Here is a 55,140-nt window from a genome sequence, read left to right as displayed (position 1 = left end):
GGCCCCTGGGCGGCGACGACGGCCGTGACGCTGGCCTGCGCCGGGCTCTGGAGTGGGGCGATGCTGGTGCGCGAGATCGCGGGGGCCAGGGCCCGGCGCCGGCAGCGGCGGGCCGAACTCCTGGTCCGCGCACCGCTGTTGCCCGGTGAGGAGCGGTCCGCCGATCGGCTCGTGGTACTCGAGGGCGAGCGCCCGGACGCCTGGTGGCTACCCGGCGCCGCGCCCCAACTCGTGGTGACCACGGCCGCGTTGCGCCGACTGAAAGGACGTCAGCTGGACGCGGTCCTCGCCCATGAGCGGGGGCACGCCCAAGCCCGGCACGACTGGCTGCTGCACTGTGCGGCGGCGCTGGCGGGCGGGTTTCCGCAGATCCCGGTGTTCGCCGCGTTCCGCGACGAGATGCACCGGCTGGTCGAACTGGCCGCGGACGACATGGCGTCCCGGCGGCACGGTCGTCTGACCACCGCGCTCGCCCTGGTCGAACTCAACGAGGACCGGGGGGTGTTCGGCCCCGGCCCGGCCCGGCACGCCCATCTCCCGCAGCGTGTGAACCGGTTGCTCACCGCCCCGGACCGACTCCCGGCCCGGCACCGGCTGCGGCTGACCGCGACGGCCGCTCTGGTCCCCGTGATCCCGGTGCTGGTGGCACTCGTGCCGGGACTGCGCGCGCTCGGATAAAGCCGTACCCATCAGGGAATTGCCCTTCGGGCAATGATTCGGCAAAGATCACGTCATGTTCCCCCCGCCCAGCGACCGTCCTGCTCCGCTTCTCGCGACCGCCGTCCTCGCCCTCTCCTCGGCGCTGCTGCTCGCCCTCGTCGCCGGCGAGTGGCCTCCCCTGGTCGCGCTGGACGAGGACATCGCCGACGCCACCCATCGCTGGGCCGTCGCGGACCACGGCACCACCCATGTGCTGCGCATCCTGACGGACTGGGTCTGGGATCCGCTGACCATGCGCCTGGTGTGCGCGGGCGTCGCGGTGTGGCTGGTGTGGCGGCACTCGGCGTGGCGGACCGCCCTGTGGCTGACCCTGACCTGCGCGCTCGGCACGGTCGCCCAGCAGTCCCTGAAGGCCGCCGTCGGCCGCCCGCGCCCCCAGTGGTCCGACCCGGTCGACTCCGCCCACTACACGGCCTTCCCCTCCGGGCACACCATGACCGCCACCGTGGTGTGCGGCCTGCTGCTGTGGCTGCTGCACCGCTGCGGCACCGGCCGCGCACTGTGGCGTACGGCTCTGATCGCGGCCGGGATCTCGGTCGTCGGCGTCGGCCTGACCCGGGTGTGGCTCGGCGTGCACTGGCCCTCGGACGTCCTGGGCGGCTGGCTGCTCGGGGCCCTGGTGGTGGCGCTCGCGGTGGTGGCGTACGAGTGGGAGCGCGACGGCCGGGGACACCCTCACTAGCGGACGACCTCGTTCAGGGCCCGACCGCCGGCCCCACTGCCTACGATCGCCGGGCGGCCTCGGGAGACTCCCGCTCGGTCACCGAAGGAGGGTACTTTGTCCAGCGTTTCCAGACGGTCCCTGCTCGGATACTCGGGAACGGCCGCAGCGGGCGCGGTGGTCGGCACCACGGCGTCCGCGCAGCAGGCACAGGCGGCGGAGTCGGCGACAGAGACCGCGTCGACGCAGTTCCCGCAGGGGACGCTCTTCAGCGGCGGCAGCAACCTGGGCGGCGACGCCGATCTGTACCTCACGGTCAAGTTCAGCGTCGACACGAACGCCACGGACGGCTCGGGCAACCGCATCGATCCCGTGGAACTCGCCGGTCTGCTCAGTGACTTCGCCGTCAGCCGCGGCTGGCCGGCCCTCACGTTCTACGGCACCCCGAGTCCCGCCAAGCTGAACTGAACGCCCCCCGACGGCAGCCCGCGCTGGACACGGCCCGGGTAAAGTCCAGCGCATGGCTGCCGTGCTCTTCGACTTCTCCGGAACCCTCTTCCGTATCGAGTCCACCGAATCCTGGCTGCGGGCGGTGCTCGCCGAGTCCGAAACGGGGCTCACCGAGGCGGAGTTGACCGCCGCCGCGCGGGCGCTCGAGGTGGCCGGGGCACAGCCCGGCGGGGCGAACCCGGTGGAACTGCCCGAGGAACTGGCCGGGGTGTGGGCGGTACGCGACGAGAGCGCGGAGCAGCACCGGGCCGCCTACACCGGGCTGTCCCGCCGGGTGCCGCTGCCGGACCCGGCGCTGCACGACGCGCTGTACGAGCGGCACATGGCCCCGGACGCCTGGACGCCGTACCCGGACGCCGCCGAAGTTCTGCGGACGCTGCGCGCGCAGGGGATCGGGGTCGGCGTGGTCAGCAACATCGGCTGGGACCTGCGCCCGGTCTTCCGCGCCCACGGGCTCGACGCGCATGTGGACGCGTACGTCCTGTCGTACGAACACGGTGTCCAGAAGCCGGATCCCCGGCTCTTCACGGTCGCCCTGGAGGCGCTCGGGGCCGCCCCCGCCGAGACGCTGATGGTCGGGGACAGCAGGCCCGCCGACGGCGGCGCGGCGGCGCTGGGCTGCCGGGTGCACTTCGTGGACCATCTGCCGGTGACCCAACGACCGGACGCGCTGCTGCCGGTGCTCGACCTGGCGGGCGTGGGCCGCCGACCGGCCACCCCCACGCGGGCCTGACCCGTTCCAGCCGTCCGTCCGAGACGCTCCCCCGTGTCGCCCCGGACGGACGGCAGCCCTGAACAGGCCCCGCGCAGAGCGGTGCCCACTGCGTCGATTATAGTTGGCTGGCAGCCAGTCAACGCAGGAGTTCCAGGATGTCCCCTCGCAGCGCCTCGGTCAATGAAGAGTTGCGGAGGCGTTCCCGGGAGCGGCTTCTGCAGGCCGCGGTCGAACTGGTCGACGAGCACGGTTTCGAGGCCACCACCCTGGGTGCCATCGCCGATCGCGCCGGGTCGGCGCGCGGACTGGTGTCGTACTACTTCCCCGGCAAGCGCCAGCTGGTCCAGTCGGCCGTGCACCGGCTGATGCACCGCACGCTGGAGGAGGGGCTGGAGCGTGAGCCTCGGACGGACGACGGCCGGGAGCGGCTGGCCCGCGCCATCGACGCCATCCTGGGTCTCACGCGCGACCGGCCGGTGCTGATGCGCCAGCACATGGCCGGCCTGCTCCAGGCGGAGGGCTTCGTGCAGTGCCCGGAGCAGCGCCGGCTGTCGGAACTGCTGGGCGACACCGTCGCCCGCTCCGGTTCACAGGACGTCACGGCCGACTACCCGATGCTGCGCGCCCTGCTGATGGGTGCGGTGTACGCGGCGCTGGTGCCGGGGGTGCCGATGCCGATCCCGGTGCTGCGGGCGGAGCTGTTCGAGCGCTACGGGCTCGACTGGGAGCTGGGCGTGCCCCCGGAGTCCGCACCCGCGGCGGAGCCGCAGGACCTGTCCCGGTTCTTCGCCACGGAGGACCGGACCGGCTCCGAGTGACCGGCCCGGTCAGCGGCGCGCGTGCCGCGGTGTCAGAAAGCCCGCGTCGCGTGCCTGCGCGATGAGCCGGAGCGACCGCCGGCGGCTGTGCCCGGTCGCCCACATCACGGCGAGGACGGGGTCGACGCCCTTCTCCTGCGCGACCCGGTACTCCTGGGCGACCAGCCACCGTCCCTCGATGCCCCGCGGCCAGGCGGGCCGGGCGCGCCGCGGACCGACGGCGCCCGCCGCGCCTTCCGCGCCCGCCGCGCCTTCCGCGCCCACGGCACCTTCCGCACCGTCTTCGAGATCCTCTCCGGCGGGCTCCTCGTCCGCGTACGACTCCATCCCGCACCCCCTGAACAGCGGTTCCTCGATCCAGTCGGCGAGCACCGTCAGATCGGCCAGCGACAGCGGCGGCCGCGCGGTGACGTCCTCGATCGACACCCGCCCCCCGGCCACCACGGCGAGCGCGTCGACCTGGGCGCCGTCCCCGAAGGCCAGCCTGACCTGGAACCAGGACGTGGCCCCGGTGTGCTCCTGCACCTCCCAGGCGCGCGACACGGCCACCGTGCCGTCCTCCGCACGCCGATCAGACAGATTAAGAAAGGATGCTTCCAGCACACACGAAACGTAACCGCATGATCACACTCCATACGAGCGGACACGCGTCCGTTTCACCCCAGCGGCCCCTGTCGAGGCGGCCACGCCGGTGGGATGCTGGAGCCACCAGCCCCTCGGGCAAGGAGTCCCCGTGTTGCGTGTCGCCGTCGTCGGCTCCGGGCCGAGCGGGTGCTACACCGCCCAGAACCTCGTCCAGCTCGACCCCACGGTGGTCGTGGACGTCCTGGACCGGCTGCCGTGCCCGTACGGACTGGTGCGGTACGGAGTCGCCCCGGACCACGAGAAGATCAAGTCACTGCAGGGCAATCTGCGCACGGTCCTCGAACACGAGCGGGTGCGGTTCCTCGGCGGGGTCCGGATCGGGGGCAGGGGCGGGCTGCCGGTGGAGCGGCTGCGGGAGCTGTACCACGCGGTGGTGTACTGCGTGGGCGCCGCCACCGACCGGCGGCTCGGGATCCCCGGCGAGGAGCTGCCGGGCAGCTGGTCGGCGACCGAGTTCGTGTCCTGGTACAGCGCGCATCCGGACGCGATCGACACCGGCTTCGTGCGCGACGCCCGGTCAGCGGTGGTCATCGGGGTCGGCAACGTCGCGGTGGACGTGGCGCGGATGCTGGCCCGGGGAGTTGCGGAACTGAGCCCGACCGACATGCCGCAGGCGGCCCTGACCGAGCTCGCCGCGAGCCGGATAAGAGACGTCCACGTGGTGGGCCGGCGCGGCCCGTCCCAGGCCCGCTTCACCACCAAGGAGCTGCGCGAGCTCGGCGGCCTGCCGGGCACCGAAGTCCTGTTGGATCCGGACGAGTTGGCGCTCGACCCGGCCTACACCGATCCCTCCGCGCTGCCCGCCGCCCAGCGCCGCAACGTGGAGGTGCTGCGCGGCTGGGGCGGTGTCGGCGCCCGGGGTGCGGAGCGCAGCATCTGGCTGCGTTTCTTCCTGCGCCCGGTCGAACTCCTCGCCGACGGCGGGCGGGTGGGCTCGGTGCTCTTCGAGCGCACGGAGATCGACGCACGCGGCAGGGTGCGGGGCACCGGGCAGTACGAGACCATCGAGGCGCAGTTGGTGCTGCGTTCGGTGGGCTATCGCGGAGTACCGCTGGACGGGCTGCCGTTCGACGAGGAGACCGGGACCGTGCCCCACGAGGCCGGCCGTGTCCTGCACGGCTGTTTCAGCACGCCAGGTGACTATGTGGCCGGCTGGATCAAGCGCGGCCCGACCGGCGTCATCGGCACCAACCGGTCCGACGCCAAGGAGACGGTGACCTCCCTCCTGGCAGACGCACCCGCGCTGCTGCGCAAGGAGGTGCCGGAGGATCCGGTCGCCGCGTTGCGCTCGGCGGGCATCGAGCCGGTCCCGTGGACGGGATGGCAGGCGATCGAGCAGGCCGAGGCGGCGCTCGGCGCCCGGCTCGGCCGGAGCGTGGTCAAGCTGGCCGACTGGAACTCCCTGCTGACGGCGGCACGGTCGGGGGCGTAGCGGAGTCGACCGCGACCAGGTGGGCAGGACACGTATCGGCAACACCGCGGAAATCAACAAACTGTTCAATCCGCTTACGGTCTGGTCCTGACCGGATGTCGTCCCCGTCGCCGCTCTGGAGTTCCCGTGTCCACCACCGCCGCCGTCCCCTCCCCCGTCCATCCCGTCGACGAGGTCCCACCCGTACGGCAACTGGCCGCCTTCGGCCTGCAGCACGTGCTCGCGATGTACGCGGGCGCCGTCGCCGTCCCGCTGATCGTGGGCGGTGCGATGAAGCTGTCGCCCGCCGATCTGGCGTATCTGATCACCGCCGACCTGCTGGTGTGCGGGGTCGCGACGCTCATCCAGTGCGTGGGCTTCTGGCGCTTCGGCGTCCGGCTGCCGATCATGCAGGGCTGCACGTTCGCGGCGGTGTCGCCGATGGTCCTCATCGGCACGACGGGCGGCGGTCTGCCCGCGATCTACGGCTCGGTGATCGTCGCGGGTCTGGCGATCATGCTGCTGGCCCCGGTCTTCGGAAAGCTGCTGCGCTTCTTCCCGCCCCTGGTCACCGGCACGGTGATCCTGATCATCGGGGTCTCGCTGCTGCCGGTCGCGGGCAACTGGGCGGCGGGCGGCGCCGGTGCGAAGGACTTCGGGGAGCCGAAGAACCTGGCGCTGGCGGCCTTCGTGCTCGCGGTGGTGGTAGGCGTGCAGCGGTTCGCCCCCGCCTACCTCGCCCGGATCGCGGTCCTGATCGGCGTAGCGGTGGGCCTGGCCGTGGCGGTGCCGTTCGGGTTCACGGACTTCAGCGGGGTCGGCGACGCGGACTGGCTGGGCATCAGCACGCCGTTCCACTTCGGGACGCCCACCTTCAAGGCGTCCGCCATCGTCTCCATGCTGGTGGTGGCCCTGGTCACCATGACGGAGACGACCGGTGACCTGATCGCGGTGGGCGAGATGACCGGCCGCAAGGTCGAGCCGGGCCCCCTCTCCGACGGTCTGCGTGCCGACGGCCTCTCGACCGTCCTGGGCGGTGTCTTCAACACGTTCCCGTACACGGCGTACGCCCAGAACGTGGGCCTGGTGGGCATGACCCGGGTGCGCAGCCGCTGGGTGGTCGCGGCGGCCGGCGGCATCCTGGTCCTGCTCGGCCTGCTGCCCAAGCTGGGCGCGGTGGTCGCGGCCGTACCGGCACCGGTGCTCGGCGGCGCGGGCCTGGTGATGTTCGGGACGGTCGCGGCGAGCGGCCTGCGCACGCTCGCGACCGTCGACTTCAAGGGCAACAACAACCTGACCGTGGTGGCCGTCTCGGTGGCGGTCGGGGTGCTGCCGGTGGGGGTGCCGACCATCTACGAGAAGTTCCCCGACTGGTTCCAGACGGTGATGAACAGCGGAATCAGCGCGGGCTGTCTGACGGCGATCGTCCTGAACCTGCTCTTCAACCACCTTCCGGCGAAGGCGGGTCCGGGCTCGCCGGCGGTGAAGGCCGCGTAGGAGATCGCCTGGGTCCGGGCCGGCCGCTCACCGCCGCGCGGACGGCCTCCGCGTCCGCGGCGTCGGTCGGGCGCCGCGCGGCCCGCGCCCGTCGATCGCTCGCGGGCCGCCGTACCCGCCGGGCCCGGTCAGGCCGGGTCCTCGTCCAGTTTCTCCACCACGCGGTCGGAAAGCTGAGCCAGCATCCGCAGCTCCGCCGGCGTGACATGGTCGAGGAACAGCTCGCGCACCGCCTCCACATGCCGCGGCGCGGCCGCCTCGATCGCCGCGCACCCCTCCTCCGTGATCACCACGAAGGCGCCGCGGCCGTCCTCGGCACACTCGTCCCGAACCACCAGCCCGCGCTTCACCATGCGGGCGATGTGATGGGACATCCGGCTCTTCTCCCATTCCAGCGCCCGGGCGAGATCCAGGATCCTCCGTCGCCCGTCCGGTGCGTCCGTCAGCTCGACCAGCACCCCGAAATCCGCGGCCGACACATTCGACTCCGTCGACATCAGGCGCGACAGCCGGCCCCGCAGCCTGTCGTTCAGCCGGAGGAAGCTCCGCCACGCATGCTGCTCGTCCGCCGTCAACCAACGCACCCTGTCGCCCATGAGGGGAGTGTAAGCGTGGTTGACATTTCACCGAACCTTTCTGTCGCGACAAGGTCGTCCCGTGGGGGACACCACCGGCGTGGTTGATGTGTCAACTTGATCGCGCGGGCATCCCGCCGCACCGCCGCGGAGATCCCATGAACACGTCACCGGCGAGCGGCCCCGTCGCGCTGATCGACCACCAGCCGCTCCCGTACCTGCACGGCCACGGCAACGTCCTGGGACCCGATCGTGAGGTCAGCGGCGGGGCGGATTCCCGCGCGGAGTGATGACGGCGTTCGGCAGGGCGGGGGCGGGAAGACGACGCCCGGGGTAGCCGTCGACGGTTCCGAAGCGGTCGGACGACGCCTCCCAGTCCGCTCGGGCCCGGACGATGTCGTCATGGCTCCGGCCGATGAAGTTCCACCACATGACGATCTCCTCCTCGAAAGGTGGCCCTCCGAGCAGGATCGTCCGCGCCGGGCCGTCCGACTCGTTCACCAGCGTCAGGGTGCCCGCGCCACAGGGGACGTACCCCAGCTCGGCCGGCCGCAGCACGGTGTCGATCAAGCGGACGTCCCCGCTGTCCACGAGGAGGCCGTGCTCGAAGTCGGGCGCCACGGTGAGGGTGACCGTCGCACGCGGTTCGAGAACGACCTCTGCTCCAAGGAGTGGGGTGAAGCTTCGTACCGGGGAGGCGCCGCCGGCGAGCGAGCCCAGGAAGACCCTGATCTCCGCCCCGTCGACACGCACGGGTTCCGGCACGTGGTGCTGGAAGTCCCGGTCGGCGGCACGGTGCTGCCCCGGCAGTGCCACCCACAGTTGCACCCCATGGAGGACGGTGGTGCCCGGGGTGGAGACCTCCGAGTGGGCGATGCCGTGTCCGCCGGTCATGAGGTTCATCTCTCCGGGGCGGATCAGGGCATGGGTGCCGAGGCTGTCACGGTGCTCGATCTCGCCGCTGAACAGCCAGCTCACGGTCTGCAGTCCGGTGTGCGGATGCGGGGCGACGTCCATGCCGCCCGCGGTGGTCACATCGACGGGGCCGTAGTGGTCGGCGAAGCACCAGGCCCCGATCAGCGTGCGGGCCCGCTGGGGCAGCGTCCGACGCACGAGCAGCGCGCGCGGTCCGCCCAGAGGCACCTCTCGCGCCGACAGCACATCGACCCGGGGCGCTCCGGACTGGCGGTCCCCGTCGACCGGGGTACCACACCGCACTTCCGCCGGCCGGGTTTCCACGTTGCTCATGAGGAACACCTCCCGCACACTTTGGTTGCCGTATCAACTATCATGCCATGAAGGCGGCCAAGACGGCGCACGGGGCTGCGATCGAGGCCGGACTCGACCGCGGCCACCGGCCGGCGGGACATGGTGTGCTCCGCGCCGCGGGAGCGACACCCTCCCACTCTGGTAGACATGTCAACTACATTTCCCTGGGTGAAAGTCGCCCCGCGGGTGAACCGACCACTCACGAAGGAGTCCCTCCATGTCTGATCTCGTCTTCGGCCTGGACACGTTCGGCGATGTGCCGGAAGACGACTCCGGCAACCCGGTCTCCGACGCCCGCGCCATCCGGCAGGTCCTCGACGAGGCCGTCCTCGCGGAGGAGACCGGCGTCGACGTCATCGCCCTCGGTGAGCACCACCGCCCGGAGTTCGCGATCTCGACCCCGGAGACCGTCCTCGCCGGCATCGCGACCCGCACCAGCCGCATCCGCCTGTCCTCCGGCGTGACCGTGCTGAGTTCCGACGACCCGGTCCGGGTGTTCCAGCGGTTCGCGACCGTGGACGCCCTCTCGAACGGCCGGGCCGAGGTCATCCTGGGCCGTGGCTCCTTCACCGAGTCGTTCCCGCTCTTCGGCTACGACCTCGCCGACTACGACGTGCTGTTCGAGGAGAAGATCGAGCTCTTCGCCAAGCTGCTCGAGGAGAAGCCAGTCACCTGGAGCGGCACCAAGCGGGCACCGCTCGAGGACGCCGACGTCTTTCCCAAGACCGAGTCCGGGCACCTGAGCACCTGGGTCGGTGTCGGAGGTTCACCCCAGTCGGTGATCCGCACCGCACGCTACGGCTTCCCGCTGATGATCGCCATCATCGGCGGCTCCCCGGAACGCTTCACGCCGTACATCGACCTTTACCAGCGCGCCACCGATCAGTTCGGCACGACCGCTCATCCGGTCGGCATGCACTCGCCCGGCTTCATCGCCGACACGGACGAGGAGGCCAAGGAAGCGCACTGGCGGCACTACAAGGTCATCCGGGACCGCATCGGCTCACTGCGGGGCTGGCCGCCGATCCGCAAGGAGGAGTACGAGGCCGAGATCGAGCGCGGCTCCCTCTACATCGGGTCGCCGGAGACGGTCGCCCGCAAGATGGCCCGCGCGATCAAAGCACTCGGTGTCGGCCGTTTCGACCTCATCTACACCACGGGCGCGCAGTCGATCAGCGCTCGCCTGCGCGCGGTCGAGTTGTACGGCACCAAGGTCATCCCGATGGTCCGCGACCTCCTCGCGGGCTGACGCCAGGAACGGAGAAGAGATGCCCGCCACCACCGTCCGCACCGTCGGCATCCTGGGTGCCGGAAAGGTCGGCACCGTGCTGGCCCGCCTGGCCCTGGCCGCCGGCTACCGCGTGTTCATCGCGGGATCGGGCGACCCCGCCGAGATCGCCCTCACCGTCGAGGTCCTCACCCCCGGCGCGGTCCCGGTGACCGCCGCCGAGGCCGCGGCGGGGTCGGATGCCGTCATCCTGGCCCTTCCGCTCGGCAAGTACCGCAGCGTGCCCGCCGACGCCCTGCGCGGCAAACTCGTCGTCGACGCGATGAACTACTGGTGGGAGGTCGACGGCAGCCGCGAGGACCTCACCGACCCGCTCACCTCTTCGAGCGAGACCGTGCAGGCGTACCTGACCGGGGCACGCGTGGTCAAGGCGTTCAACCACATGGGCTACCACGACCTGGAGGACGGGGCTCGGCCCGGGGGAACCCCGGATCGCAAGGCGATCGCGATCGCCGGCGACGATCCCGACGACCTCGCCACCGTGGCCGGCCTCGTCGACGCGTTCGGATTCACTCCCGTCGTCGCCGGCCCGCTCGCCGAAGGAGTACGACTCGAACCGGGCACCGAGCCCTTCGGCGCCGACGTCGGCGCCGAAGAACTGCGTGCGATGCTCGACCGCTTCTCGGCATCGGAGCGAGGACGGGCGGTGATCAGCGCGCGGACCGCGGCTTCGGCACGGAGTGAAGACGCGGCCTGACCACCACGCGGCCTGACCACCGGCCGCCGTGGTCAGGACGGCACCGGCCGTCGGGCCTCGGCGGACCTGGTGGCGCGGCCCGGCAGGGGTGCCGGACGCTCGCGATGCGTCAGCCACGGAGGAACAGTTCCGTCGGCACCGCCCCCGCCAGCGCCCCGTACCCAGCCGGGTTGAGGTGCAGCCAGTCCCCCACCTGGAGGTCGGCCCGCAGCCGGCTCGGATCGACCGGGTCCCGTACCACCCGGTCGAAGTCGATCACGGCGTCGAAATGGCCGCGGATCCAGGCGTTGACCCGCTGCCGGGCCACCTCGCGCACGTCCGCTCCGTCGTCGTACGCGTTGCCGCCGAAGGGCAGCAGGGTGGCGCCGTAGACCCGGATGCCCTGGGCGTGGGCGCGGACCACGATCTGCCGGTAGGCGGCGATCAGGTCGTCGGTGACGGCGCGCTGGGCGTCCGGGGTGGCGGCGGCGGTGCCGATGTCGTTGACGCCCTCGAAGACGATCAGCCAGGAGACCCCGCTGCGGGACAGGACGTCCCGGTCGAGGCGGGCCAGGACATTGGGGCCGAGACCGTCGTTGAGGACTCGGTTGCCGCCGGCCGCCTGGTTGAGGACCGCGATGTCCGAGGTGGCGGATCGGGCCTGGAGGCGGTCGAAGAACTGGTCGGGCCAGCGGTCGTTGCCGTTGGTCGTGGACCCCCGGCCGTCGGTGAGCGAGTCACCGAGCACGGCCACGGCCCGGGTCGCGGCCGGCGCCGCCACCTCGACGTCGCTCAGCAGATACCAGTGGTCGGCCGAGGCGGCGCCGTTCAGGTCCGTGTCCCGGGTGTGGTCGCCGTTGACGAGGTACGACGTGGTGCGCGAACCCGGGTGGGAGGTGAGTGCCAGATCGGGCTGGCCCTGCGCGGTGTAGGCGGTGACGGAGAGGTTGGATCCGGGGGCCAGCTCGAAGCCGACGGGATCGGAGACGACCTGGGCGCCGACGGGGACGACGGTCGCGGTACGGCCCGAGAACGTCACCGGGTGGAGGCTGCCGGGCACGATCGCGCTGACCCCAGCCCGGCCGTCCCGCGGCAGCGCGACGGTCACCGAGGTGAGGGGGAGCGGGGTGTCGCCGTAGGCGTTGGAGAAGCGCAGCCGCAGCCGATGGCCGCCGGTGGTGACGCGGACGGTCTGGCGCAGGGTGGTGTCGGCAAGCACCGACCTCTCCCCCGTGAAGGGCGCGGGCGGCAGATTGCCGGCCTCGGTGAGCTGCGGCATGCCGGTCCAGGTGTTCACCCAGTGGCTGCCCCGGTCCGGCCGCGCGCCGGCCTGCCGGGGACCGCGGACCAGCGCGGTGACGGCCGTGACGGTCACGACCAGGGCGAGGGCGAGAACGCAGGCGCTGAGGAGCGTGGCGAGCGGTGTTCTGCCGGGCTGCGGCTTCACGGGGACCTTCCTGACGAGGGACGGCGGCGAGGCAGTCGTCAACTGACCGTGCAGGTGGTGCCGTTGAGGGTGTACGCGGTGGGGGCCGCGCTGTTGCCGGTGTGACCGGCCTGGTAGCCGATGCTCACGCTCGCGTTCGGCGCGATCGTGGCGTTGTACGACACGTTGCTCGCCGTCACCGTCCCGGACGCGGGGCTGTAGGTGGCGTTCCAGCCGTTGGTGATGGTCTGGCCGGCGGGGAGGGTGAAATCGAGCTGCCAGCCGTTGACCGTCGTGGTACCGGTGTTGGTGAGGGTCACGGCGGCGGTCAGGCCGGTGTTCCAGGCGTTGGTGGTGACCGTCACCCGGCAGGCGCCGGCGGGCGGTTGGGGTACGGTGCCGCCGCTGTCGAGGCCGAAGAAGGTGAGGGCGCGGGCGGCCATGCCGTAGGAGTAGAGGCTGTGGCCGACGCCCTGGAGGCTGATCGCCTCGACGGGGGCCTGGTCACCGGTGGCGCCGTAGCGGGTGCGGGTCCAGCCGCCGACGGGACTGTCCGTGGCCGCCGGCGTCTGGCTCACGCCCAGGACGTTCGTCCACTGCTTGATCTCCTCGCCGAAGTCGGCGTAGGAGAGGGTGGTGTCCTCGGTGCCGTGCCAGAGCTGCATCCGTGGCCGGGGGCCGGTGTAGCCGGGGTAGGCGGCGCGCACCAGGTCGCCCCATTCCTGCGGGGTGTGGCCGATGGTGCCGCCGGAGCAGGCGCTGTTCCACTCGGAGCCGTCGGTGGTCGCGAAGCACGCGAACGGGACGCCGGAGAAGGCGGCGCCCGCCGCGAACACGTCCGGGTAGTCGCCGAGCAGGACGTTGGTCATCATCGCGCCGGAGGAGATGCCGGTGGCGAAGACCCTGCCGGTGTCGGCGGCGTAGTGGGCGCTCACCCAGTCGACCATCGACCTGATGCCGACCGGATCACTGCCGCCGCCGTGCTTCAGGGCCTGGGGCGAGGAGACGTCGAAGCACTTGCTGGCGCGGGTCACCGACGGGTACACGACGACGAAGCCGTACTGCTCGGCGAGCGCGGCCCATTCGGTCCCGGAGTACATGGCGGAGGCGGAACCGCCGCACCAGTGCACGGCGACCACGACGGCCGGGTGCGCGGTCACGCTGTTCGGCACGTAGACGTACATCTGCAGGTTGCTGGGGTTCTCGCCGAAGCCGGTGACCTCGGTGAGGGTCGCCGTGGGGACGGCGGCGGTGCGGGCCGAGGCGGCGGGCGCGGAGGCGGCCGTCAGTGCGAGCAGCGGCAGCACCAGCAGCGCGCACAGCAGGGCGAGGAGGGCCGGACGCGGACGGGTGCGCGGTGCGTCGAGGGGGGCGCCGGGGGTGGGGGGCACGTCGTTGTCCCTTTCTGATCGCGGCTCGGTGCGGCGTCGTGCGGGGATCCCCTGGCATCGTGGCATGGACATGGCCGCCATGGAAGCGCTCCCACGCGACTTCCGGAGTCGAGGGCCTGACAGGAACGGATGTCGCGCGAAGCGTTGACTAGAAAGCGCTTGCATCCTACGTTCCGTTCAGCACCGTGACCGGCTGGCCCGCGAGCGGGTTCATCCGGGCAGGTGTCTCTATCTGCCGTTCTGCGTGATGGACATCATTCATGTACACGTCCATGCGTCGAACCCCCAGAAGGACCCCCCACTCGACAGAAGGCATACGGGACATGACTTCACGAGCACGAACCAGTGCGCGGGCACTGGCGGGCGGGCTGGCCGCTTTCGGACTCTCGCTTGGCATGATCATGACTAACGGAGCTCAGGCGGACGCGGCCACCTGGCCGACCGCGAGCGGCAGCCAGGCCGTCACCGCGACCATCAAGCTGTCGGGCACGAAGGACTACGGGATGCTGCGCCTGTACGGCAGCGGCGACCTGGGCAGCGGTGGCCAGAGCGAGGACCAGGACCCGATCCTCGACCTGGCGGCCGGCACGGTCCTGAAGAACGTCATCATCGGCGCGCCCGCCGCGGACGGTATCCACTGCGAGGGCGGTTGCACCCTGCAGAACGTGTGGTGGGAAGACGTCGGCGAGGACGCGGCGACCTTCCGCGGCTCCTCCTCGTCCAACGTCTACACCGTCTCCGGCGGCGGCGCGAAGGAAGCCAGCGACAAGGTCTTCCAGTTCAACGGTGCCGGGACGCTCAACGTGTCCAACTTCGCCGTGCAGAACTTCGGCAAGCTGGTCCGCTCGTGCGGCAACTGCTCCACGCAGTACAAGCGCACGATCAACCTCAACACCATCGAGGCGACCTACAAGGGCAGCGCGCTCGTCGGGATCAACACCAACTACGGCGACAGCGCGACGCTGAAGAACATCACGATCGTCGGGGACAGCAGCAAGAAGATCGTTCCGTGCCAGAAGTACATCGGCAACAACACGGGCGCGGAGCCGCCCACGAACGGAAGCGGGCCGGACGGGACGTACTGCAAGTACGCGAGCTCGGACATCACCTACAAGTGAGACCGGGCGGTGGGGCCGTCGCCCCGTCGCGGAGGCGGCGGCCCCGTCGAAAGGCCTCGGTCACGCGCAACCGCACGACGTCGAGGCGCCTTACCAGGCCGCCGCACAGGGTCGCCCCGTACGGCTCGCTCTCCACCGACGCGACGAGTGCCCGTCGAAGGCGTCGGGCAGGGCGCAAGCCGGGGGGCGCACAACATCCGGTGGGGTATCCGGTCCTGCAAGACGCCCAAGGGCCGGACGTCGCATTCCGGCGATGTCAGTCGGCCAGGTATCCCGCAGACTCGCCCAGTTCCGCCCGGTAGTGCGCGTACGCGGTGCGCAGTTCGTCGCCCGGCCAGTCGGCGGGCAGGAGTTCCGGGGGCAGCACCGGGTCGGCCAGCAGGTGGCGTACCGCCGCCGCGAAGAGCGTGAAGCGGTCGGCTGCGCGGAGGGATTCGGCCGCGTGGGCCAGCAGGGCGCGGGCGGTGGTGGCCCAGGCGGTCAACGGCCAGAGGTGGGCGGCCAGTTCGGGGGCGGGACGGGACGGGCGGGCCGTGCAGGACTCGGCGATCTCCAGCACGTCGTCGGGAAGCGGTCTGGCCAGGTTCGCCGGGCGGAGCCAGACGCCCTCGCGGAGTTCGGCCAGGCGGAGGGAGGTCAGGCGGGTACGCAGGTCCGCGCGCTGGGCGGGGCCGCGGCCCGTGGTCGTGATGATCAGCATCTCCCAGTCGCCGTCCCACGCGCGCGTGCGGGGCCGTACCGCCTCGTCCTGGCGGCGCTGGCGGTCCAGGAGCCGGTCGCTGAGTGCGTAGACGGCGTCGTCGGTACGGCGCAGGTCGCCGGCCGCCGTCATCCGGCTGAGCGCGGCCCGTAGCGCGGAGCCGCCGACCCCGAACGGCTCCACGAGGCGGATCAGGTCCTTCACCGGCAGCCGCGGCGGATGCGTGCCCAGCAGCAGGCTCAGCACGACCGACCGGGCGGACAGCGGCCGCAGGTCGACGCCGGCGGGCTCGGCGGACACGTTCATGCGCATGGTCACGTACTGTACGGGCGGCTTGATATTGCAACATTGCTACAGCCGTAGGAAGAGTGCAACATGGAGGTATGGACTCGACCGCCGCGCTTCCGCAGCCGCAGTACGCCACGCACGACGTCACCAACCAGCCACCGCCGCTCGCCCCCTACGACGCCTCCGACGACCCGGCCCTCCTCGAGGGGCTGCGCCGGGAGGGCGCCGAGTGGGCCGAGGAGGGGATCCGGCGGCTCGGGGCGCGGGCCGGGAGCGCGGAGGCACAGGAGTGGGGCGAGCTGGCCAACCGGCACGAGCCGGAGCTGCGCAGCCACGACCGGTACGGCAACCGGATCGACGAGGTCGACTTCCACCCCAGCTGGCATCACCTGATGCGGACGGCGGTGGCCGAGGGGCTGGCGGGGGCGGCCTGGGCGGACGGCCGACCCGGCGCCCACGTCGCGCGGACGGCCGGCGGGCTGGTGTGGGGGCACACCGAATCCGGCCACGGTTGCCCCATCTCGATGACCTATGCGGCCGTACCCGCGCTGCGCGCCACACCGGAGCTGGCCAAGGTGTACGAACCGCTGCTGACCAGCCGGGAGTACGACCCGGAGCTGCGGGTGCCGACCGAGAAGCCCGGGCTGCTCGCCGGGATGGGGATGACCGAGAAGCAGGGCGGTTCGGACGTACGGACCAACACCACGGCGGCCACGCCCACCGCCGAGCCGGGCGTCTACACCCTGCGCGGGCACAAGTGGTTCACGTCGGCGCCGATGTGCGACGTCTTCCTGGTGCTGGCGCAGGCACCGGGCGGCCTGTCGTGCTTCCTCGTGCCGCGGGTGCTGCCGGACGGCAGCCGTAACGCGTTCCGCATCCAGCGGCTCAAGGACAAGCTCGGCAACCGGTCGAACGCGTCCTCCGAGCCGGAGTTCGACGGCACGGTGGCCTGGCTCGTCGGGGCCGAGGGGCGGGGTGTGAAGACCATCATCGAGATGGTCAACTGCACCCGGCTGGACTGTGTGATGAACTCGGCGACCCTGATGCGCAAGACGCTCGTGGAGGCCGGTCACCATGTGCGCCACCGCAGCGCGTTCGGCGCGCGGCTCGTCGACCAGCCGCTGATGCGCAACGTTCTGGCCGACCTGGCGCTGGAGTCGGAGGCCGCGACCACGCTCACGCTGCGGCTGGCCGGCGCCGCCGACCGTGCGGTGCGCGGGGACGAACAGGAGCGGGCCTTCCGGCGGATCGCGACCGCCGTCGGCAAGTACTGGGTCACCAAGCGCGGGCCGGCCTTCACCGCCGAGGCCCTGGAGTGCCTGGGCGGCAACGGCTACGTCGAGGACTCCGGTATGCCCCGCCACTACCGCGAGGCGCCCCTGCTGTCGATCTGGGAGGGCTCCGGCAACGTCAACGCGCTCGACGTGCTGCGGGCGCTCGCCCGTGAACCCGGCGCCGCCGACGCCCTGTTCGGGGAACTCGCCCACGCGCGCGGGGCGGACACCCGGCTGGACGCCACCGTGACCCGGCTGAAGACCGAATGGGCGGAAACCGATCAGGTGGGTGCCCGCCGGCTGGTCGAGCGGATGGCGCTCGCCCTGCAGGCCTCCCTGCTGGTCCGGCACGCGCCGACCACCGTCGCGGACGCCTTCTGCGCGACCCGGCTCGGCGGCGACTGGGGGTACGCGTTCGGCACGCTGCCGGCCGGGACCGGCCTCGACGCGATCCTGGAGCGGGCGCTGCCTGGCGGGAGCTGATCCCTCCACGGGGCGCCGTTGGCCGGTGACCGTCGACGGATCGCACACAGTCGTCGTCCGATTCCGCATCGTTGTCAGTGCCGTGGTGCAGACTCCTGATCAGGTGGTACTCGCCTGGGGAGGACAACGTGTTCACGGGGATCGACGAGGTCGACTGGGCCTCGCTGCGGCACGCGTACGGCAGCGCGGAGGACGTGCCCGGTCTGCTGCGCGGACTGGCCTCGGCGGACGCGGCCGAACGGGAGGTCGCGCTCGACGGGATGTACGGCTCGGTGCACCACCAGGGGAACGTGTACGACTCGACGCTCGCCTGCGTCCCCTTCCTCTTCGCGCTCGCTTCCCGCGCGGAGGTGCCGGACCGGGGCGCCATAGTCGAACTGCTGGTCAGCATCGGGGCGGAGAGCGCCGGTCCGCCCGCTCAGGCCGCGGTGCGCGCGGGTGCCGAGGCCTTCGTGCCGCTGGCCGACGACCCGTGCCCCGGGGTGCGGCGGGCGGCCACGGGGGCACTGGTGCGATTCCTCGACGAACCCGCGCGGGTGCTGGAGCTGCTGCGCCGGCGGATCACGGTGGAGCGCGACGAGCAGGTGCTGCCGACCCTGGCCGCGGCCCTCGGCCTGTTCGTACGGCGCCATCCCGCCGACGCGGCCGGGGCGGTGGAACTGCTGGCCGCGCAGAGCGGACCGCCGTACTCCCCGGGGATGCGGCTCGCCGCGCTCGGTCAGCTGGCCCTCGGCGCGCCGGAGCGGCTGCCCGCCGATCTGGTGCCGACGGCGGTCCGGTTGCTCCGGGAGCGGTCCGAGCGGCGCGCCCTGGGTCCCGACCGGGTGGCCCCGGACACGCTCGTCGGCCGGATACGGCGGCTGCGGCCGTCGGACGAGGGCGGCGCGTATCTGCTACGCACCCTCCACCGGGCGCTGGACGACCGGGTTGCCGACCGGATCGCCCTGCTCGTGGGCCAGTTGAGCAGTCCGGACGCGATGGACCGGTGCAACGCGGTGCGGATGTCGGCCGGGCTGTTCCGGGAGTGGCGGGCGGACTTCAGCGCGCCCGTCTCGCTGATCGGCGCCCAACTGGGGAGGCTGGAGGACCAGTTGCGCGACGCGGCCGTCTCGGTGCTCGCGGAGCTGTTCGGACTGGCCGCACCCGCCGCCGACGAGTTGCACGCGCTGGTGACCGCGCGGCCCGACCTGTGGGTGCACACCTGGGAACGCGGCAGACCCTCGCTGGGCGGCCCGCTCAAGGGACTGGCCAGAAGCGGTGACCCGCGCGCGGTCCCGGCCCTGGGGCAGTTGCTGGCGGGCCCGGTGGTGCCCGCCGGCCTGGGCTTCGAGGTGGTCCATCTGGGCCCGGCGGCGGCTCCGCTCGCCCCCGCGCTGCGGCACCGGCTCGGTCAGATTCCGCTGGACTCCCCCGAGGCCGCCGAGCTGGCCGCTCCGCTGCTGGCGGCGCTCACCGCCCTCAAGGACCCGGCGGCGGTACCGGAGGTGCTGCGGCTGCTGCGCGGCGCACCGGACGGACTCGGGGCGCGGGAGGCCCTCGTCGGGCAGGCGGTGCGGGCACTCGACGCCCTGGGTACGGCGTCCCGGGCTGCGGCGCCGGTCCTGCGCGGGCTCCTCGACACCCGGCACGCGGCCCTGGCGGCGGGGGCCCTGTGGTCCGCGGAGGGCGACGTGGATGCCGTACTCCCCACACTACTGCGGGAGTTGACGCACGGCCGCAACCGCACTGCCCGGACGGCGGCCGAGCTGCTGGGGCGGCTCGGGGCCGCAGCCCGGGACGCACTGCCCGGGCTGCGCGCGCTGGCCGGATCCGGCCGGGTGCGGGAACGGACCGCGGCGGCGCAGGCGTGGTGGCAAATCGACGGGGATCCGGATCCCGTGCTGCCGGTGCTGCGGGCCGCCTGGTCGGAGAATCCGTACGCCCGCGGCACGGTCGCCGAGTGCCTGGCCCTGATGGGCCCGGTGGGCGCACCGCTGCGCGACCTGCTGACTGCCGAACTCGCCACCGCCCGACGGCACACGGCACGGCCGGGCGGGTACGGCAGTCACGACATCGCCCAGGACGAGCGACTGCTCGCCAACTGCCGGAGGGCGCTGGCGAGTCAGTGACCTCGGCAACCCCGAGGGGCGGGCGAGGCCTAGCCGGTCGTGCGGCCCCACTGAGGCCCGAGCCGCGACCACTCCGCGTCCCAGCGGTCCATCCGCCGCCGCTCCAGCCGGCCGCGCACCACGAGCCCGGCGACGAAGGGGACGGCGGCGGTGCTCAGTCCGACCAGACCGCCGATCAGCGCGGAGCGGAAGTGGGCCTCGGACGCGGTGACGGGACGGGTGACGAGATGCCCCTGGGAGTCCGTCCAGACGGTGACCGGAGCGCCGGCCTTGCTGCCGGCCGCCACCCGGGCCTGGCCGGTGTGCCCGGAACCGTCGGCGACGGTCCAGCCCACCCTCGCCCAGACCCGTTCGCGGCCGGAGGACTCGGACTTCGGTCCGGACCCTCCTGGGGCCCTGTCCATGACATGGGCCACGACCGGGTGCCATTCGGCGCGCTCGCGGGCCAGACCGTCCTCGACCGACCGGGCCGCCGCGAGCCCGCCGAGCACCCCGGCCAGCAAGGTGAACAGCCAGGCGCCGAGCAGCACCCAGGCCTCCAGTGTGTCGGCGCGACGCTTCAGCGGGTTGCGCCGCCAGCGCCAGAACCAGACCTTCGGACCACGGAACGCCTTCAAAGGCATCCTCCTCACGCGCGCACGGACAGCCCGGACCGCCCTCCCATACGGGAGAGGCCGCCCCGTTGCTCACGGCGAACCTCCACGTCGACGGTCGCACGACTGACCCCGCTCGCGCAGGCGTCTTCCGGAACGAGTCCCGTCACCCTGTTCGACCGGGCCGACACAACGGCACCGACCTGCGAACACGAACAGGTGGAGAGGCCGCTGGCGGGTGCGCACTGGCCGATATCCGAGGGCCGGTCGCGCCCAAGACGTCGTGCGGGACGGCGGCGGGACGACCGGGCCGGCCGGGCGATGGCCCTGGCCGGCCGGTCGCCGAGCTGGAAAACGTTGTCGGCCGGTCACGACGCGGCGTCGAGGAGGTCGAGGGCGCTCTGCTGACGGGCGGCGTCCACCTGGTCGAGCGGGCCGTACCAGCGCAGCCCGTACTGGTCGAGGGCGTTGCGGTCGCTCCCGCGGGCGCGTTCCGCCTGACGTTCGAGGTAGGCGGTGTACGGGTGGTCCGGGAGCACGGAGTTGAGCTTGGCGAGGCCGCGCACGTGGGCGCCCTTGAAGGACGGGCCGTCGCCTCCGCAGTCGCCGCTCTCGCACGGATCGCGCAGGATGCCGTCGGAGGTGTGGAGCAGGGAGGTCGTGGTGGCGGCGTCGGCGATCTGCCGTGCGCGGGTGAGCAGTCCGCCGTCGCCGGTGGCCCGGTACAGCTCGGCCAAGGCGCCGAGGAGGACGCCCTGGTTGTACGACCAGACGGCCTGGCCGTTGTTGCCGCAGGTGGACAGGTCGATGCCGTCGTTGACCAGGTGCGAGCCGTTGATCATGCCGCTGCCCTGGAACCAGGTCCAGCCGGCCCGGGCCCGGCCGAGGTACGTCGTGTCGCCCGGGACCCGGTTGTGCAGGGCGGCGTTGAGCTGGATGTAGAGGGAGTTGGCAATCGCGTTCTTGTAGGTCTTCGCCGTGCTCCACCACACTCCGCCGCCGCAGGTGCCGTCCCAGTAGGCGGCCATGTGGTCGGCGTCCGCGCGGGCCGTGTCCAGATAGCGGCTGTCGCCGGTCAGGTCGTACGCGGCCACCCAGGCCAGGCCCCACCAGCCGGTGTCGTCGAGGTAGTCGTTGCGGAACCGCCCGCCCTGCGCGTTGATGTTCAGGTCGTAGGTACGGGCGACGGCGTACCGGTAACTGCCCATGCCCGTCACGCGAATGTTGTCGATGACCGCGGTCAGGGCGTTCGCGGAGTTCCACCAGCCGGTGGTGTCGAACAGGCCGGTTCCATAGTCGTAGAAGGTCATCAGGCCGGTGGCCGCCGCGGTGCGCGGCTCGCCCGCGTTCCAGGTGATGCGGGCCCAGGGAGTGCAGGCGATCTCGGCACGGTCCCCGGCCTTGCCGCAGGCGCGCAGGGCGCCGACGCCGAGGTTGTTCCAGTCGTCGACGTTGTACATCAGGGTTCGCCAGCCGCGTCGGCCCGCGGGCACGCTGGTGTCGCCGAGTCTGCTGCCCGAACTCCAGGTGCGGCCGCCGTCGAAGGAGCGGTCGAGCCACACCTCGTCTCCCGGGTTGCCGTTGTCGATGGACGCCCAGCCCATGGCGTCGGCGTCGTCGAAGTGCAGCACGACGGACCGTGAGTAGATGCTCGCCGTGACCGGTGCGCGGTCGCCCGGGGAGAGGGCGGGGTCGCGGGTGTCGCAGTACGTGTTGCAGATGGTGCCGGCGGCGGACGCCGGGGGTGCGAGGGGGACGAGGACGGCGAGCAGCGCCGGGACGAGTGCGGCGGCGACTCGGGGAAGGCGGCGACTTCTTGGTCTCGGTAGGGGGGTCATGGGACCTGCCTGCTCTGGCGACGGATGTGAGAGCGCTCCCAGAAGGTAGGAAAGAGCCGCGGGTGCGTCAACGTCGCGTGCGGGTGCGGAGGTTGGATCGCGCCGGTCGCTAGCGCTGCGACCGGAAAGGTTCATCGGCTCGCGACGCCCGGCACGGCACCTCACCGCGTTGTCGCACCACCCGAGTACATCCCGTACGCGGGTGATGCTCCGCCTTGCGACGCACCGCACCGGACGCCGCGAGCTTCCCGCCAAACCTTCCCGGTCACAGCACTAGCGGACCCCCGCCAGGACTTCCGCGGCGGCCACTCCGGAGGCGGCGGTGGCACCGTGGGTGAAGATCTGGGCGGCCGCGGGGACAGGGGCGCCCGGCAGGCCCATCTCCACGACGATCGCATCGGGACGAGCGGCGACGATCTCGGCGAGGGCGCGCGCCATCCACCCGTGCCGGGAGGCGTCCCTGACGACCACGACCAGGGGGCGGCCCCCGGCCGGTGCCAGGGCGTGCGTCTCCAGGGTGGCGGTATGTGACCGCAGGTCCTCGTGGCACACCCGGACGGACGTCGTTCCGGGCAGTCGCTCGATCAGCGGGGCGGCGACGCCCCAGGGGGTCTCCTTGCCGATGGCCAGGTTGGTGGTAGGCACCAGCTCCACCACGTGCGGTGCGGCGGACAGGGGGACCGTGTCCTGCACGGCGCCGGTCAGCCGGATGGCCCGGCGGGCGGCCGCGAAGCCGATGCGGCTGCCGTTCGTGTCGGCGGGGCGAGCCGGGCTCAGGCCTGCCGACCAGGCCGCGAACTCCCGCACCCGACCGCTCGCCTCGGCGAGCCGCGCCTCGGTGAGGTCCCCGGAGGCGACGGCGTCGACCAGGGCGTCGGCGAGCACGCCGACAGTGGCCTCCTCGGCGTTCTCGCCGCCGACACAGACGGCGTCGGCACCGGCGGCGACGGCTCGCACCGTGGCCCCGCCGATGCCGTAACGGTCGGCGACGGCACCCATCTCGATGGCGTCGGTGACGACCATGCCGTCGAACCCGAGTTCCTGACGGAGCAGGCCGTCCAGGATGCGCCGGCTGAGCGTGGCGGGCAGATCGGTGTCGTAGGCGGGGACCAGCAGATGACCGGTCATCACCGCGCGCACGCCGGCCTCCAGGGCGGCGCGGAACGGCGGCAGGGCCTGGGCGGCGATCTGTTCGCGGTCGGCGCCGTAGGTGGGCAGGCCGTGGTGGGAGTCGACGGCTACGTCACCGTGGCCGGGGAAGTGCTTGGCGCAGGCGGCGACCCCGGCCGACTGGAGCCCCCGGATCCATGCGCCGGTGTGCCGGGACACCACCTTCGGGTCGACACCGAAGGACCGGACCCCGATGATCGGGTTGTCGGGGTTGGAGTTGACGTCGGCGCTGGGCGCGTAGTCGAGGCTGATGCCGGCGGCGCGCAGCTGACGGCCCAGGTCGGCGGCGACGGCCTGGGTGAGGTCGGTGTCGTCGACGGTGCCGAGGGCGAAGTTGCCGGGCCGGGTGGAGCCGGTCGCGGACTCGATCCGGGTGACGTCGCCCGCCTCCTCGTCGATCGCGATGACCAACTCGGGGTTCTCCGCACGTAGTCGAGCGGTCAGCCGGGCGACCTGGTCGACCGAGACGATGTTCCGGGCGAAGAGCACGACCGAGGCCAGCCCGTCACCGATGTCGCGCAGCACCCAGTCCGGCGCGTCGGTGCCCACGAACCCCGGCTGCAGGACGGAGAGCGCAAGCCGTCGCAAGTCCTTGCCGTGTGTGCTGGAGACCATCGAGTGCGCCCTTCTGTTGGTACAGACCAATGAGCCTCCGCTCAGGCTAACCGCCCGTGTCAAGTGGGTTCGATTTCCGCCTTCTTGACGAAAACACGCCCTCAACTGCCATGTTTGACATGACGAGTTGGTCTAGTCCAAGTTAGGGCTGCGCGAGTTCGCACCGGGGCTGGTGTGTCACGTGGTGCAGTGATCCTGCGGGAACGACCACCGCCCTCGCTCCGCGCATCTGGCGACCCGGTCGGGGTCGCCGCCATCTGAGATCGAGGTCTGGAGCACCGCATGCCCACGACTGACCGTTATCTCCATCGAGCCCCGTCCCACCTCCCCTACTTCAGTTCGGACGGCGAGACCTATCTCGCCCAGACACCCCTGCGGGACCTGCAGAAGACCCGCCCCCTCCGAGTCCTCTCCGAGGAGGACTTCGCCTTCTGGCAGACCTACGGATACGTCGTGGTGAAGGAAGCGATCCCCGCCTCGTCGGCCCGCCGGCTGCTGGACTTCGCCTGGGAGTTCCAGGGTCTCGACCCCGATCGTCCGGAGACCTGGTACGAGGAGCGCGCCTACCGCTCGGACCTGGACCGGGAGCTGCACATCTACGGCTTCGTCGAGGCCTACCACCATCAGCTCCTGTGGGACAGCCGCCAGACGCAGCGCGTCTACGACGCGTTCGTCGACGTGTGGGACTGCGAAGAGCTGTGGGTCACGCTCGACCGGCTCAACCTGAACCCGCCGAACATCAGGAACCGCGACCGGGCGCTGATCCCGAGCACACAGGAGGGGTTCGACATCGAGCTCCACTGGGATGTCGACACCACCCTCGGCGTGCTGCCGCAGCGGGTCCAGGGGATCATCGCCCTCACCGACACCCGTCCGGAACTCGGCGGCTTCCAGTGCTGTCCCGAGCTGTTCAAGCGTTTCGACCAGTGGAAGGCGTTCCAGCCCGAGGACCGCGACCCGATCCGGCCCAGGATCGACCGTACGGAGTTCCCCGTGGTCCGGCCGGAACTCGGGGCCGGTGATCTGCTGATCTTCAACGGTCTGCTGGCGCACGGCGTGGCGCCCAACACCTCCGACGGCGCGGTGCGCGCGGCCCAGTACCTCTCGATGATGCCGGCGCTGGAGTCCCACGAGACGCTCAGGCGCTCCCGGGTCGAGTCATGGCGAACGCTCGGTACGCCGGACTGGAACGCGACACTCCTCGGCGACGCCACCCGACACGAGTCCTTGCGGTACGGCAGGGCCGACCTCACCGATCTGGGGTCCAAGTTGCTGGGCCGGACGTCCTGGAGCGGGACGGACCCCTACGAGGCGGTCGAGGCGGTCGAGGCGGTCACTGAAGAGATACCGGCCGGAGAAGAGACATGCGCCGAATCTGTCTGACCCTGCCCACCAACCGGCCGTGCTCCGCGACGATCGCCGCCGTGGCCGAGGAAGCGGCCTACGCGGCCGAGCACTTCGACACCGAGGTGCATGTGCTGATCCTGGACTCCTGCACGGCACCGGTCCGCGCGGAACACGCCGCGGCGGTGCGCCGCATCCCGGACGATCCGCGGATCGTCGTACACCATCTCGACGAGGACCGGCAGCGGGACTTTCTCCGGCGGGTGATCGACCGGGCCGCGGTCATGAAGCCCGATCTGCTGCTGGACCTGATGCTCCCGGCCGCGGTCTCCTACGGAGCCTGCACCAACCGCGCGTTCCTCATCGCCGCCGCGCTCGGATGCGAGTCCGTCCACCGCAGGGACTCCGACAGCCGCTACCAGGCCGTGGCCGGAGACAACGTTTTCCCCGTCCATCACGAACTCCTGTCACTCGGCAGGCGCGCGGCCGACGCCGCGCCCGAAGTCTCCGAGAACGCACTGGCCGTCGACCACATGGACAAGCGGGTCGCGATGGTGGGCAGCTCGTTCGTGGGCGAACTGTCCGTGGACATCGGGGAGATGCTCCGGATCGACCCCGCCGTCTACCACGACGTGGTCGGTCTGTGGGCGCCCGCCCACTGGTCCGACGAGCAGCGGAGACAGCTCGTCGACGAGTCCTTCCGAGGCGCGGGCTCGGACGCGTTCACCACGGATCACTCCACACTGGCCCTGGTCGATCCCATGCGCGTGGACATGTGCAACATCAGCTTTCACGGAGTACACGAGCGCGTGCCGTTGCCGCCTGCGACCGACACGATCGGCAGCGACTACTTCCTGATCCACCTGGTCCACGACGCCGCGCTGCCGGGCGTCCTGCACAACCGGAACATCGTCAACTTCTACACCGGTGAGCGCAGGACCGACTCCGGCCTGATCGCGTACCAGCTGCGCTTCGTCAAGTTCCTGCTGTCCATGCTCTACTTCAACTTCATCTACGCCGAGATGGCCCGCGCGGGTGGGCGGCTGCTCGACGACCAGGGGCAGGTGCGCGCGTCCGCCGTGGCCCGGCTGGCACGGGAGAGCGCCCGGCTGGACCCGGGCGCGAACGTCCGCAGGCTGGACGTCCTCGACTCGGCCTACCGGAAACTGGGCGGCAGATACGCCGAGTTCGCCGACCTCCTGTGGCAGCGTCGCGAACGGCTCCTCGACGAGGCCCGCGGCGACATCGAGGACTTCGCCCTGCTGACGGAGGCGTGGGAGCCGCTGGTGCGTGCGGCGAGGCTCACCTCCGTACCCGAGACGCCCGGGCAGCAGCGGTGAGACCACCCGTGATCACCGTACTGGAAGGCTCCACCGAGGACCGGATCGTCTTCGACCTGACCGGAATCGAGGACGGCTACGACCGGCTGCGGCATGAACTGCCCGGCATCGACGTCCGTTTCGCCATGAAGGCCTGCCCGGTGGACGAGGTGATCGGGTGCCTCGCCGGGAAGGGCGCCGGAGTCGACGCGGCAAGCCCCCGCGAGCTGGAGCAGGCGCTGCGCGTGGGCGTGCCGGTCGACCGGATGCACTACGGCAACACCGTCAAGTCGGACCGGGACATCGCCGACGCCCACCGGCTCGGGGTCCGGGACTTCGCCACCGACAGCCTGGAGGACATGGCGGCCATCGCGGTCCACGCTCCGGGATCCCGGGTGTTCGTCAGGCTCGCGACCGGCGGTGAAGGGGCGCTGTGGGGGCTCAGCGACAAGTTCGGCTGCACGCCCGCGGACGCGGTGCGGATCCTCGCGGCGGCACGGGAGAAGGGGCTGACCCCCTCCGGGCTGTCCGTGCACGTCGGCTCCCAGCAGATGACGGCGGACGCCTGGCACAGTGCCGTCGAGCGTCTGGCCGACGTCCTGGCCGCCCTGGGCCGGCGCGGAATCCTGCTGGACCATGTCAACCTCGGCGGCGGCCTGCCGGCCCTCGGATACCTCGACCGGTACGGCACGCCGCTGGACCCCCCGCTGGACAAGATCTTCGCTGTGATCCGCGAGGGCATGCGCCACCTCAGGAACGTCCACGGCGAACACCTCGCGTTCGTCATGGAGCCGGGCCGCCACCTCGTCGCCGACCACGGGGTCATCCGGGCCCATGTGGCCAGGCTGTCGAAGCGGCGCCGACCCGACGGCGAGCCCCAGTACTGGCTCTACCTGAGCTGCGGCAAGTTCAACGGCCTGTACGAGATGGACGCGTTGCAGTACCGGCTCGCCTTCCCCACGCATCCTGACGCCGAGTCCGTCCCGGCCGTCGTCGCGGGTCCCACCTGCGACAGCGACGACGCCTACCCCCATGAGCACGGTCTCGTGCAGGTCCCCGCTGATCTGGCGTCGGGCGATCCGGTCTGGGTGCTGTCCAGCGGCGCCTACGCGATCAGCTACACGACCCAGGGGTTCAACGGCTTCGACCCGCTCCCCTACGTCTGCACGGGCGGGGGACGACCATGAGCGGCGACCACGTACACATACGCCACATCACCGACGCCGACTGGGACACCATCGTCGCTCTGGAGTCCCGCGCCTACACGGCACTCGGCCTGTCCGAGGGGCGCGCGGCGCTGCGGTCCCGGGCGGACGCCTCGCCGGACACCTGTTTCGTCCTGGACGTCGGCTCACGGCCGGCCGGATACCTCCTGGCACTGCCGTATCCGTCCTTCGGATATCCCGAGCTCGCAGGTACGGAGCCGGCTGCGCTCCCCGCGCGCTCCGCGCGCAATCTGCATCTGCACGACATCGTCGTCACGGAGCGGCTGCGCGGCAGGGGACTGGGCCGGCGTCTCCTGAACCACCTGCTCCTGACCGCCGGTTCGCGCGGGTTCGAGCGGATCTCGCTGATCGCCGTCGGCCACAGCGAGCCGTTCTGGTCGGCGCGCGGATTCACCCCGCACCCGGGGATCTCCCCGGACGGTTACGGCGCCGACGCCGTCTACATGTCCCGTCTCCACGCCCGAGGCGACGGCCGAGTCGACCAAGCGAGTTGATGTGCGTGTTCCGTGTCCATGATCCCTTCCACCGTGCCCAGTTGGCCATCGCCGCACTGTTCTGTTCGCTCGGCTTCCAGTACGCGACCTGGGCCTCGCGGATTCCCGCCCTCAAGGCGGACCTCGGTCTGACCGCGGCCGAGGTGGGGGTACTGCTGATGGCCGCGGGCATAGGTGCCGTGGCGTCGTTCCCGCTGGTGCCGGTGCTCACGAGAAGGCTGGGCTCGGCACGGCTGGCGCTGCTGTCGGCCCTCTGTCTGACCGTGCTGCTCGTCGCACTTGCCGCGGCGCCTGACTATCCCGTCGCCCTGCTGGTGATGGTGGCCGACGGGGTGTTCGTGGGCTGCCTGAACGTGGCCATGAACGCGCAGGGAGCGGCCCTGGAGACCAGGTACGAGCGCAACGCCATGGCCAGACTGCACGCGACGTTCAGCGCCGGCTCCCTGCTCGCGGCTCTCCTCGCCTCCGGCATGAACGCGGCGACCTCGTCGGTGGCGGTGCACTTCGGTGTGGCCGCCGTGCTGCTCGTGCTGCTGGCCGCCGTGGCGCGCCCCGGTCTGCTCGACGAAGACGCGTCCGCCGCGTCCGCTTCCGCCGACTCCGACTCCGACGCCTCCGCCTCCGCCGGCGAGAAGCCCGCCAAGGAGCGGAAGAGCGGCGGCTGGAGCCTGCCGTCCCGCATGACGCTCTGGATGTGCTGCGCCATGGCGTTCGGCACCGTGACCGAGGGCGCCATGAACGACTGGTCCGCTCTCTACCTGAGGGAAGTCGCCAACGCCTCGGCGGAGTTGGCGCCGGCGGGCATCGCCGTGGTGTCGGGCATGATGGTGGTGGCCCGCCTCTTCGCCGATGGCTGGCGCACCCGCTGGGGCGACGGGCGGGTCGTCCTGTCGGGCAGCGCGCTGGCCGCCGCCGGACTGGCCTTCGCCCTGGTGAGCGGCGGCGTGACGGCGGCCCTCATCGGGTTCGCCTGCGTCGGGCTGGGCTGTGCGGCCGTGACCCCGTGCGTCTACGTGGCCGCGGCGAAACAGGGCTCGGAGGCGCTGGCCCTGGTCGCCGCGACGGGCACGACGGGCCTGCTGGCCGGGCCACCGCTCATCGGGTTCGTGGCCAACTCGAGCAGCCTGGTGTGGGGACTGGCGGTCGTCGCGGCAGCGGCGCTCGTGGTCACGCTGGCCAGCACGCAGATCCGCTGGACGTCGGCCGCGGGCCTACCGGCAGCGGCTGACCAGCGGCTGACGAGCGGCAGCTGACTGACCGACGGCCGCGTCATCGGACACCGTCTTCCGGGCCGGCTCGGCCGCGGCCGTCGTCCGAGCCGTCGCACGCGCCGCGGCTCACGGCAGACGCCACTCCACGGGCTGGCCCCCTTGCCGCACGAGCAGGTCGTTGGCGCGGCTGAACGGGCGCGAGCCGAAGAACCCGCGGTCCGCCGACATCGGCGAGGGATGAGCGGACTCGATCGCCGGCAGGTCCCCCAGCAAGGGCCGCAGATTACGCGCGTCACGTCCCCAGAGGATGGACACCAGCGGCTTGCCACGCGCCGCCAGCGCCCGGATGGCCTGCTCGGTGACCTCCTCCCAGCCCTTGCCTCGGTGCGCCGCCGGACTGCGCGGAGCGGTGGTGAGTGCCCTGTTCAGCAAGAGCACCCCCTGCTGGGTCCAAGGGGTGAGGTCGCCGTTCGACGGCCTGGGCAGCCCCAGGTCGGTGTTCAGCTCCCGGAAGATGTTCTCCAGGCTGCCCGGCAACGAACGCACCTCGGGCGAGACCGCGAAACTCAGCCCGATGGCCATTCCCGGCGTGGGATACGGGTCCTGACCGACGATCAGGACACGAACGTCGTCGAAAGGCTGCTGGAAGGCCCGCAGGACATTCGCTCCGGACGGAAGATAGGTCCGGCCGGCCGCTACCTCGGCCCGCAGGAAGTTCCCCATCGCGGCGATACGTTCGGCCACAGGTTCAAGAGCCTTCGCCCAGCCTGCTTCAACAAGTTCATGCAAGGGTCGTGGTGCCACAGCGCGTCACCCTACTGGCACACACCGGGGTTCCGCACAGCCAGGGAAGCCCGCACGCACGGACGCCGCCCTCGGCGCTACTCTTCCTCCTCGTCAAGGTCATCGAGCCGGTCCAGCGGACCGCGCCGTCGGTCAGCGGGGAGGAGGGGAACCCGTTGCGTCCAGTGATCAAGCGACTCCGCCCTGGCCGTCAGGCCTCACCGGCCCCTCGGCGCCGATGCCCGGATCCCAAGACTCCCGCACCCGACATCCTCCGGGAGCCGGACACCGATGTGGGCCGGTCCCGGCCCGCAACCGGCGACCTCACCCCCGGGCCCCGGCAGAGCATCCTGCGGCCCCGACGCCCGCGCCCTCCGTCCACTCCTCGGCCGGTTGCCGACGGTGGCGTCCGCGCAGCCCTCGGCCATGCCGGCGGACCGGCGTCCGCCATGAGGTGTCCGCGATGAGCGGAGGGGGCGGCGAGGCGCACGGCCTGCAGGATCTCGCCGGCGGCCCCCGCGACCGCGGGGGCTCCGCGGGCCTCGGGCACGGGTTTCTCGCCGTCGACTCCGGGGGCTCCGGGCTGCGGGCCGTCGTAGGCGTGCCGGGGCGGGAGCCGTCGGTGCCGCGAGAGTCCCGGGAGCCGGTGCGCACCGGGACGCGGGGCATCGACCCCGGACATCTGCTGGAGCAACTCCTGCCCATGGCGCGGGCGTTGATCGGCGAATACAGGCTGGACGGGGTGCGGACGGTCGTCGTCGGCGCCACCGGGCTGGCCAGCCTCGGCGACGCCCTGCGGGCCGAACTGCCGGACGCGCTGGCCCGCGAACTCGGCGTGCGGACGGTCGCCCTGGCCGCCGACGCCGTGACGGCGTACGTCGGCGCCCTGGGCCCGCGCCCGGGCGCGGTGATCGCCGCCGGTACGGGGCTGATCGCGATCGGCACCGATCTGACCGGGTGGCGGCGGGCGGACGGCTGGGGGCATCTGCTGGGCGACTGCGGCGGTGGCGCCTGGATCGGCCGGGCGGGCCTGGAGGCGGCGCTGCGCGCCTTCGACGGACGCGACGGCGGCTCGGCCGCGCTGCTGGCGTGCGCCGAGGAACGGTTCGGGCCGCCGGCCGGGCTGCCCGGGCAGCTCTATCCGCGCGCCGACCGGCCCGCCGTACTGGCCTCCTTCGCCCCGCGGGTCGCGGACTGCGCCGCACACGACCCGGTCGCGGCCGGGATCCTGCGCGCGGCGGCCCGGCACATGGCCGAGTCGGCCGTCGCCGTCTGCCCGACGGCCGGCGAGCCCCGAGTCGCCCTCACCGGTGGCCTATTCAAGCTGGGCGACCCGCTCCTGGTACCGCTGGCCGAGGAGTTGTCCACTCTGCTGCCGCGGGCACGGCAGGTTCCGGCGGAGGGCGATCCCCTGCACGGGGCGGTACGCGTCGCGAGTGACCTGGTCATGGGTCGGCTCACTCTGCCGAGTGATGAAAAGCTGCTCTCCGTAGTACATACAAAAGGCGATTGATCCCCTTGGGGCAGGAAGTGTCCGACAGGTGACGGGATCACCTCCGAATCATGCGTAACTCATCAGACAAAACCGGACGGATACCGCTCACCTGCACCCTCCCCGAACAGGGGAGCCCAATAAGCCAGTAACATGCGTCGCCATGAGCTCCCCCACTGGGCCCGCGTCCGGCCTGCCAGTACGAATGCCGCGACCTCGCCAGCCCGGGCGGCACCGCCGACCCGAGCCGCTGGTGGCTCCCGAGGACGCGCCCGCGCTCGTCCTCGCCGTGCCGGGTACGCCCAGCGCGGCCACGCGCAGCCTCGCCGAGGAGGTCGTGAGCATCGCCCGCTCCGAGCTGCCCGGCCTGGACGCCCGGATCGGGTACCTCGACGGGGACGACGCGGAGTTCCCCACCCTCCAGTCGGTCCTCGCCCGTGCCGCCGAGGAGCGCGCCGCCCGCTACGAGCAGGCCGTCGCCGCGGGCACCGAGGGCGTCAAGATGCCCGACGGCCCGGTCGCGGTCGTCGTGCCGCTGCTGGCCGGCCCGGACAGCGCGTTGCTGCGCCAGGTCCGCCAGGCCGTCATGGAGAGCCGGGTCGCCGCCGACCTGACCGACGTCCTCGGCCCGCACCCGCTGCTCGCCGAGGCGCTGCACGTACGTCTCTCGGAGGCCGGTCTGGCCCGCGCCGACCGTGCCCGTCTGTTCACGGTGGCGACCGCCGCCGACGGCATCATCCTCGCCTCTGTGGGCGGCGAGGAGGCCGTGCAGGCCGCCGGGATCACCGGCATGCTGCTCGCCGCGCGCCTGGCCGTGCCGGTGATGGCCGCGGCGCTGGACCAGGAGGGTTCGATCTCCTCCGTCGCGGAGCAGCTGCGGGGCTCGGGGTCGCAGCAGCTGGCGCTGGCGCCGTATCTGATCGGTCCCGAGATCGACGGGGGCCTGCTGGCGGCGGCCGCCGAGGAGGCGGGGTGCGCCACGGCCGAGCCGCTGGGGCCGTATCCGGCGATCGGCAAGCTGGCGCTGGCCAAGTACACGACGGCGCTGGGGATCGCTCCCCAGCAGGCGCAGGGTGCGCCGGTGCGCTGAGCTTGGCGTGTGTGCCTTGACGGGTCCCTTCCTGGAAGGGACCCGTCGGTCCTTTTCCGGGGTGGTGCGGAGGTCTTTTGGCTGACCGTCGGTGGGGGCTCGGCGCGCAGTTCCCCGCGCCCCTTACGGGGCGGCTCAGTCGAAGACGATGCAGGACGCTGCCGGGATCTCCACCGAGCCGTCGTAGCGCGGCACGCCCGTCTCCTGGTCGATGGTGAACCAGGTGATGTCCCCGGAGCGTTCGTTGGCCGAATAGAGGAAACCCCCGGATTCGGTGAGGGCCCGGGGCCAGTGGCCTCCGCACGGGACCGTCGCCGTCAGGCGCAGTTGGTCCCCGTCGACCGTGAACGTCGTCAGGACGTCCTCGCCCCGGGTCGCCGTCCAGACGAAGCGGCCGTCGGGTGACACGACGATGCCGGACGGGTAGGCGTCGCCGGCCGGGGCGCCGGGCAGTACCGGGGTCTCTGCCAGTGGCTTCAGGGCGCCGGTGTCGGTGTCCCAGCGGCAGACCGTGACGGTCGGGGTGAGTTCGTTGACCACGTAGGCGTACCGCCCGCCGGGGTGAAAGGCCAGGTGGCGGGGGCCGGAGCCGGGGCGCAGGGCGAACTCGCGGCGGACGGCGAGAGTGCCGTCGTCCAGCGTGCAGACCCGTACCGAGTCGGTGCCGAGGTCGACGCTGACCGCCCAGCGGCCGGTGGGGTCCGGCTGCACCTGGTGGGCGTGCGGGCCGCGCTGACGGCGCTCGTGCGGGCCCGAGCCGCTGTGCCGCAGCACCCCGGAGGCCGTGCCGGCGAGGGTGCCGTCGGGGCGGACGGGGACGGCGCTGACGCTGCCGGAGCCGTAGTTGGCGGTCAGGACGTGACCGTCGAAGACGCTGAGGTGGGTGGGGCCGCTGGCGTCGACCGGGACCGGGGGTCCGGCGAGGCGCGGCTTGTCGTCGTGGACGTGGTAGGCGGCCACCGCCCCGTCGGCGGTCTCGCTGACCGCGTACAGGGTGTGCCCGCCGGGGGCGAGCGCGAGATACGACGGGTCGGGGACGCCGTCGACGCTCTCCAGAAGGGCCAGGGCGCCACTGTGCGGCTGGACCGCCGCCGTGACGACCCCGGGTCCGCCGGCCGCCGTGAACGACCCGATGAACGCCCTCCGTCGCCTGCCGCCGTCTGTCACCGGTGTCCCCTCTCGATACGAGCCGGTACGAGTCAGGCCGGTACAAGTCAGTACGAGCCTGTACGAGCCAGTCCGGGGCCGACGGTAGCAGTTTGCGGTCTAGACCAAGACGTCCGGGGCGGCGCGTCTCAGGCGCCCACCAGGGGTGAGCCCGCGGGGGTGCGCAGCGGCTCGGCGAGTTCGGCGAGGGCGCGCTCCAGCCCGTGCAGATGGGCGAGGGCGGGCTCGGTGGGCGGTTCGACAGGGCCGGTGATGTATGCCGAGCCCCGGGTGAGCGCCTCCACGGCCGCCTCGACGCGCCAGCAGGCGGCGGCCAGCCGGGCGTCGTGGGAGGCCTCGGGGTCGGCGGCGACGGCGACCAGGCCGCGGATCTCCCGGGCGCAGTCGTCCAGCAGGGCGAGGACCCGGCGGGCGCGGCGCTTACGGCCGGGCATGGGGGTGAGCGGGTGGACGAGGGGGGCGACCGAGAGCCGTACCCGGCCGAGCAGCTGCTCCAGTTCGGCCACCCGGGGTGCCGGGTCGGCGGTGGTGCATCCGTCGAGCCGGGCGGCGGCCTCGGCCGTGCAGGCGTGGACGCAGCGCAGGGCGCGCTGGATCCAGGCGTCGGTGGTGAGGTGGGTGGTGACCGGCAGCACGAACAGCACGGCGAGTCCGGCGCCGAGCGCGCCCACCGCGGTCTCCGTGAGCCGGAGCGCCAGCAGGCCGGGGGTGAGGACGCCGAGGAGGCCGTAGAGCAGTTCCGCGAGCAGGGTCACCCAGAGCATCATCCAGGTGTAGGAGACGGCTGCCGAGTAGAAGATGCCGAAGACGGCTGCCGCGACCAGGACGGCGGTGGGGACGGGGGCGCCGTGCACGGGGACGGCGACGAGCAGGCCGAGCGCGATACCGATGACCGTGCCGAGGACCCGGCGGAAGCCCCGGACCAGGGTCTCGCCGCGCGAGGCGGTGTTGACGAAGACCCACCAGGTGGCGCCGACCGCCCAGTACCAGCGCTGGCCCGACACCGCCTGACCGACGACGAGCGCGAAGCCCGCGCCCGCGGTCGCCTGGACCGCCTGCCGGGTGGTCACCCGGGCCAGGCCGGTACCGGCGGCGGGGTCGGGTACCGCCGCCGGAGGCAGACGGCGCTCGTAGCACCACAGGCCGAAGCGGACTGCGGCCGCGCCGAGCACGGAGAGCAGTACGGCGGCGTACAACTCGGGCAGCTGTCCGGGCGTGGCGTGCAGGAACTGGGCGACGAAGTAGGTCATGAAGGCGAACACGCCGAGGCTGTGACCGCGCGGCCCCCAGCGGCGCGCGTAGACGCCCGCGCCGACCACGGCCAGGAAGACCAGGTCGCGTGCGACGGGCAAATCGTGCAGCCCGGCCGCGGCGGCCAGGACGGGGAGGCCCACGGCCGGCAGCAGCGCGGTGGTGACGGCCTGCCCGCGTACGGTGGCGTCGGCGACCGTGAACAGGGCGAGCAACGCGGTGAGCCCGCCGGTGACGGCGCCCGTGAGGGAGTGCCCGGCCAGCCCGCAGAGCACGACGGCGACGCCGATGCCCAGCACGGCCCGCGCGGCGAAGCGCAGCCGCACCCGCCCCGGGTCCGGAGCCGTGAACACCCTCTTCAGCACTGCTTCCCCTCCCACGGACGACACAGAAAAGGCGCCGCGGGGATCCGCAGCGCCATCGACACCCCCATGAGAGCATCGTCGGGGCAGCCGGCTCAAGTGGTCCCGATTTCACTGAGCCATCGGCCCAGTCTCACCGCACTGGGCTGGCCACCCATCACACCAATGGCCCAGCTCAGCCGAGAGGGGCTGTGAGCCATTGGTACAGTCGCCCCTCATGACCGTGGACGAGCTCGACACCCGCATCCTGCGCCTGCTGCTGGAGCAGCCGCGCACCAGCGTGCGGGAGTACGCCCGGATCCTCGGTGTCGCCCGGGGCACCCTGCAGGCCCGCCTGGACCGGCTGGAGCGGGACGGCGTGATCACCGGCGGCGGCCCCTCCCTCTCCCCCGCCGCACTCGGTCACCCGGTACTGGCCTTCGTGCACATCGAGGTCACCCAGGGTCATCTCGACGACGTGGGGGACGCACTGGCCGCCGTGCCGGAGATCGTGGAGGCGTTCTCGATCACGGGCGGCGGGGATCTGCTGACCCGGGTGGTGGCCCGGGACAACGCGCACCTGGAGGACGTGATCCAGAAACTGATCAGCCTGCCGGGCGTGGTACGCACCCGCACGGAGGTGGCCCTGCGCGAACGCGTCCCGCACCGCCTGCTGCCACTGGTGGAGTCGATCGGCCGGGCCGCACGCGGATAGCCGAAGGTGTCCGAAACCGGCCACTTCACGAAGGGGCTCATCTAGATTCTTGAGAAGTGCCAGAAGGGAGCGGCAGGTTGACGGAGGGCAGCACCCACAACAACATCGTGAGCGGCAACGCGACGGCCATCAATGCCGAGTCGATCCCCGTCCCCGATCCCGCAGACACCATCAGAGCCGCCCTGGCCCGTGTCCCCCGTCCCGACCCTCACTGACCACGGGATCCCGTCCGTACCATTGGCGGCCCTTCACCCCGCACATGGCGTCCACCGACCACCCGTATGCCGTTCGCGATACCGAAGGACATCGACTCGGACCACCTCGCGCCTCGGCGACACCCGCAGCCTCGTACAGGGCAAGCGATCGGGCCGTGGCAGCCGTCTCCACCGCCCCGTCGACTTGGACCGTACGTCCGTCCCTTCGCACTCGACGACGTGACGCTTGCCCCCGGCCTTTCGGCGGGAGCGGGCGGGCCCTTCGAGCGGAGGCTGCCGGGGTGGACGACGGCCGGGTTCCGGGTGACGGTCGACGGGCGTGCGGTGCCGGGCACGGCGGTACCGGGCAGCTCCTTGGCCGTGCCCCGGCGGACCCGGCGGCCCGGGGACACCAGGCGGGTGTCGGTCCCGTTCCGGCTGCGGGTGGAGAAGGCCCTCGACGACCCGCCGTTGCAGACCCTGTTCTGCCGACAAGGAGGCGCGGGTGGCGCGGGTGCGGTGAGTCCTGGCTGGGTGGGTGACGGCCGGACTGCTGGACGGGGCGGACGGGGACCGGGACCGGGGCGTGGCTACGGCACGGACAGCGTCGTACGCCCGCTGAACCTCACCCGGACGGACCAGCGCCGCCAGCCGTTCGCTCCGCCGGTCGTGCGACATCTGTGATGACTGCATAGCGTGGCGGCATGACCACGACCTGGGCAAAGCCGCAGCGACCGGCCACCGAGGACCGGCGGTGGCGGGCGCTCGGGGTGTGTCTGGCGGCCGGCTTCATCTCGCTGCTCGACACCTCGATCGTCAACGTGGCGCTGCCCTCGATCGAACACGGGCTGGGCGCGACGGAGGCCGCCCAGTCCTGGGTGGTCTCCGGCTACGCGCTGACCTTCGGGCTGGCGCTCGTCCCGGCCGGCCGGCTGGGCGACATACGCGGGCGGCGCCAGGCCTTCCTGTTCGGGCTGGCCGTGTTCACGCTGGCGTCGGCGGCCTGCGGGCTCGCCGCGAGTCCCGACTGGCTGGTGGTGTTCCGGTTGATCCAAGGCACGGCGGCAGGCATGGTCGCCCCGCAGACCTCGGGACTGATCCAGCAGATGTTCCAGGGCGCCGAGCGGGCGAAGGCCTTCGGTCTGCTCGGCAGTGTCATCGGCGTCTCGACGGCGGTGGGCCCGCTGGCGGGCGGTCTGATCATCGACGCGGTCGGCACCAGCGACGGCTGGCGCTGGGTGTTCTTCGTCAACCTGCCCATCGGGGTGGCCGCGTTCGCCGCGGGGCTGCGCCTGCTGCCCCGGTTCCCCGTGCCGCCGGGCCGGCGGGAGGAGTTCGACCCCGTGGGGGTGGTGCTCCTCGGTGCCGGGGTGCTCGCGCTGATGCTGCCGCTGGTTCAGGAGCAGCAGTGGACGGGGCGGCTGAAGTGGGCGCTGCTGCCGGTGGGCGGAGTGCTGCTGGGCCTGTTCTGGGCGTGGGAACGGCGGCAGGGACGGCTCGGACGAGCACCCCTGGTCGATCTGGACCTGTTCTCACTGCGGTCCTTCACCCTCGGCGCGCTGATCAGCCTGACCTACTTCGCGGGCTTCACCACGGTCTTCTTCGTCCTCGCCCTGTTCCTGCAGAACGCGGCCGGATACAGCGCGCTGGCCTCCGGTCTCACCGTGCTGCCGTTCGCGATCGCCTCGGCGGTCGGTGCCGCCCTCGGGGGCCGGCTGGTGGTGCGCCACGGGCGCAAGCTGGTCGTCATCGGCCTCAGCGGGGTGGCACTGGGGCTGCTCGGGATCGCCGCGGTGGTGTGGCTGGTGCCGTTGGAGAGCCTGGGGTGGGCCGTGGTGGTACCGATGATCGTCGGCGGGATCGGCTCCGGTCTCACGGTCTCCCCCAACACGACGCTCACCCTCACCCGCGTCCCGGTGAAGCGGGCCGGCGCGGCCGGCGGGGTGCTGCAGACCGGCCAGCGGGTCGGCTCGGCGGCCGGGATCGCCGTGGTGGGATCGGTGTACTTCGCCCACCTCGCGAACCGCGGCCCGGCCACCGAGGCGCTCCAGCTGGGTCTGCTCACGTCCGTCGGATTCATCCTGCTGGCGCTGTGTCTGGCGGTCGCCGACATGCGCGAGCGGTCGAGGGCACCGGAGAACGACTGAGCCCAGGACGCCCCGGGCCGGGATCTCCTAGGCGGCCACCGCCTCCATCACCGAGAGCACGGTCGGGGTCGGCACGACCCTCGCCAGCTTCAGACCCGCGGATTCGAACAGCGTGGCGAACTCCGGCTCGGTGCGCTCCCGGCCCACCAGCGCCGCCATCAGCAGCAGGTCGAGCGCCTTGGCCTGGTGGGGTGCGTTGCCCGGCGGGACCACCGCGTCGACGGCCAGGATCCGCCCGCCCGGCGCCAGGGCGGTGCGGCAGCGGTCGAGGAGGGCGACGCACTGTTCGTCCTCCCAGTCGTGCAGGATCCGCTTGAGCACGACGACGTCGCCCTTCGGTACGGCGGCGAAGAAGTCGCCGGCCTCGGTGCTCCAGCGTCCCGCGGTCCCGGGTGTGTCCAGCCGGTGCCCGGCCAGGACGTGCGGCCGGTCGTACAGGATGCCGTGCAGACCGGGGTGGCGGTCGAGGACCGTCAGCAGGAATCCGCCGTGACCACCGCCCACGTCCACGACCGTCCCGCTGGACGGGAAGTCACAGGCGACGGCGATGGGCTCGTTCTCGGCGTCGGACATCGCGGCCATACCGCAGTGGAAGACGTCCGCGGTGTCCTCGTCCTGGGCGAAGTAGTCCCAGAACGGCAGCCCGAAGAGGTGCTCGAACGCGGACGTGCCCTCGCTGACGCAGCGGCTCAGGTCGGCGGTCGGCAGCCACATGCTGCGGTCGGTGTTCATCAGGACGGCCGAGCGCGCCGAGCAGGGGGCGTCGCTGCGCAGGGTGTCACCGGCGGAGGTGAGCCGGAAGCGGCCACTCGCGTCCTCCTCGAAGACGCCGCGCGTGGCGAGCAGCCGGAGCACCCGGTAGAGGCTCCGTGCGTCAGTGCGGGTGGCCGCGGCCAGTTCGGCCGGCGTGCGGGGGCCGTCGGCCAGATGATCGGCCACACCGACGACCGCGGCGGCACGCAGGGCCGCCGGGAACAGGTAGCCGAGCGATTCGTTGACGAGGAACGCGGACGAGGTACGGGCGTCGACGGTTTCGTCCGGGGCTACTTCGGGGCTCACGGGCGCCTCCAGCGCTGATCTCCGGGATGTCCGCAGGCATCGTGACATCGCGAGGGCCCAGGTTCGGGGAAGGTGATCGGGGCGCGCGGAAGCAGACCGAGAGCGGGCACGAGGCCCGGCCTCGGCGGATGCCTTACGGCGTACGACCCGAGGCCGACGACTCACGGGGCGGGCCCGGCCGACTGCCGACCCATGGCCAGCCGACTCGCGGCTCATGGCCAGCCGACTCGCGGCGCAGGACCGACTGACTCGCAGCCCATCACCGGCTGGCTCGCGGCCCATCACCGGCTGGCTCGCGGCCCATGGCCGGGTGACTCGCGGCCCATGGGTGGGTGACTCGGGGCCCATGACCGACTGACTCGCGGCTCGCAACCCGCCGACTCGCGGCTCGCAACCGGCTGCCCGGTGGCTCGCAGCCCGGCCATCTCATGGCTCATGACCGGCTGAATCACGGCCTCCGGCCCGCCGGGCCGTGGCTCATGACCCGGCCGACCCACCGTCTACTCCCGGCCTGGGCTCACGATCGGCGGCGGGGCTTTCCACGCTTCGCGGGCTTGGCCGACTGGGTGCGTTTGGCTCCGCCGGACCGGCCCTGTGCGCCGCGGCCCGCCGCGGTCGCCTTCTGCGGCCGTTTCGGCTGCGCCCGCGCCCCCTGGGCGCCCTGGGGCGGCTGTTCGGCCTGACGGCCGCGGGTGCTGTTGACCGTGCGGCCGCGGACGATGCCGATGAAGTCCTCGACCAGGTCCGTGGTGGCCTCCTCGGGCCAGGACAGGGCGACGGTCGACTGGGGGGCGTCGGTGAGCGGCCGGTAGGTGAGGTCGCGGCGGTGGTGGAGACGGGCCAGCGACTGCGGAACGACGAGGAGGCCGACGCCGGCGGCGACCAGTTCGACGGCGTCCTCGGTGGTGGCCGGGCGCTCGAAGGCGGGCTCGCCGGGCGGCGCGTCCCAGTCGAACACGTCGTCCAGCGGGTGGCAGAGGACCTCGTCGGCGAGGTCGGCGAGGGTGACCTCCTCGGCCGCCGTGATCACGTGGTCCTTGGGCACGACGACCACCGTGGTCTCGGTGTAAAGGGGGATCGCGCTGAAGAACGTACGGTCCACCGGAAGCCGTACGAAACCGGCATCCGCGTCACCCGCGCGCAGCATGTCGAACGCCTCGGCGGCCGTGACCTGGTGGAGGCTGAGGGGGATGTCGGGCAGGCGCTCGTTCCAGACGCGTACCCATTTGGCGGGCGTCACGCCGGGGACGTACGCGAGCCGGAACGACGGTGTTTCCTCCGAGCCTGTCACCCGGCCAGGTTAACCGGCCGGGAGCGGCGGCCCACCATCGGCCGGAAGCGGCGACCCCCGTCGGCCGGGAAGGGCGGCCTCGCATCGGCCCTGGTCGGCGCTATCGCACCCGGCCGATACCCTTGGCCTCATGAGTTCGCACCAGACCGCCCAGACGATGAAGCCCGCGACCGCGGCGAAGAAGCTGGGTGTGTACCTGCCCGCCACGCCCGCCGCCTTCCAGGAGGGTGCCGTCTCGCGCGCCGAGCTGATCGAGCTCCAGGCCGACCCGCCCGAGTGGCTGCGCGAGCTGCGGGCCAACGGACCGCACCCGCGTCCGGTGGTCGCGGAGAAGTTTGGCGTGTCCATCGCGGGGCTGGCGCGCGGCGGAGTGACCGAGGCGCTCACCACCGAGCAGATCGAGGAGCTCAAGCGCGAGCGGCCCGAGTGGCTGGAGAAGGAGCGGGCCACGCAGGCCGAGGTCCGCAAGGAAGGCGCACGCCTGAAGAACCTGAAGCGGGAGAAGGAGGCGGGGCAGGGCTGACGTCCTCGCCCGCCGCTTTCCCACGGCCCCGGTCCAGGCGTCCCCGCCTGGACCGGGGCCGTTTTGGAGCGGTGGTTGACCCGTTCGCTGCCCGTTTGGAGCGGTGGTTGACCCATTCGCTGCCCGTGCCACTGGAGGTCCTCGCCCGCGTCTGGCCGGCTGCACGGGCACGGTCTCGCCACGGCCGGCGATATCCTCGAGGAGTTGCTCGCCGCGGCGGCGGACCGCTCTCGCGACGTGTTCGGCCGCCTGCTTCCGGCGGACACAGGCCGGTTCGCGCGGGCCTGGCTGACCGCGGCGCGCTACGCGCACGAAGTGGACCGTGCGCTGTGCGCCGCGGCCTGGGACGGGTGACCGGGCCGACGACCGGATGCGGGCCGCCACTCCCCCGTGCCGGCGGCCCGCACGACCGGAGTCGTCGAACCCGTTCTCGGTGCCCGGTTGAAGCATGCGACAGCGGGCTGTCGCGTGGGTATGCGTATAACTGCGTAGGGGCAGAGGCAGAGAGGAACACGTGTTACACGGGCTGGACAGGGCCTACGAACGCCTCACCGGACTGGCCGTGGCCGCGTTGCACGAGCGCGAGCCCGAACGGCTGTGGCCGCTACTCGCCGACGCGCTGACCGACCTGTGCGGCGGCGAGACCCTGATCTACAAGCTGGACGACTGGAACGAGGGCAACGGCACGCTTGGTATGTCGGCCGCTGCCGCCACCGAGTTGGACCGGCTCGGCGGCGCGGCGCTGGGGGTGCTGCGCTCGGGCTATCCGTTCGCCCACCACTACGCGGCCGGCCTCGGGCGTACGCCCGTCACGGCCCGGCGGCTCGCGGGCGAGGCCTGGGCGGCGAGCGAGACCGCGCGGGTCCTCGGCCGGGCCCTGGACCTTGACCAGGTCCTGGCGCTTCCGCTGCCGGGGACGGTCGCGCCGATCACCGGCTGCCTGGTCTACCGCTCCGGCGCGGACTTCACCGAGGACCACCTACGGACCGCCGAACGCGCCCAGCCGCTGCTGGCCGCCGTCGAACAGCAGCGCCAACTGCTGGAGCAGTGGCGCCGGTTGGCCGCGGCGGGCGGTGAGCCGGAGGAGCGGGCGGCGGACTGCGCGCTGACGCCCCGTGAACTCACCGTCCTGCTCCTGCTCACCGACGCCCTGACGGCGGACGCGATCGGCCGGCGCCTGGGCATCTCGGCCCGCACGGTGCACAAACACGTCGAGAACATCTACCGCAAACTCGGCACCCGCGACCGCCTCAGCACGGTCCTGCGCGCCCAGCGCCTGGGCCTGGTGCCCGCGGCGTCGGCGAAGGAGCCCTGGGCCGCGTCGGTGCCGAATCCGTAGGCGTGGCCCGTCCAGCAGCAGATCGGGGTCCTCGCCCTCCCCGAGTCCCAACTCCCGGGTGATCGCCGGTTCGCCGGAGATCAGCAGTCGTATCAGGGGTTCCTCCGACACGGGGAAGGGTTCGCCGAAGTAGTCGCCCTCGCGTACGAGCACGGACGTCTGCAGGGGATATTCGCCGGGCGGGATGCGCCCGGTGAGTTCTCTGGGGGTGCCCGTCAGGGGTCGGCGACCACCAGCCGGCCGCCGGGCACCCGGAGCGTGGTGATCTCCTCGATCCGGTCGACGGTCAGCTCACCGCCCGCGTTCATCGGGCCGTGAAATCGCGTGGACGACGGCTCCGGCAACCCGGCAGAGTGGCCGCCCATGACGAGCAGTGAGCTGTGGAGCCGCGCCGAGGCCGACCGCTACGACGCGGAGGAGACCGAGATGAACGCGGCGGCCGTACTCGTACCGACCGTCGACTTTCTCGCCGAACTCGCCGGCGAGGGGCGGGCGTTGGAGTTCGCCATCGGGACCGGCCGGGTCGCTGTTCCGCTCCGGGAGCGCGGGGTGCCCGTGGCGGGCATCGAGTTCTCCGAGCACATGGCGGCGGTGCTGCGCCGCAAGGTCGACGCCGAGACGCTGCCGGTGGTGGTCGGGGACATGGCGACGACCACCGTCCCCGGCGAGTTCTCCCTGGTCTACCTCGTCTACAACACGATCTCGAACCTGCTCACACAGGACGAGCAGGTCGACTGTTTCCGCAACGCGGCCCGGCATCTGGCGCCCGGCGGCCGGTTCGTGATCGAGCTGGGGGTGCCGCCGCTGCGGCTGCTGCCGCCCGGCCAGGTCGCGGTACCGTTCGACGTCTCCGCGGGTCACATCGGTTTCGACACCTTCGACCTGGTCGAGCAGATCCTCGTCTCGCACCACCTCACCCGCGACGGCGAGGACGGCCGCTACCGCCGCGACGACTCCCGGCACCGGTACGCGTGGCCGGCCGAGCTGGATCTGATGGCCAGGATCGCGGGGCTCGAACTGGAGCGACGCGTGGCGGACTGGGACGGTTCCCCGTTCACCCAGGACTCGCCGAAGCACATCTCCGTGTGGCGCAGGCCGGCCTGACCGGTGGAGCGCTGGGTCCGGCCGGGCCCGGGCCCGCCACGAGCGCGGTGGGCGCCTTCACGACAGGTCGATGGGAGCGGGGTTCCACCTGTACCGCGCGTCGTCCTCGTCCGTTCATCGAGCACCACGTGCCCAGGATCTCAGCAGCGGAAGTTCACCTCGTTATCCGTGTCCGTTCTCCGTGTCCGGTCGCTGGACGACCCGTACCAGCGGGGCCAGGTCGGGCTCCGCCGCGGCGGCGTCGAGCGCCTCGCGCAGCGCCTCGTTGTTGGTCGGGCGGGCCGCTTCCAGTAGGGCGAAGCCCGCATCGGAGACGTTGGTGTAGATGCCCCGCCGGTCGGTCGGGCACAGGTAGCGGGAGAGCAGGCCCCGGTCCTCCAGGCGCGTGACGAGCCGGGTGGTGGCGCTCTGGCTGAGTACGACGGCGTCGGCGACCTGCTTCATCTGCAGGTGGCCGCCGTCCCCGTCGTGCTGGCGGCTGAGGACGTCGAGCAGGGAGTACTCGCGCACGCTGAGGCCGTGCCCCGCCTGCAGGGCGCGCTCGACATGCGACTCGATCCTGCCGTGCAGCAGGGACAGCGCGCACCAGCCCTGAGCGAGGGCGGTGAGCGCGGGGTCGGTGGCGGTCATGTGGCACGTCCTTCCGTGAGGGCCCTCGGAGCCCTTTCAGAGCCTCCCGAGAGCCCGGCGATGCATACACCACTATACCGCGTTTGCAATTAACCCGCGTATGCAATTATTGTGGTCGCTCGTAAGGCGCTACCGCAACGTTCCCTCGGAAGGTTACTTCCATGCCTCTCGCGCTCCTGGCCCTCGCCATCGGGGCCTTCGGCATCGGCACCACCGAATTCGTCATCATGGGTCTGCTGCCCGACGTCGCCGCCGACTTCGGCGTCTCGGTGCCCACCGCCGGATTCCTCGTCACCGGATACGCCCTCGGCGTCATGTTCGGCGCCCCGCTCATGACCGTCCTCGGCACCAAGATCTCCCGCAAGAACATGCTCTTGCTGCTCATGGGCCTGTTCATCGTGGGCAACGTCATCTCGGCCGTCGCCCCCGTCTTCGCCGTCATGCTCCTCGGCCGTGTGGTCGCCTCACTCGCCCACGGCGCGTTCTTCGGCATCGGTTCCGTCGTCGCCGCCGACCTGGTCGCCCCCGAGAAGAAGGCCGGCGCCATCTCCATGATGTTCACCGGCCTGACCGTCGCCAATGTCGTCGGCGTGCCGCTCGGCACCTTCGTAGGGCAGAGCGCCGGCTGGCGCACCACCTTCTTCATCGTCGCCGCGCTCGGCGTGATCGGCCTCGCCGGCATTGCCAGGCTCGTCCCCGACATGCCCAAGCCGGAGGGCGTACGTCTGCGCCACGAGGTGGCCGCGTTCAAGAACGTCCAGGTGCTGCTCGCCATGGCGATGACGGTGCTCGGCTTCGGTGGGGTCTTCGCGGCCATCACGTATATCGCGCCGATGATGACCGACGTCGCCGGTTACGCGGAGTCGTCGGTGACCTGGCTGCTCGTCCTGTTCGGCCTCGGCATGGTGGCCGGCAACCTGACCGGCGGAAAGCTCGCCGACCGCAAGCTGATGCCGATGCTCTTCACCGCGCTCGGCGGCCTGGCGGTGGTCCTGGCACTGTTCACCGCCGGTGCGCACAACAAGGTCACGGCCGCCGTCGCCGTGTTCCTCATCGGAGCCCTGGGCTTCGCCACGGTGCCGCCGCTGCAGAAGCGTGTACTGGACTACGCACACGGGGCACCCACCCTCGCCTCCGCCGTCAACATCGGAGCCTTCAACCTCGGCAACGCGCTGTCCGCCTGGCTCGGCGGCATCGTCATCGCCGCCGGCTTCGGCTACACCTCGCCCAACTGGGTCGGTGCGGTCCTCGCCGCCGCGGCCCTGGTCCTGGCCGCCGTCTCCAGCACCCTGGAGCGCCGCTCCCCCGAACGCCACGCGCCCGCCACCGCGCCGTCCCCGGCTGCGGACGCGACCGAGCGGCCCGTCGCCGCGCCCCACTGAACCCGCACCGCTGACCGTGCACCACTGACCGTGCACCACTGACCGTGCGACCGCTGACCGCGCACCGCTGACCGCGCGCCGACGACGCACAGCACAGCACAGACCATCGACCACATACCCACAGACCGTCCCCCGATCGCCCCCATCACCATCGGCGATCAGCAAGATCGACAAGGACAAGGGAGAACATCGTGACCTCCATCCCCACCGTGACCCTCAACAACGGCGTCACCATGCCGCAGCTCGGCTTCGGCGTCTTCCAGGTCCCCGACGAGGAGACCACCGCCGCGGTCACCAGCGCCCTGCGGGCGGGCTACCGCAGCATCGACACCGCCGCGATCTACGGCAACGAGCGCGGCGTGGGCCAGGCGCTCGCCGATTCCGGCATCGCCCGCGACGAGCTGTTCATCACCACCAAGCTGTGGAACGCCGACCAGGGCTACGACACCACGCTCGCCGCCTTCGACGCCTCCCTGGACAAGCTGGGCCTGGACCAGGTCGACCTGTACCTCATCCACTGGCCGACCCCGGCCCGTGACCTGTACCTCGACACGTGGCGTGCGCTGGAGAAGCTGTACGCCGACGGGCGCACCCGCGCCATCGGCGTCTCCAACTTCCAGCCCGCGCACCTGGAGCGCCTGCTCGGTGCCGCCTCGGTCGTCCCCGCCGTGAACCAGATCGAGCTCCACCCGGGCCTCCAGCAAGCCGAACTGCGCGCCTACCACGCCCGGCACGGCATCGCAACCGAGGCCTGGAGCCCGCTCGCCCAGGGCGCCGTCCTCAAGGACGACGCGGTCACCACGATCGCCGCCGCGCACGGCAAGAGCCCTGCCCAGGTCGTCCTGCGCTGGCACCTGCAGATCGGCAACGTGGTCATCCCCAAGTCGGTCACCGAGACCCGTATCCGCGAGAACTTCGACGTCTTCGACTTCGAGCTCAGCCCGCAGGAGATCGACGCGCTGACAGCGCTCGACCGCGGCCTGCGCACGGGCCCGGACCCCGACACCCTCAACTAGCCGGCCGCCGGGGCCGACGCCCCACCAAGAACGACGCCCCCTTCATACCCCCCACGCAGTACCGCAGATTGAGGCACCACCATGAGCATCCGCTCCCTCCTGCCGGGCCGCATCGGCTTCGGCACCGCACCGCTCGGCAACATGTTCCGCGCCATCCCCGACGAAGAGGCCGCCGCCACCGTGCAGGCCGCCTGGGACCAGGGCATCCGCTACTTCGACACCGCGCCCCTGTACGGTGCGGGTCTGGCGGAGATCCGGCTCGGCGACGTCCTCGCCGACAAGCCGCGCGACGAGTACGTCCTGTCCACCAAGGTCGGCCGGGTCATCCTGGACGAGGTCGAGGACCCCGCGAGCCGTGAACTCGGCGAGAAAGGCGCTCTGTTCGAGCACGGCCGCCCCAACAAGATGGTCAACGACTACAGCGCCGAAGCGACCCTGCGCTCCGTCGAGGACAGCCTCAAGCGCCTCAAGACGGACCGCCTCGACATCGTCTGGGTGCACGACATCGCCCAGGACTTCTACGGCGACGACTGGATCGGCAGGTACGAAAGCGCCCGCACCGGTGCGTTCCGCGCCCTGACCCGGCTGCGCGACGAGGGCGTCATCAAGGCGTGGGGCCTCGGCGTCAACAAGGTCGAGCCGCTGGAAATGACGCTGGACCTGGACGAACCGCGCCCCGACGCGTTCCTGCTGGCCGGCCGCTACACGCTGCTCGACCACTCCCGCGCCCTCCAGCGCCTGCTGCCGGCCGCGGCCGAGCAGGACGTCGACATCGTCGTCGGCGGCCCCTACAGCTCCGGCATCCTCGCCGGCGGCAGCCACTTCGAGTACGCCGAGGCGCCCGCCCCCATCGTCGACAAGGTCGACCGGATCAAGACGCTCGCGCAGCAGCACGGCATCGGCATCAAGTCCGCAGCCCTCCAGTTCGTGCTGGCCCACCCGGCCGTCGCCGCGGTCATCCCCGGCGCGACCCGGCCCAGCCGTATCGCCGAGGACCTCGCCGCGCTCGTCCAGGACATCCCGTACGCCTTCTGGAAGGCCCTGCGCGAGCAGCAGATCATCGCGCACGACGCGCCGGTCCCCCTGAAGGAGCCGTCATGACCGCCGCCCGCATCACCCTCGACGTGCAGCAGCCCGCCGACCGGGTCTGGCAGCTCATCGGCGGTTTCGGCTCCCTGCCCGACTGGCTGCCGTACATCACGGAGAGCCGGCTGAGCGAGGGCGGTCGGCTGCGCACGCTGACGAACGCCGACGGCGGCGTCATCGTCGAACGCCTCGAAGCCTTCGACGAGACAGCCCACGGTTACACCTACTCGATCGTGCAGGCCCCCTTCCCCGTGACGGGCTACCGCTCCACGCTTCAGGTCGTCGACCGCGGGGGCGACGGATCCCGGGTGGAGTGGTCGGGCACATTCACCCCGGACGGCGTCACCGACGCCGAGGCGACCGCACTCTTCGAGGGCATCTACCGGGACGGCCTGGCCGCCCTGGCGGCGACACTCGCCGCCTGACCGGACGGGCGGCAGCCGACGCGAGGGGCCGGGATCCCAGCGATCCCGGCCGCTCGGTCGTTTTCCGCGGTGGAGCCGTTCTTGTATTGGGTGGCACGCGCGCTGTTATTGGGTGGCACGCGCGCTGTCGTGCTGCCAGCATCTGGCGGATGCTCACCCTCACCGATGATCTCGGCAGCCTCTCCTACGTCGTCGCCGGCGACGGACCCCCCGTCGTACTCGTGCATGCCGGCGTCGCCGACCACCGCATGTGGGACGCGATCGTCCCCGACCTGACGAAACGGCACACCGTCATCCGGTACGACCTGCGCGGCTTCGGGGAATCCGCACCACCGGCCGGCCCGTTCAGCGAGACCGACGACCTGCGCCGTCTCCTGGACCACCTCGGCCACGAACGTGTCCGGCTCGTCGGCGCGTCCTGGGGCGGCCGCGTGGCCGTGGACTTCACCCTCACCCACCCCGGCCGGGTGCACTCCCTGGCGCTTTTCGCCCCGCCCTGGCCCGGCTACCACTGGTCCGCGGACATGGTCGCGTACGACGAGGCGGAAACGGCGGCCCTGGCCTCGGGCGACCTGGACGCCGCCGTCCGCACAAACCTGGACATGTGGCTGCGCGGGCCGGCTCGGCGTTGGGAAGACGTCCCCGCCGGACTGGCCGACCAGCTCCGCGGCCCGATGCGGACGTCCCTGGTGAACCAGAGCGTGGTCGCGAAGCACTCCCAGGGCGCCACCCCCGGCGACATCGCCGTCATCTCCGTTCCCACCCTGGTCGGGATCGGCAAGCTGGACGTCGCCGACTTCCAGGACATCGGCCGACGCTACGCCTCCGAGATCCCCGATGCCACGCTGGTCGAGTTCGCCACCGCCGCTCATCTCATCGCGCTGGACGCGCCCGCCGAACTCACCGAACAGCTCGGCCCGTTCCTCGCCCGCTAGGGCACATCGGGGTGCCGTGCGTCGTCTGTCGCCCGTGCAGGTGACACCGGCGGCAGGCGCTCAGCTCATCCCAGGAAGCTCACCCTCACCTGACGGTTGACATTGGAGACGTTGGTGTCGACCAGGCACACCGACTGCCAGGTCCCCAGTGCCAGGTGGCCGTCGATCACCGGAAGGGTGGCGTGCGGGGGCACGAGGGCCGGGAGGACGTGGTCGCGACCGTGACCGGGGCTGCCGTGCCGGTGCTGCCAGCGGTCGTCGGCGGGAAGCAGGGTGTGCAGGGTGGCCAGCAGGTCGTCGTCGCTGCCGGAGCCGGTCTCGATGACCGCGATCCCGGCCGTCGCGTGCGGCGTGAAGATGTTCAGCAGGCCGTCGCGGCCGGTCGCGGCCTCGCGCAGAAAGGCCTCGCAGTCGGCGGTGAGGTCGACGACCCGCTCGCGGGTCCCGGTGGCGACGTGGAGCACTCGTGTGGTGAAGACATCCGGCATTCCCCCATCCTTACCCATCCTCGCCCTCCACCCGCCCCGCAGGGCCGCCGGCGCGGTCGACCGTGCCGGGAAGATCCCCGCCCGGCCCCCTGTTGGTAGAAACGTGAACAACGTGCGCGAGGTCGAGGTAGTCGTCATCGGCGCTGGTCAGGCGGGCCTGTCCAGCGCCTATCATCTGCGGCGCACCGGTTTCGAGCCGGACCGCGACTTCGTGGTCCTGGACCGCTCCCCCGCCCCGGGCGGCGCCTGGCAGTTCCGGTGGCCGTCGCTGACGTACGGCAAGGTCCACGGGATGCACGCGCTGCCGGGCATGGAGCTGACCGGGGCCGACCCGGCGCGGCCGTCCGCCGAGGTCATCGGTGAGTACTTCGCGGACTATGAGCGCACCTTCGACCTGCGGGTACGACGCCCCGTGAACGTCCGCGCGGTCCGCGAGGGCGACGGCGGACGGCTGCTCGTGGAGACGGACGCCGGCGACTGGTCGACGCGGACGCTGATCAACGCGACCGGCACCTGGGACCGCCCGTTCTGGCCGCGCTACCCGGGCCAGGAGACCTTCCGCGGGCGGCAGTTGCACACCGCGCAGTACGCCGGGCCCGAGGAGTTCGCCGGGAAGAAGGTGGTGGTGGTCGGCGGTGGGGCCTCCGGCACCCAGCATCTACTGGAACTCGCCCCGTACGCGGCCGCCACCACCTGGGTGACCCGGCGGCCGCCGGTCTTCCGCGAGGGGCCCTTCGACGAGGGCGCGGGCCGGGCCGCGGTGGCGCTGGTGGAGGAGCGGGTACGGCAGGGGCTGCCGCCGAGGAGCGTGGTCTCGGTCACCGGCCTGCCCCTCAACGATGCCATCCGACAGGGTCTGAGGGACGGCGTCCTGGACCGGCAGCCGATGTTCGACCGGATCACTCCCGACGGGGTGGCCTGGAACGACGGCCGGCACGGCGACGCCGACGTCATCCTCTGGGCGACCGGTTTCCGCGCCGCCCTCGACCATCTGACACCGCTGCGGCTGCGCGAACCGGGCGGCGGAATCCGCGTCGAGGGGACCCGTTCGGTCACCGATCCGCGCGTCCACCTCGTGGGGTACGGCCCCTCGGCCAGCACCATCGGCGCCAACCGTGCGGGCCGCGAGGCCGTCCGGGACATCAGGCGGTTGCTCGCCGGGGCGCCGGTCGCCGCGTGACGTACCGGCGGCTCAGCTGGAGGGCTGCGACGCCTGCGGCGACCGCTGGGCCTTCTTCTTCCGTTCCGCGTTGAACTCGGCGACGTTGCGCTGGTGTTCGGCGTAGTCGGCGGTGAACCGTGTGTCCCCCGGCTTGACTGTGACGAAGTACAGCCAGTTGCCCGGCGTCGGGTTCAGCGCGGCGCGCATGGCGTCCTCGCCCGGGTTGTCGATCGGACTGGGCGGCAGGCCCATGCGCTGGTAGGAGTTGTACGGGTTCTCGCTACGGGTGTCGTCCACCGTGGTGCCGAGGGTGCTGCGGTTGAGGCCGTAGTTGAGGGTGGAGTCCATCTGCAGCGGCATGCCGCTCTGCAGCCGGTTGAGGACGACCCGGGCCACCTTCCCCATGTCGGCCTTGTTCGCCGCCTCGGCCTGGACGATGCTGGCGATGGTCACCGCCTGGTAGACGTTCATCGCGTCGCGTTGCGCGCCGGCCGCGACAGGTGCCCCGCCGAACCGCTGGTTGGCGGTGTCGACCATGAACCGCAGCACGGACTCCGGGGTCGCGTCCTTCGCCAGGGGATAGGTGGCCGGGAAGAGATAGCCCTCCGGATTGCCCCCGGCATCGCCCGGCAGCTTCAGGCCGGCGGTGCCGACGGACCGCTTGGTGCTGCCGGCGGGAAGGGCGAGCGCCTTGTCGACGGCGTCGTAGATCTGGGACGCCCGCCAGCCCTCCGGGATGACCAGGGTGGCGGACCTGGCATCCGCGCCGTGGACCAGGGACAGCAGCGGCACCGTCACGGCGGCGCCCGCCACGACGACGCCGGCCATCGCGAGGAGGAGCCGGCCCCGGCGCGTCAGCCGGATCGCCTTCCGTCGCGTCGCCCTCGGCCGGATCGTGTTCCGTCGGACCGTGTTCCGGCGCGGAGTGTTCATCTGCATGCAGGAACGTTAGCCCGCATGTCAGTGCAAATCCGACATATCGTCAGCTTGTCGGCCCCACGTCGTCGGCTTCAGCTTGTCGGCGGAGTCGCCCACTGGCGCCCCCGGCCGCCCCGCCGCCCCGGCCGTCCCGCCGTCTCCCACTGGGCCGCCTCACCGGTTCCGGTCGGCCGCTCACCCGCCGCCTCCACCGGCTCCGCCGTCTCCACCCGGGCGTCCCGGCGCACCAGTGCCGCGTACCGTCCGTCGAGTTCCAGCAGTTGCTCGTGCGTGCCGCGCTCGGCCACGTGACCGGAGTCGAGGACGACGATCTGGTCGGCACCGCGGATCGTGGACAGCCGGTGGGCGATGGTGACGGTCGTCCGGTTGGCCGACAGGGCGTCGATGGCTTCCTGGACGGCGTGTTCGGTGCGGGTGTCCAGGGCGCTGGTCGCCTCGTCGAGAATGAGGACCGGCGGGTCGCGCAGGATGGTGCGCGCGATGGCCAGCCGCTGCTTCTCACCGCCCGAGAAGCGGTGCCCGCGTTCGCCGACGACGGTGTCGTAGCCGTCGGGCAGTGCGGCGATGTGGTCGTGGATCTGGGCCGCGCGCGCGGCCGCGTGGAGTTCCTCGTCGGTGGCGTCCGGCTTGGCGAAGCGCAGATTGTCGGCGACCGAGGCGTGGAAGAGGTACGTCTCCTGCGAGACGACGCCGACCGTGCGGGCGAGGGTGTCGAAGTCGAGGTCACGGACGTCGACGCCGTCCAGGGTGACCCGGCCGCCGGTGACGTCGTAGAGCCGGGGCACCAGGTAGCCGAGTGTGGACTTGCCCGCGCCGGTCGGACCGACGATCGCCAGGCTGCCGCCGGCCGGGACGGTGAGGTCGATGCCGTCGAGGACGGGGCCGCTCTTGTCGTCGTAGCGGAACTCGACCTTCTCGAAGCACACCTCGCCCTTCACCCGGTCGAGGTGGACCGGCTCGTCCCGCTCGGTGATGTCGATGGGCAGGTCGAGGTACTCGAAGATGCGCTGGAAGAGGGCGAGCGAGGTCTGGATCTGGACGCCGGTCTGCAGCAGGCTCACGGCCGGGCGGAACAGGCCCTGCTGGAGGGAGACGAAGGCGACGATGGTGCCGAGCGAGATCTGCGGGCCGCCCAGGTGCAGGGCCATGCCGGCGGTCCAGTAGATGACGGCGGGCATCGCGGCCATCACGATCGTGATCACGGCCATGCGCCAGCGGCCGGCCATGTTCGAGCGCACTTCCAGGTCGACGAGCTGCTCGGACTCCTCCGAGAAGGAGGCGGTGAGCGAGTCGGCGCGGCCCATGGTCCGGCCGAGCAGGATGCCGCTGACGGAGAGCGACTCGGTGACCGTGGCGGCCATCGCGGCCATCTGCTTCTGGCGCTGGGTGGTGATCTTCTTGCGCTCGTTGCCGACCCGGCGGCTGATCCACACGAAGGCGGGGAGCAGGACCATCGAGACGACGGTGAGCCGCCAGTCGAGGGCGATCATCGCGACGATGGTGGCGACCACGCTGGTCAGGTTGGAGACCAGGGAGGTGGCCGTCGAGGTGACGGTGGCCTGCATGCCGCCGATGTCGTTGGCTATCCGGGACTGCACCTCGCCGGTGCGGGTGCGGGTGAAGAAGGCGAGCGACATGCGCTGGAGGCGGCCGTAGACGGCGGTGCGCAGGTCGTGCATGACGCGCTGGCCGACGGTGGTGGATATCAGCGTCTGCAGGACGCCGAAGACGCTGGTGAGGACGGCGCTGAGGATCATGCCCAGCGCCAGCAGGCTAAGCAGTCCGGTGCGGCCCTGCGGGATCGCGGTGTCGAGGATCGCCTTCAGGAGGAAGGGCGTGGCGACCGAGACCAGCGAGGCGGCGCCGACCAGCAGGCCGACGATCGCGAGCCGGCCGCGGTAGGGGCGGAAGAGGCGGAGGATACGGCGCACCTGGCGGGGTTGTCCGGCCGAAGTGCCGTCGGGGGTCCAGTCGATCGCGTCTCGGGGCATGGCTCCTACGGAGGGTGTGGTGTGTACGGACTCACGGAGCATAGCTCACTGTTACCTATACTCACAATGAACATAGTCCTGATATTGTTCCCGTATGAGCACCCCCGATTCCGACGGCCCGCTCGCCGAGCAGTTGCTACGCCTGACCCGCCGGGTGTGGCGTATCCAGAAGCGCCACCTGCAGGGGCGGGATCTGGGCGTCACCCCGGCCCAGTCTCGGCTGCTGCGCACCCTCGCGCACTACGACACTCCCCCGCGCATGGCGGACCTCGCCGAGCGGCTGGAGGTGGTGCCGCGCGCGGTGACGACGCTGGTCGACGGCCTCGAAGCGAGCGGCAAGGTGTGCCGGGTGCCGGATCCGACCAACCGCCGGGTGACCCGGATCGAGATCACGGACGAGGGGCACGAGACCCTGCGCGAGCTGCGGGCGGCCCGCAGGTCCGCGGCCGAGGAGATCCTGGCTCCGCTGTCGGAGGAGCAGCGGGAGGTGCTGGGCGGCCTGCTGGACACGCTGGTCGACGGGGCGGCGGTCGCGAAGCGCTGTTGAGACACGACGAAGCGGCTCCCCTCCGGGATTCCGGAGGGGAGCCGCTCTGCTTCCGCACGTCAGCGTTCGGACACGGACTCCTTGTCCGGCACGTGCGCGAGCACCTCGGCCTCGGGGACCGCGACGTCGGTGACCGTGTCCTCGGCGACCGCGACTGCGGTGACCACGACGTCGGGGACCGTGTCCTCGATGACCGCGGCTTCGGTGACCACGACCTCACCGCCCAGCACCTTCTTCGCCCGCTCGACGTCCAGCGCGCCCTCCCAGCGGGACACGGCGAAGACGGCGACGCAGTTGCCGAGCAGGTTGGTGACGACACGCATCGAGTCCATGATGCGGTCGACGCCGAGCAGCAGAGCGACCGCACCGGCCGGGATCGCCCCGAGCGAGGAGGCGGTCGCGGACAGGGCGAGGAAGGCCGAACCGGGGATGCCGGCCATGCCCTTGCTGGTGAGCATGAGCACCAGGACGACGGTGATCTGCTGACCCAGGCTCAGGTCGACGCCCACGGCCTGGGCGATGAACAGGGTGCCGATGGAGAGGTAGAGCGAGGCGCCGTCGAGGTTGAAGGAGTACCCCGTGGGCAGCACCAGGCCGACCGCGTCGTCCCGGGCACCCGCCTTGCGCAGCTTCTGCATGACGCGCGGCAGCACGGACTCC

General features: G+C 71.8%; 54 protein-coding genes and 1 pseudogene (2 of these 55 cut by a window edge). 35 read left to right on the top strand and 20 right to left on the bottom strand.

The window, feature by feature from the left end; translation table 11 throughout:
* From AB0N16_RS35030 to AB0N16_RS35010, 5 genes are all read left to right on the top strand, one after another.
* A protein-coding gene (locus tag AB0N16_RS35030; RefSeq protein ID WP_365803898.1) for a M56 family metallopeptidase crosses the window boundary here: on the top strand, nt 1-678 show its 3' portion. It extends 258 nt beyond the left edge of the window; only the last 678 of its 936 coding nucleotides appear in the window; its start codon lies off the left edge, out of view; its stop codon occupies nt 676-678.
* 55 nt (nt 679-733) lie between these two features.
* The gene (locus AB0N16_RS35025) at nt 734-1,402 is read left to right on the top strand and encodes a phosphatase PAP2 family protein (RefSeq protein ID WP_365803896.1); all 669 of its coding nucleotides are present in this window, start codon (nt 734-736) and stop codon (nt 1,400-1,402) included.
* Between the two features lie 96 nt (nt 1,403-1,498).
* On the top strand, nt 1,499-1,849 hold the full coding sequence (locus tag AB0N16_RS35020) for a twin-arginine translocation signal domain-containing protein (RefSeq protein ID WP_365803894.1): 351 nt from the start codon (nt 1,499-1,501) through the stop codon (nt 1,847-1,849).
* 52 nt (nt 1,850-1,901) lie between these two features.
* Entirely contained in the window at nt 1,902-2,624 is a 723-nt protein-coding gene (locus AB0N16_RS35015; protein ID WP_365803892.1) for an HAD-IA family hydrolase, read from the top strand.
* Nucleotides 2,625-2,761: 137 nt separating this feature from the next.
* Nucleotides 2,762-3,424, top strand: coding sequence for a helix-turn-helix domain-containing protein (locus tag AB0N16_RS35010; RefSeq protein ID WP_365803890.1), 663 nt, complete (start codon nt 2,762-2,764; stop codon nt 3,422-3,424).
* A 9-nt stretch (nt 3,425-3,433) separates the two neighbouring features.
* Here the strand turns inward: AB0N16_RS35010 and AB0N16_RS35005 are convergent, their stop codons facing one another.
* Nucleotides 3,434-3,973: a DUF6214 family protein gene (locus AB0N16_RS35005; RefSeq protein ID WP_365803888.1), complete on the bottom strand. Its 540-nt coding sequence runs from the start codon at nt 3,971-3,973 to the stop codon at nt 3,434-3,436.
* A 184-nt stretch (nt 3,974-4,157) separates the two neighbouring features.
* On the opposite strand from AB0N16_RS35005, the gene AB0N16_RS35000 reads away from it, so the two are divergent.
* On the top strand, nt 4,158-5,501 hold the full coding sequence (locus AB0N16_RS35000; protein ID WP_365803886.1) for an FAD-dependent oxidoreductase: 1,344 nt from the start codon (nt 4,158-4,160) through the stop codon (nt 5,499-5,501).
* A gap of 126 nt (nt 5,502-5,627) precedes the next feature.
* Nucleotides 5,628-6,977, top strand: coding sequence for a nucleobase:cation symporter-2 family protein (locus tag AB0N16_RS34995; protein WP_365803884.1), 1,350 nt, complete (start codon nt 5,628-5,630; stop codon nt 6,975-6,977).
* A 128-nt stretch (nt 6,978-7,105) separates the two neighbouring features.
* Here AB0N16_RS34995 and AB0N16_RS34990 read toward each other — a convergent pair whose 3' ends face one another.
* A complete protein-coding gene (locus AB0N16_RS34990) occupies nt 7,106-7,573 on the bottom strand; it encodes a MarR family winged helix-turn-helix transcriptional regulator (RefSeq protein WP_365803882.1) in 468 nt (155 codons plus the stop codon).
* A 137-nt stretch (nt 7,574-7,710) separates the two neighbouring features.
* Here AB0N16_RS34990 and AB0N16_RS34985 point away from each other — a divergent pair, with 137 nt between their 5' ends.
* Nucleotides 7,711-7,842 carry a hypothetical protein gene (locus AB0N16_RS34985; protein WP_365803880.1) on the top strand — a complete coding sequence of 44 codons (132 nt, stop codon included), beginning with the start codon at nt 7,711-7,713 and terminating at the stop codon, nt 7,840-7,842.
* On the opposite strand, the gene AB0N16_RS34980 is transcribed toward AB0N16_RS34985, so the two are convergent.
* Complete coding sequence (locus AB0N16_RS34980; protein ID WP_365803878.1) at nt 7,811-8,800, bottom strand: pirin family protein; 990 nt, start codon at nt 8,798-8,800, stop codon at nt 7,811-7,813. The genes AB0N16_RS34985 and AB0N16_RS34980 overlap by 32 nt on opposite strands.
* Nucleotides 8,801-9,038: 238 nt before the next feature.
* Here AB0N16_RS34980 and AB0N16_RS34975 point away from each other — a divergent pair, with 238 nt between their 5' ends.
* Both AB0N16_RS34975 and AB0N16_RS34970 read left to right on the top strand, forming a co-directional pair.
* Complete coding sequence (locus tag AB0N16_RS34975; protein WP_365803876.1) at nt 9,039-10,070, top strand: LLM class flavin-dependent oxidoreductase; 1,032 nt, start codon at nt 9,039-9,041, stop codon at nt 10,068-10,070.
* Nucleotides 10,071-10,089: 19 nt separating this feature from the next.
* Nucleotides 10,090-10,806, top strand: coding sequence for an NAD(P)-binding domain-containing protein (locus AB0N16_RS34970; protein WP_365803874.1), 717 nt, complete (start codon nt 10,090-10,092; stop codon nt 10,804-10,806).
* 109 nt (nt 10,807-10,915) lie between these two features.
* Here AB0N16_RS34970 and AB0N16_RS34965 read toward each other — a convergent pair whose 3' ends face one another.
* Together AB0N16_RS34965 and AB0N16_RS34960 are read right to left on the bottom strand one after the other, a co-directional pair.
* Nucleotides 10,916-12,232, bottom strand: coding sequence for an SGNH/GDSL hydrolase family protein (locus tag AB0N16_RS34965; RefSeq protein WP_365803872.1), 1,317 nt, complete (start codon nt 12,230-12,232; stop codon nt 10,916-10,918).
* Nucleotides 12,233-12,270: 38 nt separating this feature from the next.
* Nucleotides 12,271-13,533: a PHB depolymerase family esterase gene (locus tag AB0N16_RS34960; protein ID WP_365803918.1), complete on the bottom strand. Its 1,263-nt coding sequence runs from the start codon at nt 13,531-13,533 to the stop codon at nt 12,271-12,273.
* 392 nt (nt 13,534-13,925) lie between these two features.
* Between AB0N16_RS34960 and AB0N16_RS34955 the strand changes: the two genes are divergently transcribed.
* Nucleotides 13,926-14,720, top strand: coding sequence for a pectate lyase (locus AB0N16_RS34955; protein WP_365803870.1), 795 nt, complete (start codon nt 13,926-13,928; stop codon nt 14,718-14,720).
* Nucleotides 14,721-14,976: 256 nt separating this feature from the next.
* Here AB0N16_RS34955 and AB0N16_RS34950 read toward each other — a convergent pair whose 3' ends face one another.
* Nucleotides 14,977-15,732 (bottom strand): PaaX family transcriptional regulator C-terminal domain-containing protein, encoded by a 756-nt coding sequence (locus tag AB0N16_RS34950; protein ID WP_365803868.1) that lies wholly within the window; start codon nt 15,730-15,732, stop codon nt 14,977-14,979.
* Between the two features lie 71 nt (nt 15,733-15,803).
* On the opposite strand from AB0N16_RS34950, the gene AB0N16_RS34945 reads away from it, so the two are divergent.
* Nucleotides 15,804-17,465, top strand: coding sequence for an acyl-CoA dehydrogenase family protein (locus AB0N16_RS34945; protein WP_365803866.1), 1,662 nt, complete (start codon nt 15,804-15,806; stop codon nt 17,463-17,465).
* A gap of 128 nt (nt 17,466-17,593) precedes the next feature.
* Entirely contained in the window at nt 17,594-19,573 is a 1,980-nt protein-coding gene (locus tag AB0N16_RS34940; RefSeq protein WP_365803864.1) for a HEAT repeat domain-containing protein, read from the top strand.
* 29 nt (nt 19,574-19,602) lie between these two features.
* On the opposite strand, the gene AB0N16_RS34935 is transcribed toward AB0N16_RS34940, so the two are convergent.
* The 3 genes from AB0N16_RS34935 to AB0N16_RS34925 all read right to left on the bottom strand — a co-directional run bounded on the left by AB0N16_RS34935 (nt 19,603) and on the right by AB0N16_RS34925 (nt 23,789).
* Nucleotides 19,603-20,196 (bottom strand): hypothetical protein, encoded by a 594-nt coding sequence (locus AB0N16_RS34935; protein WP_365803862.1) that lies wholly within the window; start codon nt 20,194-20,196, stop codon nt 19,603-19,605.
* Nucleotides 20,197-20,534: 338 nt separating this feature from the next.
* Entirely contained in the window at nt 20,535-22,004 is a 1,470-nt protein-coding gene (locus AB0N16_RS34930; protein ID WP_365803860.1) for a glycoside hydrolase family 76 protein, read from the bottom strand.
* Between the two features lie 273 nt (nt 22,005-22,277).
* Nucleotides 22,278-23,789: a glycoside hydrolase family 3 protein gene (locus tag AB0N16_RS34925; RefSeq protein WP_365803858.1), complete on the bottom strand. Its 1,512-nt coding sequence runs from the start codon at nt 23,787-23,789 to the stop codon at nt 22,278-22,280.
* A 282-nt stretch (nt 23,790-24,071) separates the two neighbouring features.
* On the opposite strand from AB0N16_RS34925, the gene AB0N16_RS34920 reads away from it, so the two are divergent.
* From AB0N16_RS34920 to AB0N16_RS34900, 5 genes are read left to right on the top strand one after another with little or no spacing between them, the layout of a single operon-like run.
* Complete coding sequence (locus AB0N16_RS34920; RefSeq protein ID WP_365803856.1) at nt 24,072-25,172, top strand: phytanoyl-CoA dioxygenase family protein; 1,101 nt, start codon at nt 24,072-24,074, stop codon at nt 25,170-25,172.
* Nucleotides 25,154-26,473, top strand: coding sequence for a DUF6271 family protein (locus AB0N16_RS34915; protein WP_365803854.1), 1,320 nt, complete (start codon nt 25,154-25,156; stop codon nt 26,471-26,473). The genes AB0N16_RS34920 and AB0N16_RS34915 overlap by 19 nt, the downstream gene beginning before the upstream one ends.
* Before the next feature lie 8 nt (nt 26,474-26,481).
* Nucleotides 26,482-27,639 (top strand): type III PLP-dependent enzyme, encoded by a 1,158-nt coding sequence (locus AB0N16_RS34910; RefSeq protein WP_365803852.1) that lies wholly within the window; start codon nt 26,482-26,484, stop codon nt 27,637-27,639.
* Nucleotides 27,636-28,172: a GNAT family N-acetyltransferase gene (locus AB0N16_RS34905; protein WP_365803850.1), complete on the top strand. Its 537-nt coding sequence runs from the start codon at nt 27,636-27,638 to the stop codon at nt 28,170-28,172. Before AB0N16_RS34910 ends, AB0N16_RS34905 begins: the two co-directional genes overlap by 4 nt.
* Entirely contained in the window at nt 28,172-29,425 is a 1,254-nt protein-coding gene (locus tag AB0N16_RS34900; RefSeq protein WP_365803848.1) for an MFS transporter, read from the top strand. Before AB0N16_RS34905 ends, AB0N16_RS34900 begins: the two co-directional genes overlap by 1 nt.
* A gap of 84 nt (nt 29,426-29,509) precedes the next feature.
* On the opposite strand, the gene AB0N16_RS34895 is transcribed toward AB0N16_RS34900, so the two are convergent.
* Nucleotides 29,510-30,187, bottom strand: coding sequence for a uracil-DNA glycosylase (locus AB0N16_RS34895; protein ID WP_365803845.1), 678 nt, complete (start codon nt 30,185-30,187; stop codon nt 29,510-29,512).
* Between the two features lie 442 nt (nt 30,188-30,629).
* Here AB0N16_RS34895 and AB0N16_RS34890 point away from each other — a divergent pair, with 442 nt between their 5' ends.
* On the top strand, nt 30,630-31,679 hold the full coding sequence (locus AB0N16_RS34890; RefSeq protein WP_365803843.1) for a BadF/BadG/BcrA/BcrD ATPase family protein: 1,050 nt from the start codon (nt 30,630-30,632) through the stop codon (nt 31,677-31,679).
* Between the two features lie 142 nt (nt 31,680-31,821).
* The gene (locus AB0N16_RS34885) at nt 31,822-32,748 is read left to right on the top strand and encodes a hypothetical protein (RefSeq protein WP_365803841.1); all 927 of its coding nucleotides are present in this window, start codon (nt 31,822-31,824) and stop codon (nt 32,746-32,748) included.
* 135 nt (nt 32,749-32,883) lie between these two features.
* Here the strand turns inward: AB0N16_RS34885 and AB0N16_RS34880 are convergent, their stop codons facing one another.
* The gene (locus AB0N16_RS34880) at nt 32,884-33,915 is read right to left on the bottom strand and encodes a lactonase family protein (protein WP_365803839.1); all 1,032 of its coding nucleotides are present in this window, start codon (nt 33,913-33,915) and stop codon (nt 32,884-32,886) included.
* 128 nt (nt 33,916-34,043) lie between these two features.
* Nucleotides 34,044-35,531 (bottom strand): FUSC family protein, encoded by a 1,488-nt coding sequence (locus AB0N16_RS34875; protein WP_365803837.1) that lies wholly within the window; start codon nt 35,529-35,531, stop codon nt 34,044-34,046.
* 214 nt (nt 35,532-35,745) lie between these two features.
* Between AB0N16_RS34875 and AB0N16_RS34870 the strand changes: the two genes are divergently transcribed.
* The 4 genes and pseudogenes from AB0N16_RS34870 to AB0N16_RS34855 all read left to right on the top strand — a co-directional run bounded on the left by AB0N16_RS34870 (nt 35,746) and on the right by AB0N16_RS34855 (nt 38,563).
* Complete coding sequence (locus tag AB0N16_RS34870) at nt 35,746-36,222, top strand: Lrp/AsnC family transcriptional regulator (RefSeq protein ID WP_365803835.1); 477 nt, start codon at nt 35,746-35,748, stop codon at nt 36,220-36,222.
* Between the two features lie 77 nt (nt 36,223-36,299).
* Nucleotides 36,300-36,437 carry a hypothetical protein gene (locus AB0N16_RS34865; protein WP_365803833.1) on the top strand — a complete coding sequence of 46 codons (138 nt, stop codon included), beginning with the start codon at nt 36,300-36,302 and terminating at the stop codon, nt 36,435-36,437.
* A 270-nt stretch (nt 36,438-36,707) separates the two neighbouring features.
* Nucleotides 36,708-36,902 (top strand): annotated as a pseudogene (locus tag AB0N16_RS34860) (hypothetical protein); the annotation flags it as partial.
* A 218-nt stretch (nt 36,903-37,120) separates the two neighbouring features.
* A complete protein-coding gene (locus tag AB0N16_RS34855; protein ID WP_365803831.1) occupies nt 37,121-38,563 on the top strand; it encodes an MFS transporter in 1,443 nt (480 codons plus the stop codon).
* Nucleotides 38,564-38,590: 27 nt separating this feature from the next.
* Here the strand turns inward: AB0N16_RS34855 and AB0N16_RS34850 are convergent, their stop codons facing one another.
* The gene (locus tag AB0N16_RS34850) at nt 38,591-39,622 is read right to left on the bottom strand and encodes a methyltransferase (RefSeq protein ID WP_365803829.1); all 1,032 of its coding nucleotides are present in this window, start codon (nt 39,620-39,622) and stop codon (nt 38,591-38,593) included.
* 517 nt (nt 39,623-40,139) lie between these two features.
* A complete protein-coding gene (locus tag AB0N16_RS34845; protein WP_365803827.1) occupies nt 40,140-40,913 on the bottom strand; it encodes a LysR family substrate-binding domain-containing protein in 774 nt (257 codons plus the stop codon).
* Between the two features lie 130 nt (nt 40,914-41,043).
* Between AB0N16_RS34845 and AB0N16_RS34840 the strand changes: the two genes are divergently transcribed.
* From AB0N16_RS34840 to AB0N16_RS34830, 3 genes are all read left to right on the top strand, one after another.
* Nucleotides 41,044-41,436, top strand: coding sequence for a DUF5997 family protein (locus AB0N16_RS34840; RefSeq protein ID WP_365803824.1), 393 nt, complete (start codon nt 41,044-41,046; stop codon nt 41,434-41,436).
* 204 nt (nt 41,437-41,640) lie between these two features.
* Nucleotides 41,641-41,790 carry a hypothetical protein gene (locus AB0N16_RS34835; protein WP_365803822.1) on the top strand — a complete coding sequence of 50 codons (150 nt, stop codon included), beginning with the start codon at nt 41,641-41,643 and terminating at the stop codon, nt 41,788-41,790.
* 160 nt (nt 41,791-41,950) lie between these two features.
* Entirely contained in the window at nt 41,951-42,775 is an 825-nt protein-coding gene (locus AB0N16_RS34830; RefSeq protein ID WP_365803820.1) for a LuxR C-terminal-related transcriptional regulator, read from the top strand.
* A 215-nt stretch (nt 42,776-42,990) separates the two neighbouring features.
* On the opposite strand, the gene AB0N16_RS34825 is transcribed toward AB0N16_RS34830, so the two are convergent.
* Nucleotides 42,991-43,140, bottom strand: coding sequence for a hypothetical protein (locus AB0N16_RS34825; RefSeq protein ID WP_365803818.1), 150 nt, complete (start codon nt 43,138-43,140; stop codon nt 42,991-42,993).
* On the opposite strand from AB0N16_RS34825, the gene AB0N16_RS34820 reads away from it, so the two are divergent.
* Entirely contained in the window at nt 43,139-43,879 is a 741-nt protein-coding gene (locus AB0N16_RS34820; protein ID WP_365803816.1) for a class I SAM-dependent methyltransferase, read from the top strand. The genes AB0N16_RS34825 and AB0N16_RS34820 overlap by 2 nt on opposite strands.
* Before the next feature lie 162 nt (nt 43,880-44,041).
* On the opposite strand, the gene AB0N16_RS34815 is transcribed toward AB0N16_RS34820, so the two are convergent.
* Nucleotides 44,042-44,509 (bottom strand): MarR family transcriptional regulator, encoded by a 468-nt coding sequence (locus AB0N16_RS34815; protein WP_365803814.1) that lies wholly within the window; start codon nt 44,507-44,509, stop codon nt 44,042-44,044.
* A gap of 161 nt (nt 44,510-44,670) precedes the next feature.
* Here AB0N16_RS34815 and AB0N16_RS34810 point away from each other — a divergent pair, with 161 nt between their 5' ends.
* The 5 genes from AB0N16_RS34810 (at nt 44,671) to AB0N16_RS34790 (ending at nt 49,353) form a co-directional block, all read left to right on the top strand.
* Nucleotides 44,671-45,891: an MFS transporter gene (locus tag AB0N16_RS34810; protein WP_365803812.1), complete on the top strand. Its 1,221-nt coding sequence runs from the start codon at nt 44,671-44,673 to the stop codon at nt 45,889-45,891.
* Nucleotides 45,892-46,082: 191 nt separating this feature from the next.
* Nucleotides 46,083-46,907 carry an aldo/keto reductase gene (locus AB0N16_RS34805; RefSeq protein ID WP_365803810.1) on the top strand — a complete coding sequence of 275 codons (825 nt, stop codon included), beginning with the start codon at nt 46,083-46,085 and terminating at the stop codon, nt 46,905-46,907.
* 81 nt (nt 46,908-46,988) lie between these two features.
* Entirely contained in the window at nt 46,989-48,008 is a 1,020-nt protein-coding gene (locus AB0N16_RS34800; RefSeq protein WP_365803808.1) for an aldo/keto reductase, read from the top strand.
* Nucleotides 48,005-48,418, top strand: coding sequence for an SRPBCC family protein (locus AB0N16_RS34795; RefSeq protein ID WP_365803806.1), 414 nt, complete (start codon nt 48,005-48,007; stop codon nt 48,416-48,418). The genes AB0N16_RS34800 and AB0N16_RS34795 overlap by 4 nt, the downstream gene beginning before the upstream one ends.
* A gap of 149 nt (nt 48,419-48,567) precedes the next feature.
* The gene (locus tag AB0N16_RS34790; protein ID WP_365803804.1) at nt 48,568-49,353 is read left to right on the top strand and encodes an alpha/beta hydrolase; all 786 of its coding nucleotides are present in this window, start codon (nt 48,568-48,570) and stop codon (nt 49,351-49,353) included.
* Nucleotides 49,354-49,418: 65 nt separating this feature from the next.
* Here AB0N16_RS34790 and AB0N16_RS34785 read toward each other — a convergent pair whose 3' ends face one another.
* Nucleotides 49,419-49,841 (bottom strand): secondary thiamine-phosphate synthase enzyme YjbQ, encoded by a 423-nt coding sequence (locus AB0N16_RS34785; protein WP_365803802.1) that lies wholly within the window; start codon nt 49,839-49,841, stop codon nt 49,419-49,421.
* A gap of 103 nt (nt 49,842-49,944) precedes the next feature.
* Between AB0N16_RS34785 and AB0N16_RS34780 the strand changes: the two genes are divergently transcribed.
* A complete protein-coding gene (locus tag AB0N16_RS34780) occupies nt 49,945-51,021 on the top strand; it encodes an NAD(P)-binding domain-containing protein (RefSeq protein WP_365803800.1) in 1,077 nt (358 codons plus the stop codon).
* Between the two features lie 12 nt (nt 51,022-51,033).
* On the opposite strand, the gene mltG is transcribed toward AB0N16_RS34780, so the two are convergent.
* Both mltG and AB0N16_RS34770 read right to left on the bottom strand, forming a co-directional pair.
* On the bottom strand, nt 51,034-51,942 hold the full coding sequence (gene mltG / locus AB0N16_RS34775; protein WP_365803798.1) for an endolytic transglycosylase MltG: 909 nt from the start codon (nt 51,940-51,942) through the stop codon (nt 51,034-51,036).
* Nucleotides 51,943-52,013: 71 nt separating this feature from the next.
* A complete protein-coding gene (locus AB0N16_RS34770; RefSeq protein WP_365803796.1) occupies nt 52,014-53,933 on the bottom strand; it encodes an ABC transporter ATP-binding protein in 1,920 nt (639 codons plus the stop codon).
* Nucleotides 53,934-54,027: 94 nt separating this feature from the next.
* On the opposite strand from AB0N16_RS34770, the gene AB0N16_RS34765 reads away from it, so the two are divergent.
* A complete protein-coding gene (locus tag AB0N16_RS34765; protein ID WP_365803794.1) occupies nt 54,028-54,480 on the top strand; it encodes a MarR family transcriptional regulator in 453 nt (150 codons plus the stop codon).
* 59 nt (nt 54,481-54,539) lie between these two features.
* On the opposite strand, the gene AB0N16_RS34760 is transcribed toward AB0N16_RS34765, so the two are convergent.
* A protein-coding gene (locus tag AB0N16_RS34760) for a cation:dicarboxylase symporter family transporter (RefSeq protein WP_365803792.1) crosses the window boundary here: on the bottom strand, nt 54,540-55,140 show its final stretch. The gene runs 842 nt beyond the window's last position; 601 of the gene's 1,443 nt are visible here — the last part of the coding sequence; its start codon lies beyond the right edge, outside the window; it ends in the stop codon at nt 54,540-54,542.

It is taken from the genome of Streptomyces sp. NPDC051105 (genome assembly GCF_040682795.1).
GTDB lineage: Bacteria > Actinomycetota > Actinomycetes > Streptomycetales > Streptomycetaceae > Streptomyces.
This window is presented reverse-complemented; position numbering and strand designations above follow the sequence as displayed.

What these genes read in the sequence shown, in the direction of transcription:
- AB0N16_RS34855 (WP_365803831.1), top strand. Translation starts at nt 37,121, where the DNA reads ATGACCACGACCTGGGCAAAGCCGCAGCGACCGGCCACCGAGGACCGG.
- AB0N16_RS34790 (WP_365803804.1), top strand. Translation starts at nt 48,568, where the DNA reads ATGCTCACCCTCACCGATGATCTCGGCAGCCTCTCCTACGTCGTCGCC.
- AB0N16_RS34915 (WP_365803854.1), top strand. Translation starts at nt 25,154, where the DNA reads ATGCGCCGAATCTGTCTGACCCTGCCCACCAACCGGCCGTGCTCCGCG.
- AB0N16_RS34900 (WP_365803848.1), top strand. Translation starts at nt 28,172, where the DNA reads ATGTGCGTGTTCCGTGTCCATGATCCCTTCCACCGTGCCCAGTTGGCC.
- AB0N16_RS35010 (WP_365803890.1), top strand. Translation starts at nt 2,762, where the DNA reads ATGTCCCCTCGCAGCGCCTCGGTCAATGAAGAGTTGCGGAGGCGTTCC.
- mltG (WP_365803798.1), bottom strand. Translation starts at nt 51,942, where the DNA reads ATGCAGATGAACACTCCGCGCCGGAACACGGTCCGACGGAACACGATC.
- AB0N16_RS34925 (WP_365803858.1), bottom strand. Translation starts at nt 23,789, where the DNA reads ATGGTCTCCAGCACACACGGCAAGGACTTGCGACGGCTTGCGCTCTCC.
- AB0N16_RS34785 (WP_365803802.1), bottom strand. Translation starts at nt 49,841, where the DNA reads ATGCCGGATGTCTTCACCACACGAGTGCTCCACGTCGCCACCGGGACC.
- AB0N16_RS34905 (WP_365803850.1), top strand. Translation starts at nt 27,636, where the DNA reads ATGAGCGGCGACCACGTACACATACGCCACATCACCGACGCCGACTGG.
- AB0N16_RS34990 (WP_365803882.1), bottom strand. Translation starts at nt 7,573, where the DNA reads ATGGGCGACAGGGTGCGTTGGTTGACGGCGGACGAGCAGCATGCGTGG.
- AB0N16_RS34870 (WP_365803835.1), top strand. Translation starts at nt 35,746, where the DNA reads ATGACCGTGGACGAGCTCGACACCCGCATCCTGCGCCTGCTGCTGGAG.
- AB0N16_RS34955 (WP_365803870.1), top strand. Translation starts at nt 13,926, where the DNA reads ATGACTTCACGAGCACGAACCAGTGCGCGGGCACTGGCGGGCGGGCTG.
- AB0N16_RS34985 (WP_365803880.1), top strand. Translation starts at nt 7,711, where the DNA reads ATGAACACGTCACCGGCGAGCGGCCCCGTCGCGCTGATCGACCACCAG.
- AB0N16_RS34810 (WP_365803812.1), top strand. Translation starts at nt 44,671, where the DNA reads ATGCCTCTCGCGCTCCTGGCCCTCGCCATCGGGGCCTTCGGCATCGGC.
- AB0N16_RS34885 (WP_365803841.1), top strand. Translation starts at nt 31,822, where the DNA reads ATGAGCTCCCCCACTGGGCCCGCGTCCGGCCTGCCAGTACGAATGCCG.
- AB0N16_RS34980 (WP_365803878.1), bottom strand. Translation starts at nt 8,800, where the DNA reads ATGAGCAACGTGGAAACCCGGCCGGCGGAAGTGCGGTGTGGTACCCCG.
- AB0N16_RS34765 (WP_365803794.1), top strand. Translation starts at nt 54,028, where the DNA reads ATGAGCACCCCCGATTCCGACGGCCCGCTCGCCGAGCAGTTGCTACGC.
- AB0N16_RS34950 (WP_365803868.1), bottom strand. Translation starts at nt 15,732, where the DNA reads ATGCGCATGAACGTGTCCGCCGAGCCCGCCGGCGTCGACCTGCGGCCG.
- AB0N16_RS34840 (WP_365803824.1), top strand. Translation starts at nt 41,044, where the DNA reads ATGAGTTCGCACCAGACCGCCCAGACGATGAAGCCCGCGACCGCGGCG.
- AB0N16_RS34935 (WP_365803862.1), bottom strand. Translation starts at nt 20,196, where the DNA reads ATGCCTTTGAAGGCGTTCCGTGGTCCGAAGGTCTGGTTCTGGCGCTGG.
- AB0N16_RS34920 (WP_365803856.1), top strand. Translation starts at nt 24,072, where the DNA reads ATGCCCACGACTGACCGTTATCTCCATCGAGCCCCGTCCCACCTCCCC.
- AB0N16_RS34820 (WP_365803816.1), top strand. Translation starts at nt 43,139, where the DNA reads ATGACGAGCAGTGAGCTGTGGAGCCGCGCCGAGGCCGACCGCTACGAC.
- AB0N16_RS34970 (WP_365803874.1), top strand. Translation starts at nt 10,090, where the DNA reads ATGCCCGCCACCACCGTCCGCACCGTCGGCATCCTGGGTGCCGGAAAG.
- AB0N16_RS35025 (WP_365803896.1), top strand. Translation starts at nt 734, where the DNA reads ATGTTCCCCCCGCCCAGCGACCGTCCTGCTCCGCTTCTCGCGACCGCC.
- AB0N16_RS34770 (WP_365803796.1), bottom strand. Translation starts at nt 53,933, where the DNA reads ATGCCCCGAGACGCGATCGACTGGACCCCCGACGGCACTTCGGCCGGA.
- AB0N16_RS34795 (WP_365803806.1), top strand. Translation starts at nt 48,005, where the DNA reads ATGACCGCCGCCCGCATCACCCTCGACGTGCAGCAGCCCGCCGACCGG.
- AB0N16_RS34815 (WP_365803814.1), bottom strand. Translation starts at nt 44,509, where the DNA reads ATGACCGCCACCGACCCCGCGCTCACCGCCCTCGCTCAGGGCTGGTGC.
- AB0N16_RS34825 (WP_365803818.1), bottom strand. Translation starts at nt 43,140, where the DNA reads ATGGGCGGCCACTCTGCCGGGTTGCCGGAGCCGTCGTCCACGCGATTT.
- AB0N16_RS34890 (WP_365803843.1), top strand. Translation starts at nt 30,630, where the DNA reads ATGAGCGGAGGGGGCGGCGAGGCGCACGGCCTGCAGGATCTCGCCGGC.
- AB0N16_RS34975 (WP_365803876.1), top strand. Translation starts at nt 9,039, where the DNA reads ATGTCTGATCTCGTCTTCGGCCTGGACACGTTCGGCGATGTGCCGGAA.
- AB0N16_RS34930 (WP_365803860.1), bottom strand. Translation starts at nt 22,004, where the DNA reads ATGACCCCCCTACCGAGACCAAGAAGTCGCCGCCTTCCCCGAGTCGCC.
- AB0N16_RS34945 (WP_365803866.1), top strand. Translation starts at nt 15,804, where the DNA reads ATGGACTCGACCGCCGCGCTTCCGCAGCCGCAGTACGCCACGCACGAC.
- AB0N16_RS34800 (WP_365803808.1), top strand. Translation starts at nt 46,989, where the DNA reads ATGAGCATCCGCTCCCTCCTGCCGGGCCGCATCGGCTTCGGCACCGCA.
- AB0N16_RS35015 (WP_365803892.1), top strand. Translation starts at nt 1,902, where the DNA reads ATGGCTGCCGTGCTCTTCGACTTCTCCGGAACCCTCTTCCGTATCGAG.